Annotated in this window: 57 protein-coding genes and 1 tRNA gene (2 of these 58 running past the window's edge); 20 read left to right on the plus strand and 38 right to left on the minus strand. The window is 68.7% G+C overall.

Going from position 1 to position 56941, the window contains the following annotated elements:
- Positions 1-272: the beginning of an ergothioneine biosynthesis glutamate--cysteine ligase EgtA gene (gene egtA / locus M3330_RS06330; protein WP_183079160.1), read on the minus strand. 958 nt of this gene lie to the left of the window's left edge; 272 of the gene's 1230 nt are visible here — the first part of the coding sequence; its start codon is at positions 270-272; its stop codon lies off the left edge, out of view.
- A gap of 154 nt (positions 273-426) precedes the next feature.
- On the opposite strand from egtA, the gene M3330_RS06335 reads away from it, so the two are divergent.
- From M3330_RS06335 to pth, 3 genes are all read left to right on the plus strand, one after another.
- Positions 427-1605 (plus strand): aminotransferase class V-fold PLP-dependent enzyme, encoded by a 1179-nt coding sequence (locus M3330_RS06335; RefSeq protein WP_006553838.1) that lies wholly within the window; start codon positions 427-429, stop codon positions 1603-1605.
- 218 nt (positions 1606-1823) lie between these two features.
- Positions 1824-2432: a 50S ribosomal protein L25/general stress protein Ctc gene (locus M3330_RS06340; RefSeq protein WP_255027668.1), complete on the plus strand. Its 609-nt coding sequence runs from the start codon at positions 1824-1826 to the stop codon at positions 2430-2432.
- A 95-nt stretch (positions 2433-2527) separates the two neighbouring features.
- Positions 2528-3100, plus strand: coding sequence for an aminoacyl-tRNA hydrolase (pth, locus tag M3330_RS06345; RefSeq protein ID WP_006553836.1), 573 nt, complete (start codon positions 2528-2530; stop codon positions 3098-3100).
- A 55-nt stretch (positions 3101-3155) separates the two neighbouring features.
- On the opposite strand, the gene M3330_RS06350 is transcribed toward pth, so the two are convergent.
- Positions 3156-4793: a fatty acyl-AMP ligase gene (locus tag M3330_RS06350; protein ID WP_255027670.1), complete on the minus strand. Its 1638-nt coding sequence runs from the start codon at positions 4791-4793 to the stop codon at positions 3156-3158.
- A gap of 205 nt (positions 4794-4998) precedes the next feature.
- Between M3330_RS06350 and M3330_RS06355 the strand changes: the two genes are divergently transcribed.
- Together M3330_RS06355 and M3330_RS06360 are read left to right on the plus strand one after the other, a co-directional pair.
- On the plus strand, positions 4999-6708 hold the full coding sequence (locus tag M3330_RS06355; protein WP_006553834.1) for a peptide chain release factor 3: 1710 nt from the start codon (positions 4999-5001) through the stop codon (positions 6706-6708).
- A 95-nt stretch (positions 6709-6803) separates the two neighbouring features.
- Positions 6804-7454 carry a hypothetical protein gene (locus M3330_RS06360; RefSeq protein ID WP_033098253.1) on the plus strand — a complete coding sequence of 217 codons (651 nt, stop codon included), beginning with the start codon at positions 6804-6806 and terminating at the stop codon, positions 7452-7454.
- A 34-nt stretch (positions 7455-7488) separates the two neighbouring features.
- Here the strand turns inward: M3330_RS06360 and M3330_RS06365 are convergent, their stop codons facing one another.
- From M3330_RS06365 to M3330_RS06385, 5 genes are all read right to left on the minus strand, one after another.
- The gene (locus tag M3330_RS06365; RefSeq protein ID WP_064852187.1) at positions 7489-8529 is read right to left on the minus strand and encodes an enoyl-CoA hydratase/isomerase family protein; all 1041 of its coding nucleotides are present in this window, start codon (positions 8527-8529) and stop codon (positions 7489-7491) included.
- Positions 8530-8578: 49 nt separating this feature from the next.
- A complete protein-coding gene (locus M3330_RS06370) occupies positions 8579-9250 on the minus strand; it encodes a pyridoxal 5'-phosphate synthase (RefSeq protein WP_006553831.1) in 672 nt (223 codons plus the stop codon).
- A 25-nt stretch (positions 9251-9275) separates the two neighbouring features.
- Positions 9276-9710: a glyoxalase/bleomycin resistance/extradiol dioxygenase family protein gene (locus M3330_RS06375; protein ID WP_024103221.1), complete on the minus strand. Its 435-nt coding sequence runs from the start codon at positions 9708-9710 to the stop codon at positions 9276-9278.
- Positions 9711-9724: 14 nt separating this feature from the next.
- Positions 9725-10207 carry a nuclear transport factor 2 family protein gene (locus M3330_RS06380; protein WP_024103220.1) on the minus strand — a complete coding sequence of 161 codons (483 nt, stop codon included), beginning with the start codon at positions 10205-10207 and terminating at the stop codon, positions 9725-9727.
- Positions 10208-10341: 134 nt separating this feature from the next.
- Positions 10342-10950: a TetR/AcrR family transcriptional regulator gene (locus M3330_RS06385; protein ID WP_255027694.1), complete on the minus strand. Its 609-nt coding sequence runs from the start codon at positions 10948-10950 to the stop codon at positions 10342-10344.
- Positions 10951-11051: 101 nt separating this feature from the next.
- On the opposite strand from M3330_RS06385, the gene M3330_RS06390 reads away from it, so the two are divergent.
- Positions 11052-12566, plus strand: a complete 1515-nt coding sequence (locus M3330_RS06390; RefSeq protein WP_255027696.1) for an acetyl-CoA acetyltransferase — start codon at positions 11052-11054, stop codon at positions 12564-12566.
- Positions 12563-13357, plus strand: a complete 795-nt coding sequence (locus M3330_RS06395) for an enoyl-CoA hydratase/isomerase family protein (RefSeq protein WP_255027697.1) — start codon at positions 12563-12565, stop codon at positions 13355-13357. Before M3330_RS06390 ends, M3330_RS06395 begins: the two co-directional genes overlap by 4 nt.
- Positions 13358-13581: 224 nt before the next feature.
- Here the strand turns inward: M3330_RS06395 and M3330_RS06400 are convergent, their stop codons facing one another.
- From M3330_RS06400 to M3330_RS06410, 3 genes are all read right to left on the minus strand, one after another.
- On the minus strand, positions 13582-14019 hold the full coding sequence (locus M3330_RS06400; RefSeq protein ID WP_024103215.1) for a DUF6069 family protein: 438 nt from the start codon (positions 14017-14019) through the stop codon (positions 13582-13584).
- Between the two features lie 73 nt (positions 14020-14092).
- The gene (locus M3330_RS06405) at positions 14093-15886 is read right to left on the minus strand and encodes an ABC-F family ATP-binding cassette domain-containing protein (protein ID WP_019288771.1); all 1794 of its coding nucleotides are present in this window, start codon (positions 15884-15886) and stop codon (positions 14093-14095) included.
- Positions 15887-15929: 43 nt separating this feature from the next.
- On the minus strand, positions 15930-16865 hold the full coding sequence (locus M3330_RS06410) for a 4-(cytidine 5'-diphospho)-2-C-methyl-D-erythritol kinase (RefSeq protein ID WP_037216304.1): 936 nt from the start codon (positions 16863-16865) through the stop codon (positions 15930-15932).
- An 89-nt stretch (positions 16866-16954) separates the two neighbouring features.
- Between M3330_RS06410 and M3330_RS06415 the strand changes: the two genes are divergently transcribed.
- Positions 16955-17221 carry a hypothetical protein gene (locus tag M3330_RS06415; RefSeq protein ID WP_006553821.1) on the plus strand — a complete coding sequence of 89 codons (267 nt, stop codon included), beginning with the start codon at positions 16955-16957 and terminating at the stop codon, positions 17219-17221.
- 63 nt (positions 17222-17284) lie between these two features.
- Here M3330_RS06415 and M3330_RS06420 read toward each other — a convergent pair whose 3' ends face one another.
- From M3330_RS06420 to M3330_RS06450, 7 genes are all read right to left on the minus strand, one after another.
- A complete protein-coding gene (locus M3330_RS06420; protein ID WP_006553820.1) occupies positions 17285-17491 on the minus strand; it encodes a cold-shock protein in 207 nt (68 codons plus the stop codon).
- A gap of 226 nt (positions 17492-17717) precedes the next feature.
- Entirely contained in the window at positions 17718-18626 is a 909-nt protein-coding gene (rsmA, locus tag M3330_RS06425; protein WP_071934495.1) for a 16S rRNA (adenine(1518)-N(6)/adenine(1519)-N(6))-dimethyltransferase RsmA, read from the minus strand.
- A 53-nt stretch (positions 18627-18679) separates the two neighbouring features.
- Complete coding sequence (locus tag M3330_RS06430; RefSeq protein ID WP_255027706.1) at positions 18680-19807, minus strand: resuscitation-promoting factor; 1128 nt, start codon at positions 19805-19807, stop codon at positions 18680-18682.
- Positions 19808-20199: 392 nt separating this feature from the next.
- Complete coding sequence (locus tag M3330_RS06435; protein WP_255027708.1) at positions 20200-21879, minus strand: sulfatase-like hydrolase/transferase; 1680 nt, start codon at positions 21877-21879, stop codon at positions 20200-20202.
- A 141-nt stretch (positions 21880-22020) separates the two neighbouring features.
- Positions 22021-22449 carry a DoxX family protein gene (locus M3330_RS06440; protein WP_255027717.1) on the minus strand — a complete coding sequence of 143 codons (429 nt, stop codon included), beginning with the start codon at positions 22447-22449 and terminating at the stop codon, positions 22021-22023.
- A 79-nt stretch (positions 22450-22528) separates the two neighbouring features.
- Positions 22529-23605, minus strand: coding sequence for a maleylacetate reductase (locus M3330_RS06445; RefSeq protein ID WP_019288775.1), 1077 nt, complete (start codon positions 23603-23605; stop codon positions 22529-22531).
- 40 nt (positions 23606-23645) lie between these two features.
- Positions 23646-24476, minus strand: a complete 831-nt coding sequence (locus M3330_RS06450; protein ID WP_060652139.1) for a TatD family hydrolase — start codon at positions 24474-24476, stop codon at positions 23646-23648.
- 22 nt (positions 24477-24498) lie between these two features.
- Here M3330_RS06450 and metG point away from each other — a divergent pair, with 22 nt between their 5' ends.
- The 5 genes from metG to M3330_RS06475 all read left to right on the plus strand — a co-directional run bounded on the left by metG (position 24499) and on the right by M3330_RS06475 (position 30862).
- On the plus strand, positions 24499-26079 hold the full coding sequence (gene metG, locus M3330_RS06455) for a methionine--tRNA ligase (protein ID WP_255027742.1): 1581 nt from the start codon (positions 24499-24501) through the stop codon (positions 26077-26079).
- An 87-nt stretch (positions 26080-26166) separates the two neighbouring features.
- Positions 26167-27306: a DUF2786 domain-containing protein gene (locus M3330_RS06460; RefSeq protein WP_255027744.1), complete on the plus strand. Its 1140-nt coding sequence runs from the start codon at positions 26167-26169 to the stop codon at positions 27304-27306.
- 134 nt (positions 27307-27440) lie between these two features.
- Positions 27441-28619, plus strand: coding sequence for an NAD(P)/FAD-dependent oxidoreductase (locus tag M3330_RS06465; RefSeq protein WP_255027746.1), 1179 nt, complete (start codon positions 27441-27443; stop codon positions 28617-28619).
- Positions 28616-29497: an RNA polymerase sigma-70 factor gene (locus M3330_RS06470; RefSeq protein ID WP_024103206.1), complete on the plus strand. Its 882-nt coding sequence runs from the start codon at positions 28616-28618 to the stop codon at positions 29495-29497. Before M3330_RS06465 ends, M3330_RS06470 begins: the two co-directional genes overlap by 4 nt.
- A 12-nt stretch (positions 29498-29509) precedes the next feature.
- Positions 29510-30862 carry an aminodeoxychorismate synthase component I gene (locus M3330_RS06475; RefSeq protein WP_071934493.1) on the plus strand — a complete coding sequence of 451 codons (1353 nt, stop codon included), beginning with the start codon at positions 29510-29512 and terminating at the stop codon, positions 30860-30862.
- On the opposite strand, the gene M3330_RS06480 is transcribed toward M3330_RS06475, so the two are convergent.
- The 3 genes from M3330_RS06480 to rsmI form a co-directional block, all read right to left on the minus strand.
- Complete coding sequence (locus M3330_RS06480) at positions 30826-34800, minus strand: WD40 repeat domain-containing protein (protein WP_255027749.1); 3975 nt, start codon at positions 34798-34800, stop codon at positions 30826-30828. The genes M3330_RS06475 and M3330_RS06480 overlap by 37 nt on opposite strands.
- A 286-nt stretch (positions 34801-35086) precedes the next feature.
- On the minus strand, positions 35087-36490 hold the full coding sequence (locus M3330_RS06485; protein ID WP_006553808.1) for a sodium:alanine symporter family protein: 1404 nt from the start codon (positions 36488-36490) through the stop codon (positions 35087-35089).
- 196 nt (positions 36491-36686) lie between these two features.
- The gene (gene rsmI, locus M3330_RS06490) at positions 36687-37574 is read right to left on the minus strand and encodes a 16S rRNA (cytidine(1402)-2'-O)-methyltransferase (RefSeq protein WP_051424886.1); all 888 of its coding nucleotides are present in this window, start codon (positions 37572-37574) and stop codon (positions 36687-36689) included.
- 29 nt (positions 37575-37603) lie between these two features.
- Between rsmI and M3330_RS06495 the strand changes: the two genes are divergently transcribed.
- A complete protein-coding gene (locus tag M3330_RS06495) occupies positions 37604-39175 on the plus strand; it encodes a dolichyl-phosphate-mannose--protein mannosyltransferase (protein ID WP_255028849.1) in 1572 nt (523 codons plus the stop codon).
- Positions 39176-39206: 31 nt separating this feature from the next.
- Here the strand turns inward: M3330_RS06495 and M3330_RS06500 are convergent, their stop codons facing one another.
- The 5 genes from M3330_RS06500 to mscL (M3330_RS06520) form a co-directional block, all read right to left on the minus strand.
- Positions 39207-40007: a hypothetical protein gene (locus M3330_RS06500; RefSeq protein ID WP_006553805.1), complete on the minus strand. Its 801-nt coding sequence runs from the start codon at positions 40005-40007 to the stop codon at positions 39207-39209.
- Between the two features lie 88 nt (positions 40008-40095).
- Positions 40096-40542, minus strand: coding sequence for a hypothetical protein (locus M3330_RS06505; protein ID WP_255027754.1), 447 nt, complete (start codon positions 40540-40542; stop codon positions 40096-40098).
- Positions 40539-42149 carry a BCCT family transporter gene (locus M3330_RS06510; protein WP_006553803.1) on the minus strand — a complete coding sequence of 537 codons (1611 nt, stop codon included), beginning with the start codon at positions 42147-42149 and terminating at the stop codon, positions 40539-40541. The genes M3330_RS06505 and M3330_RS06510 overlap by 4 nt, the downstream gene beginning before the upstream one ends.
- A 114-nt stretch (positions 42150-42263) precedes the next feature.
- Positions 42264-42626 (minus strand): GntR family transcriptional regulator, encoded by a 363-nt coding sequence (locus M3330_RS06515; protein WP_039583790.1) that lies wholly within the window; start codon positions 42624-42626, stop codon positions 42264-42266.
- Positions 42627-42638: 12 nt separating this feature from the next.
- Complete coding sequence (gene mscL, locus M3330_RS06520; protein ID WP_006553801.1) at positions 42639-43088, minus strand: large conductance mechanosensitive channel protein MscL; 450 nt, start codon at positions 43086-43088, stop codon at positions 42639-42641.
- A 150-nt stretch (positions 43089-43238) separates the two neighbouring features.
- Between mscL (M3330_RS06520) and arsC the strand changes: the two genes are divergently transcribed.
- On the plus strand, positions 43239-43586 hold the full coding sequence (gene arsC, locus M3330_RS06525; protein ID WP_255027775.1) for an arsenate reductase (glutaredoxin): 348 nt from the start codon (positions 43239-43241) through the stop codon (positions 43584-43586).
- A 7-nt stretch (positions 43587-43593) separates the two neighbouring features.
- Here arsC and arcA read toward each other — a convergent pair whose 3' ends face one another.
- Positions 43594-44805, minus strand: a complete 1212-nt coding sequence (gene arcA, locus M3330_RS06530) for an arginine deiminase (protein WP_006553799.1) — start codon at positions 44803-44805, stop codon at positions 43594-43596.
- Positions 44806-44905: 100 nt separating this feature from the next.
- Here arcA and M3330_RS06535 point away from each other — a divergent pair, with 100 nt between their 5' ends.
- Positions 44906-45373, plus strand: a complete 468-nt coding sequence (locus M3330_RS06535) for an FABP family protein (protein WP_138841957.1) — start codon at positions 44906-44908, stop codon at positions 45371-45373.
- Between the two features lie 61 nt (positions 45374-45434).
- On the opposite strand, the gene M3330_RS06540 is transcribed toward M3330_RS06535, so the two are convergent.
- The 7 genes from M3330_RS06540 to M3330_RS06570 form a co-directional block, all read right to left on the minus strand.
- The gene (locus M3330_RS06540) at positions 45435-46283 is read right to left on the minus strand and encodes an SDR family oxidoreductase (protein ID WP_024103196.1); all 849 of its coding nucleotides are present in this window, start codon (positions 46281-46283) and stop codon (positions 45435-45437) included.
- Positions 46284-46465: 182 nt separating this feature from the next.
- Positions 46466-46609: a hypothetical protein gene (locus M3330_RS06545; protein ID WP_153811617.1), complete on the minus strand. Its 144-nt coding sequence runs from the start codon at positions 46607-46609 to the stop codon at positions 46466-46468.
- Between the two features lie 101 nt (positions 46610-46710).
- Positions 46711-46783: transfer RNA gene (locus M3330_RS06550), tRNA-Ala, on the minus strand.
- A 163-nt stretch (positions 46784-46946) separates the two neighbouring features.
- Positions 46947-47765: a gephyrin-like molybdotransferase receptor GlpR gene (gene glpR / locus M3330_RS06555; RefSeq protein WP_024103194.1), complete on the minus strand. Its 819-nt coding sequence runs from the start codon at positions 47763-47765 to the stop codon at positions 46947-46949.
- A gap of 256 nt (positions 47766-48021) precedes the next feature.
- Positions 48022-48657 carry a GNAT family N-acetyltransferase gene (locus M3330_RS06560; protein WP_255027780.1) on the minus strand — a complete coding sequence of 212 codons (636 nt, stop codon included), beginning with the start codon at positions 48655-48657 and terminating at the stop codon, positions 48022-48024.
- On the minus strand, positions 48657-49910 hold the full coding sequence (gene glp, locus M3330_RS06565; RefSeq protein ID WP_019288788.1) for a gephyrin-like molybdotransferase Glp: 1254 nt from the start codon (positions 49908-49910) through the stop codon (positions 48657-48659). Before glp ends, M3330_RS06560 begins: the two co-directional genes overlap by 1 nt.
- A gap of 31 nt (positions 49911-49941) precedes the next feature.
- Positions 49942-50853 (minus strand): UTP--glucose-1-phosphate uridylyltransferase, encoded by a 912-nt coding sequence (locus M3330_RS06570; RefSeq protein ID WP_006553794.1) that lies wholly within the window; start codon positions 50851-50853, stop codon positions 49942-49944.
- A gap of 61 nt (positions 50854-50914) precedes the next feature.
- Here M3330_RS06570 and M3330_RS06575 point away from each other — a divergent pair, with 61 nt between their 5' ends.
- The 4 genes from M3330_RS06575 to mscL (M3330_RS06590) all read left to right on the plus strand — a co-directional run bounded on the left by M3330_RS06575 (position 50915) and on the right by mscL (M3330_RS06590) (position 53275).
- A complete protein-coding gene (locus M3330_RS06575; protein ID WP_255027783.1) occupies positions 50915-51517 on the plus strand; it encodes a 5-formyltetrahydrofolate cyclo-ligase in 603 nt (200 codons plus the stop codon).
- Between the two features lie 84 nt (positions 51518-51601).
- On the plus strand, positions 51602-51889 hold the full coding sequence (locus M3330_RS06580; protein WP_255027786.1) for an FmdB family zinc ribbon protein: 288 nt from the start codon (positions 51602-51604) through the stop codon (positions 51887-51889).
- Between the two features lie 103 nt (positions 51890-51992).
- The gene (locus M3330_RS06585) at positions 51993-52718 is read left to right on the plus strand and encodes an SAF domain-containing protein (protein WP_039583554.1); all 726 of its coding nucleotides are present in this window, start codon (positions 51993-51995) and stop codon (positions 52716-52718) included.
- A gap of 125 nt (positions 52719-52843) precedes the next feature.
- On the plus strand, positions 52844-53275 hold the full coding sequence (mscL, locus tag M3330_RS06590) for a large-conductance mechanosensitive channel protein MscL (protein ID WP_006553790.1): 432 nt from the start codon (positions 52844-52846) through the stop codon (positions 53273-53275).
- Positions 53276-53364: 89 nt separating this feature from the next.
- Here the strand turns inward: mscL (M3330_RS06590) and M3330_RS06595 are convergent, their stop codons facing one another.
- The 5 genes from M3330_RS06595 to M3330_RS06615 form a co-directional block, all read right to left on the minus strand.
- Positions 53365-53997, minus strand: a complete 633-nt coding sequence (locus M3330_RS06595; RefSeq protein WP_255027796.1) for an MspA family porin — start codon at positions 53995-53997, stop codon at positions 53365-53367.
- A 53-nt stretch (positions 53998-54050) separates the two neighbouring features.
- Entirely contained in the window at positions 54051-54866 is an 816-nt protein-coding gene (locus tag M3330_RS06600) for an MspA family porin (RefSeq protein ID WP_255027798.1), read from the minus strand.
- Positions 54867-55440: 574 nt separating this feature from the next.
- Complete coding sequence (locus tag M3330_RS06605; protein WP_006553787.1) at positions 55441-55650, minus strand: hypothetical protein; 210 nt, start codon at positions 55648-55650, stop codon at positions 55441-55443.
- A 7-nt stretch (positions 55651-55657) separates the two neighbouring features.
- Positions 55658-56155, minus strand: a complete 498-nt coding sequence (locus M3330_RS06610) for a molybdenum cofactor biosynthesis protein B (RefSeq protein WP_006553786.1) — start codon at positions 56153-56155, stop codon at positions 55658-55660.
- 74 nt (positions 56156-56229) lie between these two features.
- Positions 56230-56941, minus strand: partial view of a S1C family serine protease gene (locus M3330_RS06615; protein WP_198040599.1) — the 3' portion only. The gene runs 503 nt beyond the window's last position; the window shows 712 of its 1215 coding nt (coding positions 504-1215); its start codon lies beyond the right edge, outside the window; its stop codon occupies positions 56230-56232.

The following is a 56941-nucleotide window of genomic DNA, read 5'->3' on the forward strand; positions in this document are numbered from 1 at the left end:
ACGCTGACCGCGCTGCCCGACGGCAGGGGACGGGCCGACGACGACGGCGCTACCGTGCGCGGCGCGTGGGGTCCGAGGGCCTCGACGAGCCTCGTGAGTTCGGGACGCGATTCGGTGCCGTCGGCCCGCGCGGTGAGCCATTCGAGCTCGACCCCGATCAGCCTGGGGATTCCCAGCCGGAATGCCCTGCTGCGGACGTGGTCCTCCGCTGCTGCTCGGGAGCCGAGGTCCTTGCGGGCACGGGAGGCTGCGGCATCGACTGCCATTGCCATTCGTCCACCCCCTCGGCCGGTGCGCCAGGTCTGCGGTCGAGACTAACCCGCCGGGGGACACGACGCGCGGATAACGCACCGGTGCGTGCGCGAACGCACTCCACCGGGCAGGCTCGACCCCGACGATACGGACGACGGAGGAGGTGAGCGGCCCGTGCTGGACCTCCAGGCGGCCCGACGCGACACACCGGGATGCTTCGACCGGGTCTTCCTCGACAGCGCCGGCTCGTCGCTGCCCCCGGCACCGGTGCTCGAGACGATGCTCGCGCACCTGCGCCGCGAGGCCGAGATCGGCGGGTACGTGGCGGCCGACGAACGGCTCGACGACCTGACGGCCGTGAAGACCTCGCTCGGCCGCCTGTTCGACGTGCCGGAGACCTCCCTCGCGCTGTCCGACGGCGCCTCGCGGGCGTGGACGTCCTTCTTCTACGCGGTGCCGCTGCGACCCGGCGACCGCATCCTGATCTCGCAGGCCGAATACGCCGCAAACGCGATCGCCGCGCTGCAGCGCGCGCGGGCGACCGGCGCCACCGTCGAGGTCGTTCCGTCCGATCCGTCCGGCCGCGTCGACGTCGAGGCGCTCGAGGGGATGCTCGACGAACGGGTGCGGCTGGTGTCCGTCGTGCACGCCCCCACCAACGGCGGGCTCGTCAACCCGGTACGGGAGATCGCCGACGCCGCGCACGCGGTCGGGGCGCTCGTGCTGCTCGACGCGTGCCAGTCGGTGGGGCAGCTGCCGGTGAGCGTGCCCGAACTCGACGTCGACGCACTGTCGGGCACCGGGCGCAAGTGGCTCCGCGGGCCGCGCGGCACCGGTTTCCTCTACGTGCGGCCGCGCCTGGTGAGCGAACTCGAACCGGCCGTTCTCGACCTGCACAGCGCCTCGTGGACCTCGGCCGACAGCTACGAACTCGCTCCGGACGCCACCCGCTTCGAGATGTGGGAGGCCGGAGTGGCGGCCCGGCTCGGGCTCGGCGCGGCCGTGGACTATCTCCTCGATCTGGGTGTCGACGCCGTGGCCGAGGCGGTGGCCTACCGGGCCGGGCACGTGCGCGAGGGGCTCGCGGGCATCGACGGCGTCACCGTCACCGACCTCGGCGAGCAGCGCAGCGGCATCGTCTCGTTCACCGTGGACGGCCGCGACCCGCGGGAGGTCCGCGACGCCCTGGCCGAGCGGTCCGTGACGGTCACGGTCAGCAGCCGCAGTTCGACGCTGCTGGACATGACCTCGCGCGACCTGCAGTCGGTGGTGCGGGCGTCGCCGCACTACTTCGTCTCCCCCGCCGACGTCGACAGGTTCCTCGCCTCGGTGCACGACATCGCCCGGTCGTGAAGCTCACGCGCGTCGACGACAGGGCTGTTTGTCCCTGATCGACGTCGTCCGGTAAAGTGGTTCGAGTTGTCTCGGCGAGGGTGAACCGCAATATCGCTGGATCACCGTGATCGACGCGGCTGCGACGGAAGCAATGTGCTCCCCGGTCGCACGTGTCGGATCCGTTCGTTCGAGAACACCCGACCACCAAGTGCCACCAGCGTAGGAGCCGTCACATCATGTCCGACGAGAATCGTCTCGTAGCCAGCGTCCGCACCGAGTTCGGCAAGGGTGCCGCACGCCGCGCCCGTCGCGCCGGCCAGGTCCCCGCCGTCCTCTACGGCCACGGCACCGAGCCCCGGCACCTCGCCCTCCCCGACCTCGAGTTCGCAGCCGTGCTGCGTAACCACGGCACCAACGCCATCCTCACCCTCGACGTCGACGGCGAGGATCAGCTCGCGCTGACCAAGTCGGTCGTCGTCCACCCCATCCGTCGCTACATCGAGCACGCCGACCTGCTCGTCGTGAAGAAGGGCGAGAAGGTCACCGTCGAGGTGCCCGTCGTCCTCTCCGGTGAGGCCGGCTCCGGCACGCTGGTGGTCAACGAGGTCAGCACGATCAAGCTCGAGGCCGACGCCCTGAACATCCCCGAGGAGATCACCGTCTCGATCGAGGGCGCCGAGGCCGGCACCCAGATCCTGGCCGGTGGCGTCGAGCTGCCCGCCGGCGCGACCCTGCAGGACGATCCCGAGCTGCTGCTCGTGAACATCGTCGAGGCTCCCTCCGCCGACGCCCTGGAAGGCGCCGAGGGCGAAGAGACCGCAGAAGAGGCCTCCGAGGAGGCCTGAGCCTTCACCGGCTCCCTGTGAAGTCACTCGTGCGGCGCGTCATCCCTTCGGGGTGGCGCGCCGCACGTCGTTCGAATGCACGGAAGGATCAGTTCGTGGGCGACGACGCCGCGCTCGTGGTCGGTCTCGGCAACCCCGGCCCGAAGTACGAGAACACCCGGCACAACATCGGATTCATGGTGGCCGACGTGCTGGCCGGACGCGTCGGCGGCAAGTTCTCCGCGCACAAGCGCAGCAACGCCGACATCGTGCAGGCCCGGCTCGACGGGCGGCAGGTGATCATCGCGAAGCCGCGCACCTACATGAACCTGTCCGGCGGTCCGGTCGCCTCCCTGGCCAAGTTCTTCTCGGTCGATCCCTCGAACGTGATCGTCCTACACGACGAACTCGACCTGGACTTCGGCACGATTCGGCTCAAGCTCGGCGGTGGCGAGAACGGGCACAACGGCCTGCGGTCGACCTCGTCGGCGCTCGGCACCAAGGACTACCTGCGGGTCCGGATGGGCATCGGCCGCCCTCCCGGCCGCCAGGATCCCGCCGACTTCGTGCTCAAGCCGTTCTCGGCGACCGAACGCAAGGAACTCGACGTGTGGTGCGAGGAAGGCGCCGACGCCGTCGAACTGCTGCTGAGGCTCGGCCTCGAGGGCGCCCAGAACCGCATCCACTGACCGCCCGCCTCCGCCGAGGCCGGCGCGGTCGCAGCGGCGTCGCGTGGCGCGGTGGTCAGGCCCGCGTCAGCAGTGCCAGCGAGGTGCCGCGACGCAGCTTGCCCGAGGAGGTCTTCGGGATGCTGCCGGGACCGAGTACCGCGACCGTGCGGGGCCGCACGCCCACCTCGGCGACCACCGCGTGCACGACGTCGTGTTCGATGCGGCGCACCTCGTCGGGGTGGTCGAAGAGTTTGGTCTCCACGGCCACCGCGAACGATTCGCGCTTGTCCCCCGCGTCGAGCCGGATGGCGACGGCGTTGCCGGGACGCACCCCGTCGACGGTCCCCGCCGCTCGCTCGATGTCGGTGGGATAAATGTTGCGGCCGCCCATGATGATGACGTCCTTCACCCGGCCGCACACCACGACGAGATCTTCCTCGGTGAAGTAACCCACGTCGCCGGTGTCGAGCCAGCCGTCGGCGTCCTGCGCGGGTACGGGTCCGTCCACGGTGAGATAGCCGTGCGTGACGGCCTCGCCGCGCAACTGGATGATGCCCACGCCGCGGGGTGGCAGCACCTGTCCGTCACGGCCGACGACCCGGCCCTCGAGACCGGCCACGAGACGGCCGAGGGTGGGCATGCGGCGCGTGTGGGTGCGGTTGGTCGGCACGGCCATCCCGCCGGCCTCGAGCAGGTCGGGGTCCACCACGTCGAGCACCACCCCGCGTCCCGGATCGGGGACCGACACCGCGAGCGTGGTCTCGGCCATCCCGTAGGAGGGCGCGAGGGCGGACGGGTCGAGACCGAAGCGCTCCCCGGCCTCCGCGAGGGCCTCCATCGTGTCGGGATCGACCGGCTCGGCGCCGTTCCACATCCAGCGCATCGACGACAGGTCGAGCGCGCCGTCCGGCGCCTGTGACAACTTCCGGGCCAGCAACGAGTACGCGAAATTCGGTGCTGCGGTGAGCGTTCCGCGGTACTTGCTGATCAGCTCCGCCCACAGGATCGGAGAGCGCAGGAAGTCCAGCGGCGTGACCGACACGACCTCGGCGCCCACCTGCATGGGGACGCTGAGGAAGGCCACCATGCCCATGTCGTGGAACAGCGGCAGCCAGCTGATCATGACGTCGTCGTCGAGCGAGAACTTGACGCGGTCCATCATCGCCGTCGCGTTGGCGTAGAAGTTGCCGTGCGTGATCCGCACCGCCTTCGGCGAGCCGGTGGACCCGGACGTCAGCTGCTGGAGCACGATGTCGGACTCCGCCGTGTCGACGGGATCGACGGGCCTCCCCTCCCGCATCCGCTCCACGGTGACGACGGAGATGCTCCGCTCGCGCAGCAGCGGCTCCGCGATCTCGAAGGGTGCGCCGAGCACGACGGCGCGGGCGTCGATCATCCGCAGGACCACCTCGGTGTCGCGCGACCACATCTGCAGGTCGGTGCGCGGCGTGGGCTGGTGCAGCATCGTCACGCTTCCGCCGCGCATCCACACGGCCTGGCAGACCGGTGCGATGTCCACCGGTTGTCCTGCGAGGACACCCACCGCGTCGCCGGGTCCGATACCCGCCGCGGCCAGTGCGCCGGCCATGCGGCGGGCCTGCCGGTGGATCTCTCCCCAGTTCTGCCGCAACGGCGTATCCGGTTCGCCGGTGACCAGAGCCCCGGTGTCCGACTCCGCCGTCGCGTACATCTCCTCGGTGAACCTGCTCACGACCCGCTCCTCGTCCGGTGGTGCACGACCTCGATCAAGATCCGGTAGTTGCACATCAGCGTGCGCCGTCGAGTGGTCGGTATGGGGCGGCCTCGGGGAAACGTGATCGAATCTGGCGGAAATCGACACCGAATCGCCGAGTAACATGGACGAGTTGGCGGCGATAGCGCCCCTACTCCCTGCCCCCTTCGAGAGGTTTTTCCCGTTGAGCACCCCGCACGCTTCGGCCGACAGTCAATCCACCGGCACGACGGAGCCTGCGCAGTCCTCCGGCACAGCGAAGCCCGGGGCCGCGAAGGAGGTCAGAGCCGAAGCCGAGCGCAGACGCACCTTCGCCGTCATCTCCCACCCCGACGCCGGTAAGTCGACGCTCACCGAGGCGCTCGCCCTGCACGCGAAGGTCATCTCCGAGGCCGGCGCGGTCCACGGCAAGGCCGGCCGCAAGTCGACGGTCTCCGACTGGATGGAGATGGAGAAGGCCCGCGGCATCTCCGTCAGCTCCACGGCCCTGCAGTTCAACTACACCCGCTCGGACGTCGCGGGCACCGACGACGAGGTCGTCAACGTCGTCAATCTCGTCGACACCCCCGGTCACTCCGACTTCTCGGAGGACACCTACCGCGTCCTCACCGCCGTCGACGCCGCCGTCATGCTCATCGACGCGGCGAAGGGTCTCGAGCCGCAGACCCTGAAGCTGTTCCAGGTGTGCCGCCACCGAGGCATCCCCGTGGTCACCGTCATCAACAAGTGGGACCGACCGGGCCGGACGCCGCTGGAACTGCTCGACGAGATCGACGAGCGCATCGGCCTGATGCCGACTCCCCTGTTCTGGCCCGTGGGCATCGCCGGCGACTTCCGCGGTCTGCTGCGTCGCGGCGAGGACGGAGACGCGGCCGAGTACATCAAGTTCACCCGCACGGCCGGTGGCGCCAAGATCGCGCCCGAGGAGCATCTGTCCCCCGCCGAGGCGCTCGCCCTCGAGGGCGACACCTGGGTCGAGGCCGCCGAGGAGTCCGAACTGCTGTCGTCCAACGGCCAGGATCACGATCAGGAATTGTTCCTCGCCGGGCAGACCTCGCCGGTGATCTTCGCGTCGGCGATGCTCAACTTCGGTGTGCGGCAGATCCTCGACACCTTGGTCACGCTCGCACCGCCACCGCGTGCCCGTCTCGCCATCGACGAGACCGCTCGCGAGGTCGACGATCCGTTCAGCGCCGTCGTGTTCAAGGTGCAGGCCGGCATGGACACCGCCCACCGCGACCGGCTCGCGTTCATGCGTGTCGTCTCGGGTGTGTTCGAGCGCGGCATGGTCGTCACGCACGCGCAGACCGGTAAGCCCTTCGCCACCAAGTACGCGCTGACGGTCTTCGGCCGCGAACGTTCCACGGTGGAGAACGCCTATCCCGGCGATGTCGTCGGCCTGGTCAACGCCACCGCGCTGGCGCCGGGGCATACCCTCTACATCGACAAGAAGGTGGAGTTCCCGCCCATTCCGTCGTTCGCGCCCGAGCACTTCGCGATCCTGCGGGCCGAGAGCGCCTCGAAGTACAAGCAGTTCCGCAAGGCCGTGGACCAGCTGGATTCCGAGGGCGTCGTGCAGATCCTCCGCAACGACGTCCGCGGCGACGCGTCGCCGGTGATGGCGGCCGTGGGTCCGATGCAGTTCGAGGTGGTCGCGGCGCGGATGAAGGCCGAGTACAACGTCGACCCGAAGATCGAGCATCTCGGCTACTCGCTCGCGCGTCGCACCGATGCGGCTTCGGCCGACGAACTGAACCGCCAGCGCGGCGTGGAGGTGTTCACCCGGTCGGACGGCGTGCTCCTCGCTCTCGTCAGCGACAAGTGGCGGCTGCAGTACATCCTCAAGGAGTTGCCGGAGCTGACTCTCGAACCGTTGGTCGCGGCGACCGACTGAGCGTCCCGGCAATGCCGGACGGGTAGTGCGTCCAGCGGATTTTACTGATACTTTCCCTTTCGTCGATCCGACGTATTCGGGTGGAATCAGGAGTTGTGTCGATGAACGACGACGTACCGGCCGCAGCCGGTGAGGACCTGTCGTCCGGTGGGACGGCGGATACGAGCAGGCGATCCGGACGCGCGAAGCGCTCGGGCACCTTCGTCTACCCGCTGCCGAGCACTCCTCTTCCGAGCAGTACCCCGCTGACGAGCACGCCGGATCCCGGAACACACCGCATGAGCGTGGGGGATGCATCGTCGCTCGAAGGTGACCCGGCCGGCGGGGTGGGCGCCGGCAATTCCGAGGAAGGAACGACCCTGGTGAGCAGCACCGGCACGAACGGCTCCGCGAGTGGGCCCGCCACCACCACGACGACCCCGACGGCCACCGAGAGCCTGGGCACGATCACCGCACCGGGTCCGGTCCCGTCACGGCGCAATTCGATGGGCGTGGCGTCGGTGCGTATCGCCGCGCGACTCGCACAGAACGAACTGACCTCCCGCGACTCCCGCAGCACCGGAGCGCACGGCGACCCGCGTAGCACCGGATCGCACGGCGACCCGATAGCGGACAACGATGAACTGCTCACGCTGCTCGGCGAGTACCTGCTGGCCGGTGGACTCGAGAAGCCCGAGATCCACGCGACCCTCGGTGGGCAGCCGATCGTCGTCGACCTGCAGGTACCGCAGCGTCACGCCCGGTAGAGGTCACGCCCGGTAGAGACGGGCAGGTCGCGGGTTATCCGTCGCCGAACAGTGCGGCGATCGCCGCCGGATCGACGTCCTCGAGCGTCGCGGGCGACCACTGCGGGTCGCGGGTCTTGTCGACGAGCACGGCGCGCACACCTTCGATGAAGTCCGGCGTCGCAGCGACGCGCACAGCGACGTCGAGTTCGCGGGCGAAGCATTCCTCGAGCGTGCTCTCGGCACCGCGTCGCATCAGTTCGGCCGTGGCCCACACGCTCGTCGGCGACAACGACCGCAGGGCCGTGCGAGTCTGCTCGGCCCACTCGGCGTCGATGTCGGCGAGGCTGTCGAGGCGGGTCACCATGTCGAGCACCGTACCGTCGCCGAACACCGTCTCGATGTCGGGGAAACGCTGCGCCAGGGAGGATTCGGGGGTCGGTTCGACGAACTCGTCGAGGGCGTCGCGCCACTGCCCGGCGCGGATGCGGTCGGCGAAGTCGTCGATGCGGGCACTGGGCACGTAATGCGTGGCCAGGCCGACGGCCAGCGCGTCGCCGGCATCGATGCGGGCGCCGGTGAGTCCGAGATACATCCCCACCGCATCGCACCGCGCGGTGGTGCCGCGCAGGCGCGGGAGGAAGTGGCTCGACCCGATGTCGGGAACGAACCCGATGGCCGTCTCGGGCATGGCCATCGTGGTCTTCTCGGTGGTGACGCGCACCGCGCCGTGCACCGAGATACCGAGCCCACCGCCCATCGTGACGCCGTCGAGGACCGCGAGATACGGCTTCGGGTAGGTGGCGACCAGCTCATCGAGGCGGTACTCGTCGGCGAAGTACTCGCGGACGGTGTCGAAGCACCCCTCGAGGGCCAGCTCGCGCACCGGCTTGACGTCGCCACCGGCGCAGAACGCGCGGTCGGACGTGCTGGTGACGAGCACGGCCGTGACGGCCGGGTCGTCGCGCCAGGCGAGAAGCGACGAGCGGATGTCGCGGATCATCGACCGGTCGAGCGCGTTGAGCGCACCGGGACGGTCGAGTTGCACTTCGCCGACTCCGTTGGCGACGCGTGTGCGGATGAAGGACTCGTTCACGGGCGGGAGCCTACCGGTCGCGGGCGACTCGTCCCGGCCACGCGACACGTCACGGATGAAGTTCCTCGGTGACCCACCGGTCCCCCGCACGCCGGTAGCGATACCGTAGGTGCCGCCGGCCGGGATCCGCCTGCCAGAACTCCACGGCCTCAGCGGCGACGCACCACGCCGTCCAGTGCGGCGAGACGAGGTCCGGATCGTGTTCGAGCGCGGTCAGGCGTTCCCGTACGAGGTCGTCGTACTCGGCGGAATCGGTGAGGACCTCGCTCTGGTGTCCCGTGGATGCGACGGCACGGGCGAAGACCGATCGTTCCCGGAAGTCGCGGGCACACACCTCGGGTGGGCCGGCCAGGACGGGTCCGCGCACGCGTACCTGCCGGCCGAGTTCGCGCCAGTACACGGTGAGCGCGGCGGCCGGTGTCGCGTCGAGCTGGCGGCCCTTCGGGGAACGGTCGTCGCCGGAGAACCACCAGCCGTCGTCGGTGACGTCCTTGATCAGCAGCATGCGCGCGTCGGGCGTCCCGGACGGGTCGACGGTCGACAGGGTCGCTGCGTGCGGCTCGGCGACGCCGGCCTCGGCCGCCTCGGTGAGCCAGCGGAGGAAGGTCTCCTGCGGCGTCGCGGCCGGTGCGAACGGCGGCGCGGACGCCGTGAGGGTGGGCAGGGCCCGGATCCAGCCGCGGGTATCGGGAAACTCACTGCGACGCGCGATCTCACTCATCGCCGCATGGTACCGATTCGGGAGCTCACTCCCGAGGTGGCGGCAGCTTGCCGGTCAGGGGGCCGACGAGCATCCAGCGATGCCCGAAGGGGTCGAGCAGGGTGGCGTTGCGATGACCGTGGGCCTCGTTGATCCACCTCTCGACCGAACCGCCGGCCAGACGGGCGCGGGTGAGCACGGTGTCGGTGTCGGCCACCTCGAGCATCAGGCTCACCGAGACCGCCCCCTCCTGCGGCGCCGTGAGTCCGAGTTCGGGGAATTCGTCTGCGAGATAGATCATTCCGCTGGGGAACCGCAGTTCGGCGTGCCCGACGCGACCGTCGTCCATGACGACCGGTTCGGCGGTCAGCGAGGCTCCGAAGACCCGGGTGTACCACTCGATCGCCTCGTGGGCCCGCGGCACCGTCAGATAGGGCAGCGCCCCCGGACGGGGAAAATCGCCGGAACCCTCCGAGACCATCTCGTCGTTCCCGCTCAGGACGCTTTCGGTTGCTGCAGCAGCGCCCATCGATTGGTCGTCAACCGGACCGAAGGCGAGTCGCCCATGCATGTGACCGTCTCCCAGTTGCGTTGATATCCGGTGCGGCTGATCCGCCAGCATCCGTCGTCGCCGAGGCTGTACCGATCGTGATAGTAGGCCGAGCCGCGCAACATCATCCCGTCCTCGGGGATGATCACGGTGTCGGACAGCAACCACACCCCGGTGGCGCTGCGGCCGTCGTCGGCGATGTCGATCTCGGGATGGGAACAGGTGTGCTCCGTGATCAAGCGCGTTCCCAGCGTGTTCTCGAGGAAACCTATGAAGGCGTCGCGTGAGTCGAAAACGAGATGCTCCCCGTAGACGGCGTGTGCGTCGGGGGTGAGGGTGTTCGCCAGCTCGTCCCAGTCCTTCGTATCGAGCGCTCGCGCATAGCGGTATTTGAGCCGCGTGATCTCCGCTACCGCCTGCACATCCATCGTCGGCCTCCCATTGGCGCCCCCCTGCGAGTATTCGCATTCCAGGCTAGCCCGGACGACTGGCGCAGACGGCCGGAATCACACTGTTACCAGGCAGCATTCGATCGCGATTCGGTCACGGGAGGGCGTGCCGGTCACGACTCGGGACGACGCAGCGCGCGGATGGTCGCGTCGACGACGAGTTCGGCGTAGTCGTCGTCGACGTTCTGGGGCGGGCTGGCCAACGCGAACAGGGCATGACTGAGCACGGTGCCCGTGACCATTTCGAGCAGCAGCGTCGCCGAGGTGTCGGCGGGGAGTTCGCCGCGCTCGACGGCGCGGTGCACGATCGTGCGCGCCGCGAGCACGCGGCTGCGGTTGAGGGTGTGGATCAGCCGGGCGAGCAGTTCGGGGTTGGCACGGGCGTCGAGCGCGACGCGCAGGCTCACCAGGCCGGGGGTGGTCCGGTAACCGCGCAACAGCTGCCGGGCGAGTTCGACGAGATCGGATCGGAGCGCGCCGGTGTCGATGGGCACGGGCAGCGGGCTGCGCGCTTCGAGGGCCTGGACCAGCAGGTCGTCCTTGCTCGACCACCGGCGGTAGAGGGCGGCGCGCCCCACCCGCGCGCGTCGTCCGACCGCGTCGAGCGTGAAACCACGCCAGCTCGTCTCGGAGTACACCTCGAGCACGGCGTCGAACACGCGGTCCTCCAGGTCGGCGTCGCGGGGGCGTCCGCGGCGGCGCGGTGCGGGTGCTTCGGTCACGTCGGGAAAGTGTGCCAGACCACTCCTCGATTTACAGACTGAAATCGTCCGCATTAAGCTGGCGGCGTCCTCCTCCCCCAAGAGCAGACCGAAGGAACGCCATGACCGACCCCACTCGGGTTCCCGTCGTGATCGGCGTCGGCGACCTGCGCTCCGGCCGTGCCGGTGCGCCCGCCGACCCGCGTGAACCGCTCGACCTCATCCACGAGGCCACCCTCGCCGCGATCGCCGACTCCGGCGCCGATCTCGCCACGCGGATCGACACCATCCACGCGATCAAGACCGCGAGCTGGAACTACGACGACCTGCCGGGCCTGCTCGCCGAACGTCTCGGCGCGACGCCCGAGCACACGTCGACCACGCCGATCGGCGGCCACTGGCCGGCGGCCCTGCTCGATCGCATCGGCCACGACATCGCCGCGGGCACCAGCACCGTCGCGCTGCTCGTCGGCGGCGAGGCGCAGGCCTCGGCGACCAACTCGTACAAGGCCGGAACGGATCCGGTCACGCTGGGATGGACCACCGCCCCGGGCGGCCCCGCGCCTATCAGCAACAAGGACCTCGGCAGCCCCGCGATGCAGCGCGCCGGGATGATCGTCCCCACGCGGGTCTACCCGCTGTTCGAGAACCGGCTCAGCCACGATCTCGGGCACTCGCGCGAGAAGTCGCTCGACTGGTCGGCGACGCTGTACGCCGCCTTCTCCGAGTTCGCCGCCGGGAACCCGGCGTCCTGGAACCCCGAGCGCCGCACCGCCGACGACATCCGCACCATCGCCGGCAAGAACCGCCTCGTCACCGACCCGTACCCGCTGATGGTCAACGCGATGCCGTTCGTCGACCAGGCCGCTGCCGTGGTCGTCACCTCGCTCGCCGTGGCCCGCGAATTCGGTGTCCCCGACGACCACCTGCTCTACGTGTGGGGCGGCGCCGGCGCGACCGAGCCCTCGGACGTGCTCGCCCGCGGCGACTTCGGACGCTCCGCCGCACTCGACGATGCGCTGCGGCGCACGCTGTCGGCGAGCGACCTGCGTCCCGGCGACTTCGACATCATCGACGCCTACAGCTGCTTCCCCGTGGTCCCGAAGCTGCTCATCGAGCAGCTCGGCCTCCCCCGCGACACCGTCCCGTCGGTGACCGGCGGCCACTCCTTCTTCGGCGGCCCGCTCAACAGCTACACGCTGCACTCCGTGGTGTCGGTGGCCAAGCGGCTGCGCCAGGACGGCGAGCTCGCCCTCGTGCACGGCAACGGTGGCTACCTGACCTACCAGCACGTCGTGGTCCTCGGCTGCGCGCCGCACACCGACGGTTACGTCGGCGACCCCGAGCACGTGCTGCTCGAGCCGTCCGCGCCGGAGACAGCCACCGATTACAGCGGCGAGGTCCAGATTGTCACCGCCACGGCCGAATTCGGTCGCGACGGCAACCCGTCGATCGGTTTCCTCGTCGGCCTCACCCCCGACGGCCGGCGTGTCTCCGGCCAGACCGACGCCACCGGCGCCGCAGTCCTCGCCGCCGGAGTCGACATCGTCGGCGAGACCGTCCACGTCACCGACGACGGCGGCATTCTCACCGTCACCCGCATCGAACACCTGTGCCCCGAGGAGTACCGGTCGTGAGCGAACCCGTCGTTCACGTCGAGAAACGCGAGCACGTCCTGCTCGTCACCATCAACCGCCCCAAGGCGGCCAACAGCATCAACGCCGACGTGCACCAGGCACTCGGTGAGGCCTGGGACCGCGCCGAAGAGGACCGCGACGTGCGCGTCGTGGTGCTCACCGGCGCAGGCGGCGCCGTCTTCTGCGGCGGCGCCGACCTCGAGGCCCTCGGCACCAAAGGGCCGGACGGCGTCACCCCGCCCGAAACCGCCCACTGGGGCTTCGCCGGTGTCGTCAAGCACCACATCTCCAAGCCCGTCATCGCCGCGGTCAACGGCACCGCGCTCGGTGGTAGCACCGAACTCGCCCTCGCGAGCGATCTCGTCGTCGCATCCGAAACCGCCGAATTCGGTCTGCCCGAGGTGCACCGCGGCCTGATCGCCGGTGCCGGCGGCGTGTTCCGCATCGGCCAGGCCATCCCCCGCGCCGTCGCGATGGAACTCGTCCTGACGGGCAAGCCGATGTCGTCCGCCGACGCGCTGCGCTGGGGCCTCGTCAACCGGGTCGTCCCACAGGACGAGGTCCTCGACACCGCTCTCGCTCTCGCCGCCGACATCGCGAAGGGCGCCCCGCTCGCCGTGCAGGCCGGCAAGACCGTCGCCCGCGGCATCATCGACGGCAACGTCCCCGCCGAGGACCTGCCCTGGGAACTCACCGACAAAGCCCTCGCACGTCTCACCACCAGCGCCGACACCCTCGAAGGCGTCATGGCCTTCATACAGAAGCGCGAACCCGTCTGGAAGGGCGAATAGGCATGACCACCACCGAAGTGGTTCGTCGGGCCTGATCTCGGCGCTGTTCAGCCACGGCATCGCCACCCCGCACATCGTCTCGTCGGGCAACTCGACCTGATCGAGCGGTTCGCGCGTCCCGCGCTCAGCGCTGCCTCGACCTGACCGTAGGCCTCTGCCCGAATCAGGGGGAGGAAATGTGCGACTTTCCTTGCGGAAGCGCATATTTCCTTCCCCTACTCGTGTCAGTCACGCGCACGGAGCATCTCCAGGGCGACGACGACCACCACGGCGATCACGACGTGCATCAGCGTCAGGGCGACGGTGCTCGGCGTGTCGAAGTCCGCGGAGATCGTGCCCTGGATCGTCGCCAGCGGCAGCAACGCCCCGACGACCTGGGCGATCCGCGCGAAACCGTTCCACCACAGGGTGAGCAGGGCCGCGACGGCGAGACCGACGGTGAGCGGGACGACGGACATGAGCACCACGCCACCGGGCGCCGCGCTCACCACCTCACCGGCGTCGGTGTGTTCGAACGAGCCACCCGCGATGAGCCCGACGGCCCACAGCGCGAGGTCGATCACCAGTGCGGTCACGACGGACGCGGCGACCACCACGGCGGAACGCGCGAGCCGGGACTGCGGGAGATGCGTAGAGGTACCGGATGTTTCGGTGACGGACATGGATCCTCCTGATGGGCGTTCCTTCTGACGACGCCCATCCTGCGACCTCGAGCCGACTCGAGGTCAAGAGGATTCAGTCGAGATCTTCGGCGAGCTCCATCCATTGCTCCTCGGCCGCTTCCTTCTCCGCGACCACCTCACGCAACTGCGCGTCGAGTTTCTGCAGCCGGTCAGGATCGGTCGCCGCCTCCGCGAGGTCGTGGTGCAGCTTCTCCTCCTTCTCGGTCAGCTTCGCGACGAGACGCTCCAGGCGCGACAGTTCCTTGCGCGCGGTGCGTTCGGCGGCACCGTCGCGCTTCTTCGGCTGCTCGGCGGCGTCACCGGTCTTCGAGACGGTCGACGCCACCGACGGCACGTCGCCGTCGCCCATGGCCGCGCGCCGGCGCAGGTACTCCTCGATGCCACCGGGAAGGTTCGTCAGGCGGCCGTCGCCGAACAGGGCCCACGTCGAATCACAGATGCGTTCGACGAGATACCGGTCGTGGCTGATGACCACGAGGGTTCCGGCCCAGCCGTCGAGCAGGTCCTCGAGCTGCTGGAGGGTGTCGATGTCGAGGTCGTTGGTGGGCTCGTCGAGGAGCAGCACGTTCGGTTCGGCCATGAGCACGCGCGTGAGCTGCAACCGGCGACGCTCACCACCGGACAGGTCGCCGACGGGGGTGCGCTGCCGCGCCGGTGTGAAGCCCAGACGTTCGGCGAGCTGACCGGCGGAGATCTCCTTGTCGCCCAGTGTGATCCGCTCGGCGACGTCCTTGACGGCGTCGAGCACCCGCATGTCGGTGGGCAGGTCGTCGAGTTCCTGCCGCAGCCAGCCGATCTCGACGGTCTGCCCCTGGACGCGCCGTCCCTGCGCCGGTTCGAGTTCGCCCGCGAGCGTGCGCAGCAGGGTCGTCTTGCCCGAACCGTTGACGCCGACGAGACCGATCCGCTCGCCCGGACCGAGACGCCAGGTGAGGTCGCGGACCAGTTCGCGCCCGTCCGGGGTGGTGAGGGTGGCGTCCTCGAGTTCGATGACGACGCGGCCCAGGCGGCGCTTCGCGAACGATGCCAGCGCCACCGAGTCGCGCGGCGGCGGCACGTTCGCGATCAGCGCTTCGGCGGCCTCGATGCGGTACTTCGGCTTGGACGTGCGGGCCGGAGCTCCGCGACGCAGCCACGCGAGTTCCTTGCGCGCGAGATTGCGGCGGCGTTCCTCCATCGCGTCGGCCTGGCGGGCACGCTCGGCGCGCGCGAAGATCCAGTCGTTGTAGCCGCCCTCGTAGCTCTCGACCCGGCCGTTCACGACCTCCCAGGTGCGCGTCGCGACGGTATCGAGGAACCAGCGGTCGTGGGTGACGACGACGAGCGCGCTGCGCCGCGACAGCAGGTGCTCGGCGAGCCACTGCACGCCTTCGACGTCGAGATGGTTCGTGGGCTCGTCGAGGACGAGCAGGTCGAGATCCTGCACGAGGGCTGCGGCGAGGGCGACCCGGCGACGCTCACCACCGGACAGACCGTCGACAACCGCGTCGAGACCGAGATTGTCGATGCCGATACCGGTGAGCACCGAGCGGATGCGCGCATCACCGGCCCACTCGTGCTCGGCCACATCGAGCGGCCCGAGGACCACCTCGCCGACGGTCGAGCCCTCCGGCAGACCGCCGCGCTGCGTCACGACGGCCATGCGCAGACCGTTCACGCGGCTCACCCGGCCCGAATCGGGCTCCTCGATGCCGGCGAGCACCTCGAGCATCGTCGTCTTGCCGCCGCCGTTGAGGCCGACGACACCGATCCGCTCCCCCTCGTTCACGCCGAGGGACACCGAGTCGAGTAACGGCTTGATGCCGAACGACTTCGAGACCTGTTCGAGGTTGATCAGATTCGCCACGTGGAGGAACGCCTTCCGAGAATTGCGGAGATGTACTACAGCATCAGGAGTGTGCGGGATCGGCGTCGCCGACGACACGGGCTCCGGGCACCGGACCGGAGGCGACCCGCACCGTACGGCACACACCGGCACCGGCGAGTTCGGCACTCACGGTGACGGCGGCGTGCTGGTCCTCGACGAGGAACGCGCAGGTGGGGCCGGAACCGGAGACGATGCCCGCCAGGGCCCCGGCCTCGACACCCGCCCGGAGCGTGCGTCGCAGCATCGGGTCGAGGGACAGGGCCGCGGCCTGCAGGTCGTTGCCGAGCAGCGGCGCGAGCTGGTGGGCGTCGCCGGAGCCGAGCGCGGAGAGCACGGCATCCGCGCTGCCGATGCGCTGAGGTTCTCCCTCGGCACGCAGCCGGTCGAGTTCACGGAAGACGACCGGTGTGGACAGGCCCCCCTTCGCGAGGGCCAGTACCCAGTGGAAGGTGCCGCGGGTGAGGACGGGGACGAGGCGCTCGCCCCGCCCTGTTCCGATCGCCGTTCCGCCGTGGAGGCAGAACGGCACGTCGCTGCCGAGGCGGACGGCGAGATCCGCGAGGTCCTCCCGGGGCGCCCCGATGCCCCACAGTGTGTCGAGCGCGACCAGCGTCGCGGCAGCGTCGGCGCTGCCACCGGCCATTCCGCCGGCCACGGGGATGCCCTTGTCGATCGTGATCGCCACGTCGGGTGTACGTGCGGCCCGTTCCGCCATCATCTCGGCGGCGCGCCACGCCAGGTTCGTCGAATCGGTAGGTACCGACTCGGCGCCCGCGCCGCGCACCGTCACGCTCAGGGTGTCGGCCGGGACCACCGACACCTCGTCGTACAGGGACAGAGCCTGGAAGACGGTGTGCAGGTCGTGGTAGCCGTCAGGACGGAGGTCACCCACCGCGAGATGCAGGTTGACCTTGGACGGGACCCTCACTGTCACGGGGGTCGGCACGACGGAAAGCACGAGTACAGAGCTTACTCGGGATACGGATGCTTCCCGACCGCCGCGGCCACGCTCTACGATCGATCGACTCTGAACACTCTGGAGGAAATGTGACTCGTTCCGTACGTAATGCGGTCGCCGTCTGCGCCGTCGCCGTGGCGGCCACCATGGGAACCGCCGGCGTCGCCTCGGCCGAACCGGCTCCGCCGCGCGTCTGCTCGCTCGGCGACCTGGTCCTGCGCTCGCTGAATCTCGTGGACTGCGTGACCCCTCCCACGGGCTCCGCCGGAATGGCGACCGGCTCCGCCGACTCGGCGGGCTCGTCGACCGGTTCGTCGAACTTGGGCATCACCGGTTACGGGGCAATGATCGGCTGACCGGACGAACGAATCCGGGCCGGCACCCTGAGGTGCCGGCCCGGATTCGGAGAATTATCGGTATCAGCCGATGACGTTCACGCCGGTGGCCTGCGGGCCCTTCTGGCCCTGGCCGATCTCGAAGCTCACGCGCTGGTTCTCCTCGAGGGTGCGGAAGCCGCGGCCCTGGATCTCGGAGAAGTGCACGAAGACGTCAGCGGAGCCGTCCGAGGGAGCGATGAAGCCGAAGCCCTTTTCGCCGTTGAACCACTTCACAGTACCTTCAGCCATGTTGCTGTCCTTCACTTGCAGGCAGAACGGATGTAGACGTTCCGTCTCGTCGGGAGTCGGTTTCGGCCCCCGGGTCTGTCACTACACGGCTGAAACGATTCCATCGTGGCTATCGCATCCGCTCGCAACCAGAAATGTGCGAGGGGTAAACCACGAACACACTACCTAACGACCGAGGACAACTTAACCACACATCGCATCCGACCGCCAGGACGAGTGACCGGGATCACTCCACCCCTACGAGCCGCACGAAGGCTGCGGCGTCGAGCTTCTCCCCGCGGGTCGACGGCTCGATACCGGCCGCCAGCAGGCGCCTCTCGGCCTCCGCGGGCGAACCTGCCCATCCACTCAACGCTGCGCGCAACGTCTTTCGCCGTTGAGCGAAGGCCGCGTCGACGACGGCGAAGACCCGGGCGCGTGTCCGGGCGTCGGTGGGCCACGGTGGCTCCGCATAGCGGTCGACACGCACGAGGCCCGATTCCACCTGGGGAACGGGCCAAAAGACCGCACGCCCGACGGCGCCGGCCCTGCGGACGTCGCCGAAGAACCGCGCCTTCACGCTGGGTACGCCGTAGATCTTACCGCCCGGTTCTGCTGCGAGCCGATCGGCGACCTCGGCCTGCACCATCACGAGAGCGGTTCGCAGAGTAGGGAATTCAGAGAAAAGGTGCAGCAGCACCGGCACCGCGACGTTGTAGGGCAGGTTCGCGACCAGCGCGGTGGGCGTGACGGGAAGATCCTTCGGCAGCACCTTCATCGCGTCCATGTGCACGACGTCGAAGCGGTCGGCGAGCTGCGGGGCCCGCTCCCGCACGGTAACGGGAATACGCTGCGCGAGAACGGGATCGAGCTCGACAGCGACCACACGGTCGACGACGTCGAGCAGGGCGAGGGTGAGCGAACCCAGGCCCGGCCCGACCTCGAGCACGACATCCTCAGGGCCGACCCCGGCGACGTTGACGATGCGGCGCACCGTGTTCGCGTCGTGCACGAAGTTCTGGCCGAGCTGCTTCGTCGGGCGCACCCCGAACTCCTCCGCGAGTGCGCGGACCTCGGCGGGCCCGAGCAGCGCGGCGAGGCCGCGCGGAGAAGCCGGAGTGGCCCTCGGAGTGGTTTCGGGATCGTCTGCTGACACGTGGTGAACCTAGCGCACTCGGGAGCAGGTCACACCGCGCACACCCGCGCCGGTCAGCGCAGACCGAGCTTGCTGGTGCAGGATGGCCAGGCGCCCCAGCCCTGGGCCGCCTGGACCTTCTCCGCGACGGCGATCTGCTGCTCGCGCGTCGCGAGATCGGCACGCGGCGCGTACTGGGTGCCGCCGAAGCCGGCCCACGTCTGCTGCGTGAACTGCAGGCCACCGTAGAAACCGTTGCCGGTGTTGATCGCCCAGTTGCCGGTCGCCTCGCACTGCGCGAGAGCGTCCCAGGTGGAGCCGCGACCGGAGGCCGGCACGGCGGGCTTCGGCTTGGTGCCGACGCGGACCACGACGGGCCGCGGCTCGACGAGGACCTTCGAAGCGGTCTCGGCGCGTCCGACCTCGACACCGTTGACGGTGTGAACGTCGAAGGTCACCGACCGCTCGCCCGGAGCACCCGGGTCGCTCACGGCGGCCTCACCCTCGAGCATGTTCGGATCGTCCACGCGGTTCTCCGGCGGGGCGATCGGCAGGTTCTCGGTCCGCGACTCGGTCCGGTCGCGGGTGACCACGACCTCCATGCCCTCCGCGAGTTCCGCGTCGAGGGCAGGGGTGACGCTGTCGGCCTGCTCGAGCTTCGCGCCCTGGGCCTCGAGGAACTCGGCGACCGTCGGCGCTGCGACGCGCACCTCGGCGGCGGGCGCGCCGTTGTCGGCGAAGCGCACCGTCTTGGGGTTGACGACCTCGAGATCGGCACCGTCGAGCGGGAGGCGGTGCGAACGGGAGGCGGAGACGTAGGCGTCGTCGGAGAGGCGGAACTGGTCGAGCGCCTCGTCGACGGTCAGCGCGGTGGTCCACACCGAGCGCTCCTCACCGTCGACGGTGAGGCGCAGCTCGCGAGCCTGTCGCAGGACGATGGTGTCGCCGTCTGAGACGGACGAGTCCACGGCCGGGGCCACGACGTCGTTCTCGTCGACGGTGTAGCCGGCTGCGGCCAGGATGTCGCCGACGTTGGAGTTCATCGTGCCGAAGGCACGCTGCTCGCCGTCGACGTCGAGGACGACGTCCTTGTGCTGAACCACAGCAGCGGCGCCACCGGCACCGAGGGTGACGAAGACGGCGGCGACCACCGAGTAGAACACCGGCGACTTGAGGCGATTGATCTTGGTGAAAGGTGACACGATTATTTCCAGACGGACGACAACTGTGATCACAGCACGGTAACGAGACGGCATTGTTATCGCAACTTCATCGCGTTTACCTGCACAGATCATGATTTCTGTCAGATCACGACGCACGTCACAGATATCGGATCGATATTAGCTCGATCATTTTCGAGTGTCCGAAATCGCCATTTTCGATCGACACTCGGAAGAAGAACTTCCTCGCGATTCGGGCGGCAAGGACATGGACTCCGTGAGGTAGCCGAGGATCGCGCGCAGCTGTGCCCTGCCCCATGCGGGGGCGTTCGAGGTGCCGATGCCCACAGGCTCGGACGGAGCGGCCGGCTTCGCGGGCGCAGCGGTTTCCGGGACCGCCTACCGATGGTCGCGGTTGCCGGTGATCGGCTTCGTCAGCGTCCGGCCGACCCGCTGGGAATCGGGAGATCGGCGGATCCGCTCGGTACGGGGAACTGCGGAATCGTCACAGCCGGGGTGGTGCCCGTGCGGGCCATCACGTCCATCAGGACGGCGTGCATGGTCGCGACCTGCACCGGGTCGAAGTTCGCGAGATCGAGCGGGTTCGCGCGGTTGCGCGTCTCGAGCGGATCGTCGTGCAGGTCGTAGAGCTCGAACTGCGGCAGCGCGCGTCCCGACGGATCGAAGTACATCGCGTACTTCCACCTGTCCTGCCGGACAGCACGAATGTGGTTGGGCTGCTTCACCGTCGTCTGCCCGTTGGCCGCGGCGGCGTTCTCGTCGTCGAAGGTGAACAGGACGGTGTCCTGCACCTGTGGCGGCGTGCCACCGGACGACACGCTCTCGATGACGGGCGTGAGGTCGACGCCCTTGAACGTCCACGCCGAACGGTCGGGCACGGCGGCCATCGTCGCGAGGGTGGGCATGACGTCGATCAGCGACGCGAGCGCGTCGGTGGAGACCGGCCTCGGGAACATCACCGGATTGCTCACCACGAGAGGGACATTGAGCGTCTCCTCGTAGGCGTTGAAGGCCTTCTGGCGGAGTCCGCCGTGGGAGAGCCCCATCTCACCGTGGTCGGCCACCCGGAAGACGACGGTGCGTTCGCGCATGCCCGAAACCGATTCCAGCGCATCGAGAACCGTCCCGATGTGCTGGTCGACGACCTTGTGCATGTAGGCGTACAGGTTGACGTACTGCCGTGCCGCTTCGGGACCGACGAGCGGACCGAGCGCACCTGCGAGCAGCAGGAGCAGTTCGGCCTGGGCGGTGGGCTTGAAGTTGCGGAGCAGGTCCTCGTCGATGGTGGGCGGCAGGTCGATTCCCTGCTCGAAGACTTCGGGTGCGAAGGCCCCGTAATTGTTGCAGTCGCCGTCGACCTGATCCCAAGTCTTCGGGTACGAGAGGATGTCGTGGGGATTGGCGAACGAGACGATGAGCGCGAACGGCCTGTCGTCGGAGGCGCTGCGCGACCGCAGGAATTCGGCGGCGTCGGAGGCGATCTTGCCGTCGCGGTCGGCGCAGCCACCCCCGAAGTTCTCGGGTGCTGTGTCCTGCCCCGCCTCCGGGGGCTCCCACCCCGCGAAGCCGTACCGCGCGATGTCGTCGGGCGACGGGTCGCCGCCGTCGGCGCCCTTGCTCATGTGCCATTTGCCGCGGTAGTGGACGTCGTATCCGGCGGAGAGCAGCATCTTCGCCATGTTCTGGCCGTCCACCGGCAGCACGGGTTCGGTGGGCGAGAGCGTGCCACCCTCGGTGAGGGTGCTCACCACCCCGTGCTGGGCGGGATAGAGGCCGGTGAAGAACGTGCTGCGACTGGGCGAGCACATCGCGGCGTTGCAGAACGACCGCGTGAAGGTCAGCCCGGTGTCGGCCAGACGCTGCCGGTTGGGCAGGTTGTTGCGCGCCCAGTCGGCCGGCCAGTGCATCGGCTGGCGCTCCTGGTCGGTCATGATGATGAGGATGTTGGGACGCTGCGGTGTCCGAGGCTGTGCCGCAGATGATCCGGCGCCCACGAGGCCGGCAGCGAGGAGCGCACCCGCGCCGACGAGGAAGGTCCGTCGATTGACATTCCACGTGGTGTCGCGACGCGGAACAGCCTGCTGCACGGTCATATCGGTCCTGTCGGAGAGATCCGTGAACGCGTATGTCGTGCAGGAGAATAACAAGAGATATGCGTTGAGCGCGGGTCATCGGACGGAAGAGGCGCTGAGGACGATCGGGGGAAATCGTCCACAGCGCCGCGAAACCGCAGGTCAGGCCGTGCGCAGGAGTGGAACCTTCCGCGCGAGGAATCGGTCGACGCTGAACGCTCCCGCACCGACCGCGGCGAGTAGGAGGGCCCCTGCGCCGAGCGCGGCCACGAGTTCGAAACCGCCGTCGCCGACGTAGAGTCCGTTCTCCACGTGCACGATGAAGAACGCGCCGAGCATGAGCAGGAACAGCAGGACGCCGAAGACGGGGACGAGCACACCGAGGATGAGCGCGAGACCGCCGAGGATCTCGATCCAGGTGGCGACGAACGCCGAGACGGCCGGGGCGGGCACGCCCATTCCTTCGAAGCCGGCCTTGGTGCCTTCGTATCCCCACGAATTGAACTTCTGCAGTCCGTGCGCGAGGAAAATGACGCCGAGTACGAGTCGGGCCACGAGGATGCCGAGGTCGCGGACGAGAGGGGTCTTCATGTCGAGCCTTTCGGGTAGGAGGCCGGAGAGCCCCACTTAGTTGAAGCGACAACTAAGGTAGCAACCCTTGGTTGTAGCTTCAACCAGACTTCTGCGCCGGTTCCGGACGGGTACCGGCGAACGCCTCCCCCAGCAACCGTCGCACGCCCACCTCCGTGACCTCCCGGGGATTCGGATACGGCTTCGCCGTCGCCAGTCGTGCCGCCTCGTCCAGATCGGACTCCCGGAACCCCAGTTCCTCGAGACTCGTCGGCCCACCGGCCGCCGCCACGAGGTCGTAGACGCCCGCGGACGCCGAATCCGTGCCGAGCGCCTGCGCGACCCGCACCATGACGTGCGGTACCGACGGTTCGTTGTAGGCGAGCGCGTGGGGCAGCACGACGGTGTGCGTGGCGGCATGCGGCAGGTCGAACGAGCCGCCCAGCACGTGACAGAGCTTGTGGTGCAGCCCCATTCCTGCCGAGGCGAGACAGGTTCCGGAGAGCCACGCCGCGAGCAGCAGATCCGAACGCCCCTCGGGATCGGCCGAATCCGCACCGAGCGCCGGGATACCCCGGGCGATCGCGGCCACGGCCTCGAGCGCGAGGGCGTCGACGATCGGATTGGCCTGTTCGGAGTAGAGGGCCTCGACCGCGTGGGCCATCGCGTTGATCGCGCTGGTCACCGCCAACGGAATGGGCATCGAGGTGGTGAACTCGACGTCGTAGATCACGGTCTCGGGAAGGATGTCGGGCGACGAACGCGTGGTCTTCACCCCGTCGGCGGTCTCACCGAGAACGGGCGTCACCTCCGACCCGGCGTAGGTCGTCGGCAGGATCACCTGATCGATCCCCGTGCGGAGTGCCAGTGCCTTGGCCAGTCCTGTGGTCGAGCCGCCACCCACCGCGACGACCGCATCGACGTCGTGCTCGGTGACCCGGCCGAGGACCCGTTCGGTCACCTCGACCGGCGTGTGCATCACCGCGCCGTCGAAACGCGCGACCTGCAGATCGCCGAGATACTTCTCGACCAGTTCCGCCTGGTGCCGCACGTGCTCGCCGGCGAGCAGCAAAACGCGGGAACGATCGAGTCGACGTACTTCGTCCGCGACCCGCGAGGCGGTACCGGGGCCGAAGATCACACGTACCGGATGAGAGTTGTAGACGAAGGAGCGCATGCCCGTATTCTCACGACGGGAGTGGGGACGCGCGTGCCCTTTACGAAAGTCCGTACACCCGCTCGGCGTTCGCGGTGGTGGCCGCCGCCAGTTCCTCGGCGTCCTCGCCCCGCACCTCGGCGAGCGCGCGCACGGTGTACGGCAGGCAGTACGACTCGTTCGGCGCGCCCCGGAAGGGATGCGGGGTCAGGAACGGCGCGTCGGTCTCCACCAGCACCAGCTCGCGGGGCACGAGCGGCGCCGCTTCACGCAGGGCCTTCGCGTTCTTGAAACTCACGGTGCCCGAGAAGCTCAGCAGGTATCCGGCGTCGACGCAGCGGCGGGCCATGTCGGCATCCGACGAGAAGCAGTGGAAGATCACCTTCTCGGGTGCGCCCTCGTCGTGCAGGACACGCAGCAGGTCGGCGTCGGCCTCGCGGTTGTGGATCATCAGCGGCTTGCCGAGTCGCTTCGCGAGGTCGATGTGCCAGCGGAAGCCCTCCTCCTGCTCGGCCGGTTCGGCGCACCCGTCGAGCTTGCCGGGCCAGTAGAGGTCGAGGCCGGTCTCCCCCACCGCGACGCAGCGCGGGTCGGCGGCGAGTTTCTCGATCTCGGCGCGGGTAGCGTCGTCGAGACTGTTCGCGCGGGTGGGATGGATGGCGACGGCCGCGTGGACGCGGTCGTCCCAGTGCGCAGCCCGCACGGCGAAACGCGCCGCCTCGAGATCGTCGGCGACGGTGACGATGCGTCCGACCCCCACCGCGGCGGCACGATCGACGATCGCGGAGGTCGTCGCGGCGTCCTCGGCACCGCACGCGTCGAGGTGCGTGTGGGCGTCGACGAGGGGACTCAACGGCTGCGGGGCTTCGGGGGCGGGACGGGCTGCGCTCACGCCCTATAAACTACTGGCCACCATGACTGCGCCTGATTCCTCCCGCCCGGCTGCCGGCGATCCCACCCGCCCGGCGTTCTACGTCACGACCGCGATCGCGTACCCGAACGGCGCCCCGCACATCGGGCACGCCTACGAGTACATCTCGACCGACGCGATCGCGCGGTTCAAGCGTCTCGACGGCTTCGACGTGCGCTTCCTGACCGGCACCGACGAGCACGGCCTGAAGATGCAGCAGACCGCCGCGAAGGAAGGCATCCCGGTCACCGAACTCGCGTCCCGCAACTCGGACGTGTTCGAGGCCATGGACAAGCGGCTGAACATCTCGTACGACCGGTTCATCCGCACCACGGACGCCGATCACCTCGAGGCGAGCAAGGCGATCTGGCAGCGCATGGTCGACTCGGGCGACATCTACCTCGACACCTACGCGGGGTGGTACTCGGTCCGCGACGAGGCGTTCTACACCGACGGCGAGACCACCCTGCTCGAAGACGGCTCGCGGATCTCCACCGACACCGGCACCCCCGTGGAGTGGACCGAGGAGTCCACCTACTTCTTCCGGCTGTCGGCTTATCAGGACAAGCTGCTCGAGCTCTACGAGAAGCAGCCCGACTTCATCGCCCCGGCCACCCGCCGCAACGAGATCGTCAGCTTCGTCTCCGGCGGCCTGAAGGACCTGTCGATCTCCCGCACCACCTTCGACTGGGGTGTGCCGGTCCCCGATCACCCCGATCACGTCATGTACGTGTGGGTCGACGCGCTGACCAACTACCTCACCGGCGCCGGCTTCCCCGACACCGAATCGGAGTCCTACCGCCGCTACTGGCCCGCCGACCTGCACATCATCGGCAAGGACATCACGCGGTTCCACACCGTCTACTGGCCGGCCTTCCTCATGTCGGCGGGGCTCGAACTGCCGAAGCGGGTCTTCGTCCACGGCTTCCTGTTCAACAAGGGCGAGAAGATGTCGAAGTCGGTCGGCAACGTCGTCGACCCGCTCGAGATGGTCGACCGGTACGGCCTCGACCAGCTGCGCTTCTTCCTGCTCCGCGAGATCTCCTACGGCCAGGACGGCAGCTACAGCCACGAGGCGATCGTCACCCGCATCAACGCCGATCTCGCCAACGACCTCGGCAACCTCGCGCAGCGCTCCCTGACGATGGTCGCGAAGAATCTCGAGGGCACCGTGCCCACGCCGGGCGAGTTCACCGCCGACGACGAGGCGATGCTCGCCCAGGCCGACGCGCTGCTCGCGAAGGTGCGCGCCGAGTTCGACGCGCAGGCCCTGCACCTCGGTCTCGAAGCGATCTGGCACGTCCTCGGCGAGACCAACCGTTACTTCTCGGCGCAGCAGCCGTGGGTGCTGCGCAAGACCGATCCCGAGCGGATGGCGACGGTCCTGTACGTCACGCTCGAGGTCGTTCGGATCGTGGGTCTGCTCGTCCAGCCGGTGATGCCCGATGCCGCCGCGAACATCCTCGATCTCCTCGGTCAGACACCCGAGGCACGGCAGTTCGACGCCGTCGCGACCCGCCTGGCTCCGGGCACGACCCTGCCCGCCCCGGCACCGGTGTTCCCGCGCTACGTCGACGAGGACTGAGCGTCCGATCCGGCGACGGAGAGCTTTCACCTGCGTGTTCTCCGTCGCCGCGCAAACCTGTCGGTGCCGTGCGCCACACTGCAGCGCATGCGCAGCGATAGAACACATGTTCGATCCGATGGCCTGAACGAGCACTCCCTGCTCGCCGAGCTGGGCGGTGCCTACGAGCGGGGATGGCAGCCCGCCGACGTGCTCCACGTGACGGCCCGCTCGGGTGGTCCCTCCGATGTCGCACTGACGGCGGCCACGATGCTGTTCGACGCGCAGATCCGGCGCGCGGCCGAACGCGCCCCCGTCGAGTGGGTACGGCAGCTCGACGAGATCACCCGCCGGCACCCGCGTCCGGCCCACGCCGCCGGAGCCCCGACCCTGGCCGACGGTCTGTTCCGCGCGTTCCCCGACGTCACCCGCTTCGAGATCGAAGGGCTCGCCTTCACCTGGAAGTACCTGCCGTCCTTCGCGATCCTCACACCCCCGCCGTCGCGATGGCCGTCCGTCCGGTCCGGCGACCCGTCTGCGCCCGCCCCGCCCGACACCCGGATCCTCGAACGCATCCGGGCACTGCTGTCGAAGGCCGAGTCCACCGACTTCCCCGACGAGGCCGAAGCGCTCACCGCGAAGGCGCAGGAACTCGTCTCGCGTCACGCCGTGGGTGCGGCGCTGCTGGCCGGACCCGACTCCGGCACAGACCCGGTCGTCGGCCGGCGCATCCACCTCGACAGCCCGTACATCCGCGAGAAGGTCCTGCTCCTCACCGCCATCGGCGACGCGAACCGCGTGCGCACGGTGTGGTTCACCCGGGTGCAGGTCGCGACGATCGTCGGTACCGCCACCGACCTGCAGCAGGCCGAGATGCTGTACACCTCGCTGCTCGTGCAGGCCGGACGGGCCGTGCAGGCGGCCGGAACGGCGGGGCGGCGCGGATCGTCCGCGACCTCCTTCCGCCGCGCCTTCCTCACCGGCTACGCGCACCGGATCGGCGAACGTCTCCGCGAGGCGGACGTCCGGGCCACCGCCCACGCCGCCGCCGACGCGCAGATGCCCATCACGAAACTCGCACCCATCCTCGCCAGACGCTCCGACGCCGTCGACACCGAGTTCCGGCGGTTGTTCCCCGTCACCCGCGACTCGCGTAGCCGCGGGGTCGACGCCGACGGCTTCCACGCCGGTCGGGATGCGGCCGAGACCGCCTCGCTGACAACGGAATTCCGCACGGTCGGTCGCTGACCGGATCGATCACCGACGAGGTCGACAGCAGGAGACGGGCGTCACAGGAATTCGCGGTGGCGCCGTGTCACATCCCTGCCACGAGCGGTGTCCTATCGGTGACACCACTTCCGACAAGCGAAGGGAACAGAGCGATGACGACGCAATTCCATGTGGTGGTCGTAGGGGCGGGCTACGCCGGAGTGATGGCTGCGAACCGCTTGCTCGCCGAACACCCCGAGGTGGCGGTCACCGTCGTGAACCCGCGACCGGTCTTCGTCGAACGCGTCCGGCTCCACCAGGTGGCGGCCGGATCCGGAACCGCCACACACGAACTGTCCGATCTCCTGCACCCGCGGGTGACGCTGCACGTCGGCACGGCCGTACGGATCGAGCCCTACGCGGTGTCCCTCGCCGACGGCACGGTCCTGCCATGCGACGCGGTGGTCTACGCCGTCGGCAGCACCACGGGCTCCGGCGCGATCCCCGGTGCGGAGAAGGCGTTCTCCGTCGCCGACCTCGACTCCGCCACTGCCCTGCGCGACGCGCTCCTCGAGGCGGACGATCACGCCTCCGTCGTCGTGATCGGTGGCGGGCTCACCGGTCTCGAGACCGTCACCGAACTCGCACAGTCGCATCCGCGGCACACCCTCGTCCTCGTCGGCGATCCGGGAGCGGCCCTTCCTGTGAACACGCAGCGTTACATCCGCCACCGGCTCGACGAACTGGGCGTTCAGGTCCGGTCGGGAACGCGGGTCGCCCACATCGACGACGGCTCGGTCGTCCTCGACGACGGCTCCGAGATCCCCGCGACCCTCGTGGTCCGCACGGCCGGTTTCTCCGTGCCCGACCTGGCGCGTCGCAGCGGCCTGCCGGTCGACGACGACGGTCGTCTCCGGGTGCGCGACACCCTGCAGGCGGTCGACGGCTCGCCGATCGTCGGCGTGGGCGACGGCATGCCGGTCGTCGGCGTGGGCGACGCAGTGGTGGTGGACGGCAACGACCACCTGCGCATGAGCTGCCAGGCGGCGATGCCGCTCGGCATCCACGGCGCCGACACGGTGTGGCAGTTGTTGCAGGGACGCGAGCCGGCACCGCTCTCGCTCGGTTTCGTCACGACCTGCATCTCTCTCGGCCGCGATCGCGGCGTCGTGCAGTTGTCGGCACGCGACGACACCCCGTCGAGGTGGGCCCTGCGCGGTCGGCTCGCAGCACCGGTGAAGGAAGCCGTCGTTCGTGGGACCATCCACACCATGCAACTCCAGGCGCGCGGACGTGCCCTGCCGTCCCGACGCGGACCGGACACCGCCGCACGCGAGAAGGCTCACGTATGACCGGCGACGACGTCTTCACCGAGCATCGGGGACTGCTGTTCTCGATCGCCTACGAGATCACCGGCAGTGTCGCCGACAGCGAGGACGTCCTGCAGGAGAGTTACATCCGCTGGGCCCGCACCGACACCGGCAGCGTCGACAATCCGCGGGCCTACGCGGCGCAGATCGTGACGCGTCAGGCGCTGAACTCGCTGCGCTCGGCGCAACGCCGCCGGGAGGACTACGTCGGGCCGTGGTTGCCCGAGCCGATGCTCACCGCCCCCGACGCAGCCGCCGAGGTCGAACTCGCCGAGTCGGTGTCGACCGCGATGCTGTTGGTGCTCGAGACATTGACGCCCGTCGAACGCGCGGTTTTCGTGATGCGCGAGGTGTTCGGTTTCGAGTACGGGCGCATCGCCGAGACGGTCGACCGTACCGAGAGTGCCGTCCGGCAGATCGCGCACCGCGCCCGCGAGCACGTCCATGCCCGGCAGCGACGCTTCACTCCCGCGGGCGACGAGACCGACCGGGTGGTCGCGGCGTTCCTCACCGCGGCCACCACCGGCGACCTCGACGGACTGCTGTCGCTGCTGGCTCCCGACGTGCGGTACCTCGCCGACGGTGGCGGCAAGGTCACTGCGGCCCGAGTTCCGGTCTTCGGCTCCGCGAAGGTCGCCGGCCTGTTCCTCGGACTGGTCCGGCATCCGCTGCCCGACATGACCATCGAGCCGGCCGTGGTGAACTCGATGCCCGGTTTCCTCGTCTACTCGGCAGGTGTCCTCGACATGGTGCTGCACCTCGAGATCGACGACCACCTGATCACCGGCGTCTACGTGGTCCGCAATCCCGACAAGCTCACGCATCTCCGGGCTCGTCCCGATGCTTCCGACCAGACATGACAAGCTGACGCCATGCGGATGGAACGACTCGGCCGCGGCGGCACCGTCGATCGCGTGCTCGGTGCACTCGCAGAACGCGCCAGGATCCTCGCGATCCCCGCCCCGGCGGCACTGTCGGGTGAATGGTTCGGGGCGGCGGCCGTGCTCGTCCCGTCCGTGTCCGTCGAATCCGTCCCACCGGCAGAGGTCTTCTCCCTCCCCGCGGACGCTCCCGGGCCCGGCGGTGCCGATCGGCGCTTCCAGCGCAGTGACGACCGGCCGCTCATCGGAGGCGGGCGCATCGGTTATCTCGCCTACCCGGATCGCATCCCGGACCGACCCGCGCTGCCCCTCGCCGCGAGCGGGTGGACCGACACTGTCCTGCGTCTCGACGCCGACGGGTGCTGGTGGTACGAGACCCTCGGTACCGCACCCTGCCCCGACGATCTCGCCGCGGCAGTCCTCGATTCACCGTCGACCGCCGCCCCGCCGACGAACGCCACAGAGTCGACGAACGCCACGGACTGGCACATCGACTGGACACCACCGCCTCGCGACGAGCACCGCCGCGGCGTCGAACACTGTCTCGACGCGATCCGCGCCGGCGAGGTGTACCAGGCGTGCGTGTGCACGCGGTTCACGGGCAGATGGGACGGCGATCCGCTGGCGTTCTTCGCCGACGGGATCTCCCGGACTGACCCTCCGCGCGCCGCCTACCTGCAGGGATCGTGGGGTGCGGTCGCGTCGCTCTCGCCCGAACTGTTCGTCTCCCTCCACGGCGACACGCTGCGGTCGAGTCCGATCAAGGGCACCCTCCCCCTCTCCGCCGACCCCGCCGGGCTACGGGCATCGGTCAAGGACGTCGCCGAGAACGTGATGATCGTCGATCTCGTCCGCAACGATCTCGGCCGCGTCGCCGAGACCGGTTCGGTGCGGGTCGAGGATCTTCTGACCGTGCGTCCCGCACCCGGCGTGTGGCATCTGGTGTCCACCGTCGCGGCGGAGCGGCGACCGGGTGTGACGGTCGCCGATGTGCTCGACGCGGCGTTCCCGCCCGCATCGGTGACGGGCTGCCCGAAACTCCGCGCCCGGACGCTGCTCACCAGGTGGGAGGGTTCCGCGCGAGGTGTCTACTGCGGCACCGTCGGCATGTCGAGTCCGATCGCCGGCACCGAACTGAACGTCGCGATCCGCACCGTCGAGTTCGGGCACGACGACAGCGGCAACGGCGTGTGCGCGCTCGGTGTGGGAGGCGGCATCACCATCGACTCCGATCCCGACGCGGAATGGCAGGAATGCCTCGACAAGGCCGCCAGCATCCTCGCGCTCGGCGACGCGCGGGCAGCCGTTCAGCACACCTCGTCGGGAGGCGACGGCAACTCGTAACGGTCGAGGACCTCCTCGAGTCGCACCGAGGTGGAACGGCAGATGCGGGCTACGACGGCATCGGCGTCGAGCCCCCATGTGCGGAGCAGACCGTCGCCACCGGCGGCGACGATGGTGCTGTCGGGCGCGAAGGTCACCTGCCATCGTCCCGTTCCCATGTCGGTGACCGGGCCACCGATCTCGTGCATGCCGCCCGGGTCGGCGACGTCCCACAGACGGACAGTGCCGTCGTCGCTGCCGCTGACCGCGCGGGTGCCGTCGAGGGTGATGGAGACGGAGTAGACCGTGCCGGTGTGGCCGCTCAACCGGGTCTCGCGGGCGACGAAGTCACCGGACTCGGTGCGGTCCCAGACCACCACGTCGTGGTCGTCCCCGCCGGTCACCAGCACGTCGCTCGACCCGCCGAAGGCCACGGTGTTCACGCCGGTTGCGTGCCCGTCCGAGACGTTCACCCGTGTCGGGGAGCGCGGATCGGTCACGTTCCAGGCGTAGATCTCGCTGTCGGCGCTCGTGACCACGAGACTTCGGCCGTCGGGGCTGATGGCAGCACTGCGCACGAGATTCTTCGGTCCCGTCAGCGGCTGGCCCCACGGCACCGGTTCGGCGGGATCCGCGATGTCCCACAACTGCACCGTGGAGTCGTCGGCGCCGGTCACGAGGGTCGTGCCGTCGGGTCCGAACGCCAGGGCGGAGGTGAACCTCGTGTCGAGCGGCACCGGATCGCCGAACGGCTTCGGTGTTGCCGGATCGCGCACGTCCCACAATTGCACGCTGCCGCCGGAGGTCGGTGCCGTGGCCAGGATCGTGCCCGCGGGCGAGAGCGCGCACACGTACGCACCGCCGAGCGGGCGCGGCAACGCGATCCCACCGGCGCGGTTCCAGTCGCCGCCCTGATCGACCCGCCAGAGCGTGACATCCGGTCCGTAGCTGCCGGTCGCGACGAGGGCTCCGGCACGATCGATCGCCGGCCTGGTCAGCGCTCCGTCGGCGACCGCCATCCGGGTCTGCGGCATCGTCCACACCCGGACGTTGGAATCCTGTCCGCCGGTGACGACGGTGGTCCCGGTCGGGCTCACCGCGAGCGTCGGGACACCGCCTCCGTGCCCGGTCAGCGGCGGGCCGATCTCGTCGAGGGTTCGTGTCGACGGGTCGACGTCCCACAGTTTCGCGGTGCCGTCCCAGGACGCGCTCGCCAGTGTGCGTCCGTCGGGGAGGAAGGCGATGTTCCAGACACCGCCGGTGTGGGCGTTCGTCGGCACCCCCAGCGGGCGGGCCGCGCTCGGATCGGTGGTGTCGAACAGGTGCAGCACACCGTCGTCGCTGCTCGCCGCGAGGATCGTGCCGTCGCCGTTGAAGCTCACCGAATGGGCCACGTCGCCGAAACCGGTGAGCGGCTCACCGAGCGGCACCGGCCGCGAGGGCGTGCTCACGTCCCATAGCCGGACGGTGCGGTCGTCGCTCGACGTGGCGAGGACCTGCCCACCGGGACGGAAGGCCACCGTCCGCACACCACCGTCGTGCTCGTCGACCAAGGTGACGGGGAACCGGCCCGATCCGGGATCCGAGGTGTCGACGAGTGCGACGTGCCCGTCGTCGTAGGGCACGGCGAGCACCCGCCCGTTGGGTGAGTACCGCACGTTGTGCACGGCGCCGTCGGCGTAGACCTGCCGGTCGAGCACCACGCGCGGCGCGGCACGATCGGACGCGTCGTAGATCCACACACCGCCGTCACCTGCCCCGATCGCGAGGAAACGGCCGTCGGGGCTGAACGAGACGGACGCCATGTACTTCGACGACAACCGCAACGGCTCGCCCACGGCGGACGGTTCGTCGCCGTCGAGTGCCCACAGGCGGACGGTGCCGTCATCGCTCGCCGACGCGAGGGTGGCCCCGTCGGGGGAGACGACGACGCCGTAGACCGGCCCGGTGTGTCCGCTCAGTGTGTAGGCGAGGGGCACGGCCTGGCTGGCGATGAGCCTCGAGTACGCGACCGGGCTGTCGGGCTGGAGTTCGGCCGCGACGAGCGCCAGGTTCGCCGAGATCGTGGAGTCCTTGTCCCGCAGGGAGTCGGACAGCGCGACGATCTGCTGGAACTGCGCGGTGCTCCGTGCCGTCTCGGCCCGGCTCTTCGCGTCCCAGGCCAGTCCGGTCATGACGAACGCGATGATCGTGGACAGCGCCATCGCGGTGATGCCGACCCGCCGGGTCCGGGTCTCGCGGGCGATCTGCCGGCGGGAGGCGTCGAGGAAGGCCACCGCGGTGGGGCTGAGCGCGACCGGCCCGCGCCGGCCCTCGGGAGTGCCCGCCATGGCGAGGTGCGGATTCTGCTCGGACACGACGTCCATGCGTCCGCGCTGGTAGAGCAGCTCGCGGTTGCGTCCGGAGCCGAGCCAGGTCGACGCGTCGGCCTCGATCTGCTGTCGCAGGGCGGCACCGGCGCGGTCCTGCTGGATCCAGGACTTGAGTCGGGGCCACGCGTCGATCACCGCATCGTGGATGAGTTCGACATAGTCGGCGTCGACGACGAGCACACGTGCCGACACGAAATGGTCGAGGACGCGCTTCGACGCGTCGCGATCCTCCCCGCCGACCGCGAGCAGTTCGTTCAGCGACCGCGCGATCTTGACGTCCGTGCCGGTCGTGGTGACGTACACCAGGTGGACGAGCATCGAGCGGGCACGGGCACGGTCGGAATCGTCGGCGAGACTCTCCCACGCTCGTTCGGCGCCGGCGGCGACGGATCCGCGGACCCCGCCGGTCGCGCGGTAGGCGGCGACGGTGAGCGTGCCCCCGCTGCGCTTGTCCCACAGGGAGTCGAGCAGGTGGGACAGCAGGGGAAGCTCGGTGCCGCTGATCTCACCGTCGGCCAGTCCGGTGAGGTCGTGGAGGATGAGGTCGACGAGACCTGGTTCGAGGCGGACACCCACGAGTTTGGCGGGCGCGGTGATGACCTCGACGAGATCGTCGCGGTCGAGGGGCTGGACGGTCTTGGTCCGCCGTTCGAGGGCCCGGGCGAGCACGGGAGTGGCCACTGCCTGGTCGTAGAAGTCCGACCTCATCGTCGCGACGACGAGTGCGGGCGCGTCGCCGTCCGAACCGGTCGACGCCGTCTCGATCAGGGTGAGGAACTCGGTGCGCAGAGCGACGTCGCTGCACTGGGTGAACAGTTCCTCGATCTGGTCGACCACGATCAGCAGCAAGGACGACGACGTACGGGAGGTCGCGGCACGCAGGGACGCGTGGACGGCGGTGTGGTCGGCGGGGTCGCCGACGTCGGTCAGTTCGGGGAGCGCGTCGACGAGTCGTGCCACCGGGTCGGTGCCGGGGGTGAGGACCACCGGGTGGCAGTCCGGCGCGGAACACAGCTGGGGAATGAGACCGGCCTGTACGAGCGAGGACTTGCCGACGCCGGAGGCACCGGTCACCACGACCGGGCCCTGCCCGTGGGAGGCCGTCACCACGTCGGCGAGGGTCCGCACACTCTGGGCGCGCCCGAAGAACAACCGGGCGTCGTTCTGACGGTAGGAGGCGAGTCCCTTGTAAGGGCGGATCCCGGGCGGCACCGATACCGATGCCGATTCCTTGGTGCGCGGAGCGTTCGCCTGGCCGCGCGCGGCCTTCCACCAGTTCTCCCACTGCTTCAGGGAGTACAGACCGGGGGCCGGCGGTTCGGCGTTGAGCTCCCGCGCCGCGCGGATGAGGACCACGAGCACCGGATGCACCGACTCGAAGTTGGCCGGCATCCGGTTGCCGCTGCGCCAGTCGCTGACCCGCTGTACGGAGACGGTCCGGTCGCTGCCCACCGCCCGGGCGACGGTCGCGGCATCCGAGACGACCTTCTTGAGGGCGGGACGACCGGCTGCGGCGAACAGCATGCGCAACTGGTCGGCGAAGAACTGACGCTGCGCCGAACCAGGCTTTCCGCCGGTCTCTGACATCCGTTCCGCGCCCTTCGTGCTCCCGTTCCCCGCCTGCAAACATCCGCTGCGGAAAAATTCCTCACCACGTCTGAGCAGGGATGATACCGGTTCCGCGCCGGTCGGTATTCTTCGTCCCCATCAAAGACGGGGAAGAGTGGTGACCACGCAAGGTTCGGCCTTGCAGTGTGGGGCGGGGGCCTCCACGCCGATAGGGACTGACGAGGGGTAGTTCCGGGTCGGCGTGGAGGCATGCTCCACATACGTTCGGCCCCGCATCACGCGGGGCCCTTCGCGTATCCCCGGCCTACTTCACGACGTCGGGATCGTCCGTCGCGACGGGGCTGTTCAATAGATACGGATCGCGATCCAGGTAGGCCTTCGTCTCCCGCGCGATCAGTCCCGACAGCACCAGCAGACCGATCAGGTTCGGCAAGGCCATGAGGCCGTTCATCACGTCCGAGAAGTTCCAGACCACCTCGAGCTGGGTGGTGGCACCGATGAACACCACGATCACGAAGATCGCGCGGTAGGGCACCACGCCGCGGCGACCGACGAGACGCTCGACGCACCGCTCGCCGTAGTACGACCAGCCGAGGATCGTCGAGAAGGCGAAGAAGACGACCGAGATGGCAACGATCCAGTGACCCCAGTCCCCACCGAGGCCGTCGGCGAAGCCGGCCGATGTCATCGCGGCGCCCTGCTCGCCGGACTCCCAGGCTCCGGTCGTGACGATGACCAGACCGGTGAAGGTGACGACGATGATCGTGTCGATGAACGTCTGGGTCATCGACACCAGGCCCTGACGCACCGGGTGGGTGGTCTGGGCGGCCGCGGCGGCGATCGCCGCGCTGCCCATGCCCGACTCGTTCGAGAAGATGCCGCGCGCCACGCCGTAACGCAGAGCGATCATGAAGACCGATCCGATGAAGCCACCGGTGGCCGCCGTGCCGGTGAAGGCATCGGTGAAGATGAGCGCGAAGGCATCGGGGATCTGCGTGAAGTTGACCGCGAGGACGATGATGCCGGCGCCGACGTAGAGGAGGATCATCGCGGGCACGAAGCCGGCGGTGACCCTGCCGATGGACTTGATGCCGCCGAGCAGGACTGCCGCGGCGAGCACGGTCATCACGATGCCACTGAGCCAGGTCGGCACACCGAAGGTGCCGTCGAGCTGGGTGGCGACGGTGTTGGCCTGGGTCATGTTGCCGATGCCGAAGCTGGCGAGCACGGCGAACACCGCGAACAGCAGGCTCAGGACGAGACCGGCCTTGTTGGGGATGGCGCGGGCGAGGTAGTACTGCGGACCACCGCTCTGCTCACCCTTGGCGTCGGTCGTGCGGTACTTCACGCCGAGGAACGCCTCGGAGTACTTGCTGGCCATGCCGACCAGGCCGGTGACCCACATCCAGAACAGCGCGCCGGGCCCGCCGAAGTAGATCGCGGTGCCGACACCAGCGATGTTGCCCACGCCCACCGTCGCGGCGAGCGCGGTGGTCAGTGCCTGGTACTGGGAGATGTCGCCTTCGGTGGCGCCTTCGTCGTGGCGGGTGATCAGACCCAGCCGCAGTGCGGGCCACAGCTTGCGGAACTGGATGCCCTTCAGCCGAATCGTGAGCACGAGGCCCGTGCCCAACAGCAGCGGGATGAGCAGGTACGGCCCCCACACCACCCCGCCCACCTCGACGAGGAAATCGTTCACCGAATCCATCCGCGTCCTCCTGATCGTCCGAAGCCCCCGACAGCGTCCGACCGGCCGGTGCCGGTGACGTCTGCGCTCGGGACCCGGCAGAGTCTAGGCTTCCGTGGCACGCAATGTCCCCGGACCCCGCGGCGCGTCCGATATGCGTTCTTCTCGATCGGTGGGCGGCAGGCCGCGTCAGTCGCGACGCGCTTCCAGCACCGCGTCAGTCGCGACGCGCTTCCAGCACCGCGTCGTACAGTTCGCGCTTCGAGACCGTCGCACCGGACGACGTCGACGCCGCTTCGGCGACGACGGCGCAGGCGTCCTTCAGCCGCATCCCGTCCTCGACCTTCCGTTCCACCTCGTCGACGAGGTCGACGGGGTCGGTGGCCACGGCAACCGCCCCTTCGAGCACCACGGTGATCTCACCGCGCGCGCCCTCGACGGCCCACTCGGCGAGTTCGGCGAGCGTGCCGCGGCGCACTTCCTCGTAGGTCTTGGTGAGTTCGCGGCAGACGGCGGCGCGACGGTCACCGCCGAGCACGTCGACGGCGTCGGCCAGACAGGCCGCGAGCCGGTGCGGTGCCTCGAAGAACACCACGGCGCGAGGCTCCTGGACGAGCGTGCCGAAATACGCGCGTCGCTGGCCCGGTTTGCGGGGTGGGAACCCGTCGAAGCAGAACCGCTCGACCGGCAGGCCCGACAGGGCGAGGGCGGTGGTCACGGCGGACGGACCGGGCAGGCAGGTCACCGGCAGACCGGCCTCGACGCACGCCGCGACGAGCCGATAGCCGGGATCGCTCACCGACGGCATGCCCGCGTCGGTGACGAGCAGGACGGTGCGGCCCTCCTCGATGTCGGTGACCAGGCCCGGCAGTCGCGACACCTCGACCTGATCGTAGAAGCTCACGACCCGCCCGGTGATGGTGACGCCGAGCGCCGCGGCGAGTGCCTTGGTGCGCCGGGTGTCCTCGGCGGCGATGACGTCGGCGGTGCCGAGAGCGTCGCGGAGACGCGCCGAGGCGTCACCGATATCTCCCATCGGAGTGGCGGCCAGCACGAGCCGGCCCTCTCCCGGATTCGCGCCGTGGACCGGTTTGGCTGCCTGCATACGGCTCAGCCTACGATCGGAACGTGACCGTGACGGACCGCAGCCCTTCACAGGCCCCCGGCCGTGGTCCGTCGGCAGCGCAGGATCGTCGCCTCATCGGTCCCGGCCCGTTGGTGCCCGGACCCGAGCCCCTTCCGGAAGATCGGGCGCGCGGCTGGATCGTCACCGCCTTCGTCACGGCGCTCGCCGCGATCACGCGGTTCACGATGCTCAACTACCCCACCGATGCGAAGACGCCGGTGTTCGACGAGAAGCACTACGCACCGCAGGGCTGGCAGGTGCTCACCGGCGGCTGGATCGAGGACAATCCCGGCTACGGGCTCGTCGTGCATCCGCCCGTCGGCAAACAGATGATCGCGCTCGGCGAGGCACTGTTCGGATACACCGCGTGGGGTTGGCGTTTCTCGGCCGCTGCGGCCGGTGTCGTGCTCGTCCTGCTGGTCGTGCGGATCGTGCGGCGGCTGACCCGCTCGACGATGCTCGGCGCGATCGCCGGTCTGCTGCTCGTCGTCGACGGGGTGACCTTCGTGTCGTCCCGCCTCGGCATGCTCGACATCTTCCAGGCGGTCTTCGTCGTCGCGGCCTTCGGATGCCTGATCGTCGATCGCGACGATGTGCGTTCCCGCATGGCGAAGGTGCACGCCGAGGGCCGTGTCCTCGACAGTGTGTGGGGTCCGCGTTTCGGGGTGCGCTGGTGGCGCTTCGGTGCGGGCATCCTGCTGGGTCTCGCGGTGGGCACCAAGTGGTCGGGCCTGTACTTCATCGCGTTCTTCGGGCTGATGTCCGTGGCCTTCGACCTCGCGGCGCGTCGCGCGTACCGGGTGCAGCGACCGTGGATCGGGACGGCCCTGCGCGACATCGGTCCGGCGCTGTATGCCCTCGTGCTCGTCCCGCTCGGGGTGTACCTGTCGACCTACTGGGCGTGGTTCGCGAGCGAGACCGGCGTCTACCGTCACGCGGTCGGCTCGCGGATCGGCCACGACGGGATGTTCTCGTTCGTGCCCGACGCGCTGCGGTCACTCTGGTACTACAGCGCGAGCGTCCTGGAGTTCCACTCCGGCCTGACGAACTCGGCCGGCAACCAGCATCCCTGGGAGTCGAAGCCGTGGACGTGGCCGATGGGCCTGCGTCCGATGCTGTACTACTTCGCCGACGGTGAGCGGATCAGCGGATGCGACGCCGAGCAGTGCGTCAAGGCCGTGATGCTGATCGGAACGCCGGCGCTGTGGTGGGTGTCGGTGCCGGTGCTCGGATGGGGACTGTGGCAGCTGCTCGTCCGCCGCGACTGGCGGTGGGCCGCGGTGCTCACCGGATACGGCGCGGGGATCCTCCCGTGGTTCGCGAGCCTCGACCGGCAGATGTACTACTTCTACGCGGTGCCGATGGCGCCGTTCCTGGTGATGGGTGTCGCGCTGGTGCTCGGCGACATCCTCGGGTCGCCGCACGCCTCGACGGAACGACGGACGACCGGGCTGCTCGTGGTGTGCCTGTATGTCGGGCTCGTCATCGCGAACTTCGTGTGGTTGTGGCCGATTCTCACGGCGCTGCCGATCACCCCGGAGCACTGGAACGACCAGCTGTGGCTCCCCAGCTGGCGCTGAGCGGAGCGCAGTCGCTCGTCCCGAGGAGAGCTCAGTTGGGTTCGTCGAGCACGCTGCCCTCGGCCAGCTCGACGTCGCGGTCCCTGTCGGAGCCGTAGCGGATGCCGTCGAAGCGGCGCTCGAATCGCTCGTCGACGACCGTGAGGAAGCCCTTGAGTCGTTGGAGCAGCTCGGACAGGTGGCGGGGCACGAACGGATCGCCGAGCAGGTCGACGGTGGCGACAAGCCGGTCCTCGACGAGCACCACCTTGATGTGCGGCCACGTCCGGTTCAGTTCGGTGAGCTCGGCGAGCGCGTGGGTGCGACCGCCGGTGGGCGCGGCTCCCGGGGTGTCGTCCTCGGGGATCGCGTGCAGCAGCGGTGCCCACAGCCGGATGCTGCCGTCGTCGTCGATCACGACGAAGACCACATGGGAGTCGAGGACGACGACGAAGTCGCCGTCGGCGTCGACCGGCACAGGGCGGCCGAGGGCGTGCGCGAGCGCATCGCTCACGCGTTCGCGGAGGTCGCCGAGGGCTGAGGGCGGGTGTGCCTGCAAGAAGGCCGGATGCGGCACCTTCCCGCGACCGCGCAGCACCGACACGATGTGCCGGGCGAGCGTGTCGGCCTCGGACACGGGCCTGGTGACCGGCTCGGATCCGGTGACCTCGATCGTGGCGTGTCCCCCGGCGCTCGCGAGCACCCGCACGCAGGCCGCGGGCCCCGAGGCGGTCTCGGCGTGCAGTTCGAAGGCGTCGGGTCCGGCGAGTTCGGAGATGCGCCGGGCCAGTTGCGAGGCGTAACGGGACCAATCGCGGTCGAGGGCCTCGTCGAATCGGTCGGTGTCGGTCACGCGCACTCCTCTCGAAGAGCAACTGCCGGGCAGGCGACACCGTACTCGGGGTGGGCGACAACTCACCGCAGGCACGCGGCGTCGTGTGTCACCCGTGATGCCGTCGTCCGGCCGCCGCCGACACCGCGACTCGCGATCCGCGTTCGAGGATGTCGACGATCGCGAATCCTGCCCGTGCGAGAACGGTGCTCACGGTCATCGAGACGGTTCCGGTGTCCTCCCCCGGTCCTGCCCCGTCGATCACCCACAGTTGTCCGTCGTCGGTCAGCAGCGGCGCGAGGGCGGCCGCGGCGGCGGTGTCCTCGCGGAGGTCGGGGATGTCGAGTGCGTAGATGCGGTCGAACTTCTCCCGCTGCGCGAACTCGTGGGCGCGGGTCACCGAGGGTGCCACGCGCACGCGGCCGTGGGGACCGACGTTCTCGGCGACCACGTCGGAGGCGGGCCCGGCGTCGATCGCGAGGACGGACGTGCCCGGACGCGCATCGAGGACGTCGAGCAGGAACTCGACGTCCGCGATGTGGGACCGCTCGGTCATTCGACCTTGCGCAGTGTCCGTTTCCTGCGCCCGCCCGTGATCAGGGGGTCGCGCTGCAGATCCCGGTACAGCGACACGCACAGACCGATCATCACGAGGAGGAAGGGAGCTGCCGCGATGATCGTCATCGTCTGCAGGGCGTTGAGGGCTTCCTCGCCGCCGCTCCACAGCAGCAGGGCCGCGACACCGCCGGTGAGTCCGCCCCAGAAGACCACGACGCCGCGATTCGGCGCGAGGGTGCCGCGTTGACTGAGGCTGCCCATCACCATCGACGCGGAGTCCGCTCCGGAGATGAAGAAGATGGCGATGAGGAGCATCGCGACGACCGTGGCGATGCCGGTGAGCGGGAGGTTGCCGAGCACCCCGAACAGCTGTCCTTCGACGCTGTCGGCACCCGCGATGTCCAGGCCGTCCAGCTGCTGTCCGATACCGGCGCCGCCGAACACCGAGAACCAGATGAGGCTGACGAGGCTCGGGACGAGGATGACACCGACGATGAACTCGCGGATGGTGCGGCCGCGGCTGATGCGGGCGAGGAACATGCCGACGAAGGGCGCCCACGAGACCCACCACGCCCAGTAGAAGATCGTCCAGCTCGACAGCCACTCACCTGCGGCCTCGTTGGAGGCGGCCGTGCGCGCCGACATGCGGGCGAACTCCGCGGCGTAGGCACCGAGGGTGGTGGGCACGAGGTTGAGGATGAAGACGGTGGGTCCGAGCACGAACACGAAGATCGCCAGGATCGCGGCGAGCACCATGTTGATGTTCGACAGATATTGGATGCCCTTGGCGACACCCGTGACCGCGGAGGCGATGAACGCGAGCGTGAGCAGTGCGACGATCGCGACGAGCAGCATCACTCCGGCCGTCTCGAGCCAGCCGGTGACCTCGAAGCCCGAGCCGATCTGCAGCGCGCCCAGGCCGAGCGACGCCGCGGTGCCGAACAGGGTCGCGAACAGGGCGAGGATGTCGATGACCTTGCCGAGCGGACCTTCGGCCCGGCGTCCCAGCAGCGGGATGAACGCCGAGCTGATGAGCTGCTTGCGACCCCTGCGGAAGGTGCCGTAGGCGATGGCCAGACCCACCACGGCGTAGATCGCCCAGGGATGCAGGCTCCAGTGGAACATCGAGGTCGCCATCGCGACGCCGGTGCCGCCGGTGCTGCCCGGTGGCGGCTCGACGAAGTGCGAGAGCGGTTCGGCGACACCGAAGAACATCAAGCCGATGCCCATGCCGGCGGCGAACATCATCGAGATCCAGCTGACGGTGCGGAACTCCGGCTTCTCGTCGTCCTTGCCGAGCGGAATGCGGCCGTATCGGCTCACCGCCAGCCAGAGCGCGAAGAACACGAATCCGCTCGCCGTGAGCACGAACAACCAACCGAACTCGACGACGATCCAGTCGAGGATGTTCCCGGTAACGGTCCCGAAATTGTCGGTGGCGGCCAGGCCCCACACCACGATCGCCGCGACCAGCGCGGCAGCGACTCCGAAGACCACTTTGTCGGTCTGCGGCGGATGCGCCGCGGACGCGGCTACTTCAGAAGCACGGGCGCCCGAGACCTCGTCGATCTCCTCGGACCCGGGCCGATCACCAGGGACATTCATGCGAACAAACCTTGCAAGTTTCGGGCGCCTGCGGAGCGGAATCGTCGAACCCGAGAAAATCATCACATTCCGGACGCGCCGTGCATTCTCTGCACGAACCGGAAGATCGGCAGGTCAACCCGCGCGCAGGGCGGCCGAGACGAACTCGAGGATCTCCTCGTCGGACATCCCGAGTGCCCTCACCTCGGTGACGTACTCGTTGGTGGATCGCTGGGCCCGCGTGCGGGTGGGATCGCCCGTGTCGGCGACGAACGTCCCCGCCCGCCCCCGGGCCTCGAGCACACCCACCTTCTCGAGTTCCCGGTAGGTCTTGGCGACCGTGTTCGGAGCGATGCCGAGGGTGTCGGCGAGGCCCCGGACGGTGGGCAGCTTGGTACCAGCGATCAGCTCACCATCGTGGACCAGGTCGACGATGCGTCGCCGCAGTTGCTCGAACGGCGGGACGGGCGAATCTGGATCGATGGCGAGGTCGAGCATTCTCGCAGGTTATCAGCGCTCGGTGACCTTGACGGGCGCTTCGGCCGAGGGCACCTCGGCAGGGGCGTGGTTGTAACTCCCGGTCTCGAGCAGGTCGCGGATCTGGATGAGCAGATCGGTCTCGCTCAGCGGCTCGTCCTCGGGCTCCTTCTCCGGCGCGAAGCGGGCCTTGGCCGCGTTGACCGGCACGATGAGCACGAAGTACACGACGGCCGCGATGATCAAGAAGTTGATCGCCGCGGAGATGACGGCGCCCAGGTTGACGAAGGTCGCGTCGTTCGACGAGAGCAGGCGGAAGCCGAAGCCCATCTCATTGTCGCCACCCACGGCAGCGACCAGCGGGTTCACGATGTGATCGGTGAACGCCGTGACGATGGACGTGAACGCCGCGCCGACGACCACTGCGACGGCGAGTTCGACGACGTTTCCGCGCAGCAGGAAATCCTTGAAACCTTTGAGCATCGTGCTTCGTGCCTTTTCTGGTGAGAACTCGAAAAACTTCAGTTCGCGGAGATCGTAGTAACGCTGCCCACCGGCTTCAACAGGGACGAATCGGGCAACACGGCGGCGGGTGGCAGCGGGTTACGGATTGCGCCGGGGCAGAATCGGGCCATGGCAACCACGGCGACGATCTATCACAACCCACGCTGCAGCACGTCACGCAACACTCTGGCGTTGCTGAAGGAGAACGGACTCGAACCCACGGTCATCAAATATCTCGAGACTCCGCCCTCCCGAGACGAACTGCAGGCGCTGCTCGATGCGGCAGGTCTCACACCGAGTCGAGCGATCCGGAAGAAGGAACCGCTCTACAAGGAGCTGAACCTGGCCGAGGCGTCCGAGGACGAACTGCTCGATGCGATGGTCGCGAATCCGATCCTCATCGAGCGTCCGCTGGTCGTCACCGACAAGGGCACCGTGCTCGCGCGTCCGGTCGACAAGGTGCGCGAGATCCTCTGACGAGGAGTTACAGGACCGCCCGCGAGAGCGGGCACGACATGCATCGTGGACCGCCGCGGCCGGAACCGAGTTCCGACCCGGCGATCCGCAGTACCTCGATCCCCGAATCCTCGAGGCGGGTGTTCGTCTCGACATTGCGTTCGTAGGCGACGACGACGCCGGGCGCCACGGCCAGCGTGTTGTTCCCGTCGTCCCACTGCTCACGCTCGGCGACAACGGAATCCAGACCGGTGTCGATGACACGCAGTTTCTCGATCCCCATCGCGTCGGCGGCGGCCTCGAGGAAGGGGCGCGGCCCCGAGATCTGCACCGCGCCGTTCTCGCGGTGGATGGCGAACGCCTGGAGGCTGTCCCGGATCGCCGGGTACATCACCACCGCGTCGACGTCGACCATCGTGCACACGGTGTCGAGGTGCATCGACGCCCGGCGCTGCTCGATCGGGACCGCCAACACGGTGTGCGCGAGCTCGTCATCGAAGACACTGCGCGCCAACGCTTCCGCACCGGCCGGACTCGTCCTCTCCCCCACCCCCACGGCGACGACGCCGGGCGCGAGGAGCAACACGTCGCCACCCTCGACGGGCGCGGTGTGCGATTCGTACGCGCGTCGCACGTGGAGGAATTGCGGGTGAAAGGCGTAGATGAGGTCGGTGAGGCTGGTCTCGCGCCGGCGCGCGGGCAGCGCCAGATTGGGGATCGCCACGCGCGAGCCGATCCAGAAGGACGAATCGCGCGTGAAGAGCAGGTTCGGCAGCGGTGCGATCGCGAAATCGGAACCGTGGTGCATCAGCCGCACGAGGGACGGGGCAGCGCCGTTGCCCACCGCGGGCAGTTCGTCGAAGGTCATGCCCGCGATGAGGATCCGGGCGAGCTCGGCAGCGGGCAGGGCACGCAGATGGCCCGTCAGCTCCTCCGCGAGCGCATAACCGAGACGCTGTGCGTCGACGGCCGACGACACGCTTTGCACCCGCGCGGCGCCACTGGCCTCGAGTGTCTCGGTGAGCAGGTCGGCCAGCAGGAACACCTCCACCCCGCGGCTGCGCAGCAGCTCGACGAAGGCGTCGTGTTCCTCCTGGGCGCGCGCCACCCACGGCAGGGCGTCGAAGAGCAGCTGGTCGTTGTTGCGGGGCGTGAGGCGTTCGAGTTCGGCACCGGGCCGGTGCAGCATCACGGCGCGGAGTTCACCGACTTCGGACTCGACACCCCAGCGATGACTCATATGCTCACGGTATCGCGCAGGACGGCGGCATCCGGGTCGGGCGCGTCGAATACGGCGGCAACGATTGCGAAGAACACACCGAGAACACGAGGGAGATTTCATGGCCGACGACCCGCTCGGGTGCCTGGCACCGTTCGCCGGGCGCTGGACCGGAGGTGGCGACGGCCACTACCCCACCATCGACGACTTCGCGTACGACGAGACGATCGAGTTCGCCACCATTCCCGGAAAGCCCTTCCTGATGTACGTCAGCCGTACGCGGCACCGCACGGAGGGACGCCCGTTGCACACTGAGAACGGCTACCTGCGCCGCAGCGGCGACGACGTCGAACTGCTCGTCTCGCAGCCCACCGGGTTCGTCGAGATCCAGCGGGCCCGGCCGGAGGGCGGCGTGCTGGACTTCACCACCCTCACCCTGGAGCGCTCACCCGACGCCAAGCCCGTGCACGAGGTCCGGCGGCGTTTCGAGGTCGACGGCGACGTGCTGGTCTACGACTTCTGGATGGCCCACGCCGACACCCCTCTGACGCATCATCTGCACGCCGAGCTGCACCGCGCGCCGGAATGATTCAGGTGGTTCCGGCCCCGCCGAGCGGTATCGGATCCACTGAATCATGTCGCGCCGAATTTCATTTGGTGCCGACGACGCGACGGAAGTAGTCGTTGGCGGCCTGCATGACGAGGTTGTAGGGCGGCGCGAACTTACGCGCCCACCAGTAACCGAACCGGGTGTCGAAGGACGTGTAGACCATGAAGCGGTTCTTCAGGATGCCGGTGACGATGCGCTCGGCCACCTTCTCGGGAGTCGCGGCGTGGCGGACGAACCGTTGGGTGAGTTTGCGGACCTCGGGACGATCACGGTCGACGCCGACGATCTGCACGGTGTCGACGAGCGGTGTACGCACGGCCCCCGGGACGACCAGCGAGACACCGATGCCGTCGCGCTTGAGGTCGAACCGCAGCACCTCCGACACTCCCCGCAGACCGAACTTGCTTGCGCTGTAGGCGGCGTGCCACGGCAGGGCGAGCAGCCCGGCGGCCGAGGAGACGTTGACGATGTGCCCGCCGCGACCGGCCTCGATCATGGCCGGCACGAAGTTCTCGATGACGTGGATGGGCCCCATGAGGTTGACGTCCACCATGAGCTTCCAGTGCTCGTGCTGCAGCCGGTCGACGGTGCCCCACACCGACACTCCGGCGACGTTGGCGACGATGTCGAGCGACCCGCACGCCTCGTGCACGTCGCGGGCGAAGGCGGTGACGGCCTCGTAGTCGGAGATGTCGAGGGCGGCCGAGTGCAGCACGGTGCCGCCGCGTTCACGAACGCTGCGGACGACCTCGTCGAGGGCCTCCTCCTGCAGGTCGGTGAGCACCAGCCGGGCCCCGCGATCGGAGGCCGCATGGGCCAGGGCGCGGCCGATTCCGCTGGCCGCGCCGGTCACAAGGAATTTGGTTCCGCGCAGGTCGGTGATCGCCATGGCGACACCCTAGCCTCGCCGTGACGACTCGACGCTCCGGCGCGCCACGGACGAACCGGATGCGCCGGAGCGAAGCGACTTGTGTGTCCGAGCGAAGCGACTTGTGTGTCCGAGCGAAGCGACTTGTGTGTCCGAGCGAAGCGACCTGGGAGCCGGAGTGTTGGGCTCCGGCGGATGGAAACTCAGAGCCGCTGGGCCATCTCCTCCTGGTATTGCCGAATCGTGCGCTCGATCATCTCGACATCGTCGTGGCGATTCTCGCTGCGCGCGAGGTCGGCGCGCTCGCGCAGTACCCGGATCGCCCGACGCAACTCGTCGTCACTCATCCTGTGGTCCATGCCACACAGTCTGCCGGGTTCGGCGTGGACCCGCCAGCGAATGGCCCTGCATACGACGAAAGCCCCGCCGAGGGCGGGGCTTTCAGGGGTGGAGCTGAGGGGAATCGAACCCCTGACCTCTTCGATGCGAACGAAGCGCGCTACCAACTGCGCCACAGCCCCGTAGGTTCCGAGGGAACCGACTCGCAAACTCTAGCAAACCACCCCGTCCATCACGAAATCGGAGTGTCGGCGCAGGTGACGGGCGATTTCACGGCCTGCTCCGAAGCCGGGTCGGGGCCCGCACAGATTCGGTGCGGGCCCCGCCGTAAGCGTCGCAGGACGATCATTCCCCCACTGCGCGGGGAACGACGTAGTCGCCGGACTCGTCGTCGCCGTCGCTCGCTCGGACGTCGTAGCCGTGGTCGATGCCGTAGTCGTCCTCGTAGCGATCGAGGTGCTCGAACTCCGGATCCTCGTCGTCGACCTCGAGGACCACGGCCCCCGGGCGACGCAGGCGCTGCGGAACGTCGTCGTGGCCGCCGCGGGCCCCCGCGCGGGACCGTTGCAGTCGCGCGAGGCGACGCCGCCGGATCTCCTGCTCGAGATGCACCTGGCGCCGCAGGTAGAACAGATAGGCGACGAGGGCCACGGCCGCGAGACCGGCGAGCCACCACATGACCGACGAGACGATCAGGGCGAGCGCCGAGGTCATGATCGCGGCGATCAGCAGGCCGAGGACGGCCCGCTGCCGGAATTCGTATCGTGCGGCGCTGGCGACCGCATCGGCGTGCGGGTCGAATCCGCCGCGGCCCCGGCGTTGCGGTGCGTGTGCGCGCACGGGCTCACGATCGGGTGCTGCTTCGTGGTGGACGTCGGCCTCGTCGGAATCGATCTCCGGCCTGTCGTCGAGTTCAGTGTTCATGCGGTCCTCCGCGGGGGTGCGGTGCGTGCGGTCACGACTCGGACGCCAATGAGGATCGCTGCGGTGCCCGGCGGCCGGCCCTCGAGGGGTGATCGGCTCGTCGTCTCCGCGGTGCAGAACTCGAGTTGCGAGCGCGGCGTCGGTCGTCTGCCGGATTCGAGGACGCTTCGTGACCAGCATGGGAACCAGAACGAACAACCACACGGCAACGAGCCCGATCCACAGAAGCGAGTTCGGCATCCGGTGGTCCTCCCTCCAGTCGTCGCCCTACCAGCCCGTCGACGCCACCGACCTACATGAGGCTAACGGCATCACCGCGTTTACCTGTACAGAAACGCCGACTCGATCGACAACAGACGTCACTCGAGTCACGCGAAACCAATTGACACTTTCTTCACTCTAATCACAGAGATCCCACACGCGCTGGGGATTGTTACTCGAGTTGCGAGTAACCTGCGTTACATAGCGGACGAACCCGACTCGAGACGGAAAGCGATCAAGACCAGGTCGCGCGACCGGCACGGACGAGGCGATCCGAGACCGAGCCCGGCACCTCCTCGACCGTCATCGCGACCAGCAGATGGTCGCGGAACCGGCCCTGGACGTCGAGGTAGCGCTTCAGCAGACCTTCCTCGCGGAAGCCGACCTTGCGCAGCACCGCGCGACTGGCCTCGTTCTCCGGGCGCACGGTGGCCTCGACGCGGTGCAGCCCGACCGGGCCGAAGCAGTGGTCGAGGCCCAGGGCGACGGCGGCGGTCGCGACACCGAGGCCGTTGACCTCCTTCTCCACCCAATAGCCGATCCAGGCCGAGCGCAACGCTCCGCGCACGATGTTGCCCACCGTCAGCTGCCCGCAGAATCTGCCGTCCAGCTCGATGGCCATCGGCAGCATCAGGCCCTTGCGGGCCTCCGAGCGCAGACTCCGGTAGAGCCCCGGCCACACCGAGATGTGGTGCCGCATGTCCCACGGCGCCTCACCGGTCGGTTCCCACGGCTCGAGATGCGCGCGATCACGCAGACGCAGACGGCTCCACGCCGCGGCGTCGCGCAGTCGGATCGATCGGACGGTCACCACGCCCCCTGCCACCCGCAGCGGCCCGAGCTCCGCCGGCCAGCCGGGATGACGGGACATCAACCACGCTGCCCGAGGAACGCCACGTCCACCGGGTCTCCCGTGCGGATTTCGGAGACCTCGGGATCGACGATGACGAGACAGTTCGCCTCGGCGAGGGTGGCGAGCAGATGCGACGACGAACCCGCGGCGCCGCCGAGCGCCTGCACGAGATAGTCGCCCGTCGTTTCGTCGCGCATGAGCCGGCCGCGCAGGAAACCCTTGCGATCGGGGATCGAGGTGATGGGGGCGACCGTGCGTGCCGAGACCACGCGGCGCATCGGCTGGCGACGGCCGAGCGCGATGCGGATCAGCGGCCGGACCATCACCTCGAAGACGACGAGCGCGCTCACCGGATTGGCGGGCAGCAGGAAGGTCGGCACCTCGTCGCGGCCGAGACGTCCGAAGCCCTGGACCGAGCCCGGATGCATCGCGATCCGCTCGACGCCCATCTCGCCGAGATCGGACAGCGCCTCGCGGACCTCCTCGAGCGCGCCGCCGCCCACGGCCCCGGCGATCACGACGATCTCGGCGCGGATCAGCTGACCCTCGACGACCTCGCGCAGCCGCTTCGGGTCGGTACTGGCGATCCCGACCCGGTTGACGTCGGCTCCGGCGTCACGCGCGGCCGCGGCCAGCGCGTAGGAGTTGACGTCGTAGACCTGTCCCGGCCCCGGGGTGCGGTCGACGTCGACGAGTTCGCCGCCGACGGAGATGACCGACAGTCGCGGGCGCGGATGGACGAGCACCTTGTCGCGGCCGACCGCGGCGAGCAGACCTACCTGGGCGGCCCCGATGATCGTCCCGGCCCGCACTGCGATGTCGCCGGGCTGGACGTCGTCGCCGGTGCGGCGCACGTAGTCGCCGGACCGCACCGGTTCGAGCACCTTGATGCGCGCGGCACCGCCGTCGGTGTTGTCGAGCGGCAGCACCGCGTCGGCGAGCGTCGGCAGCGGCGCACCGGTGTCGACGCGCACCGCCTGACGGGGCTGGAGACGGATCGGCTGACGCGAACCGGCACGCACCTCGCCCACGACCGGCAGCGTCACCTCGGCGGGCGCGGACCCGCCGTCGGTCTCGGCCGGGGCTTGGAGGTCGACGCTGCGCACGGCGTAGCCATCGATCGCCGCCTGGTCGAATCCGGGTAGGGGTCGCTCGGTGACCACTTCCTCCGCGCACAGCAGACCCTGCGCCTCGGAAATGGCCACCCGGACCGGCCGGGGTGCGACTGCCGCCGCCGTGACCCTGGCCTGCTGATCCTCAACCGACCGCATACCGCTTCTCGTCCTCCAGCCCGTCCTGCAGTCAGCGCTTCAAGCGCTCGATGAGCCACTCGCGCAGCGAGGGCCCGTACTCTTCCGTGTTCAACGCCGAGTCAACCGCAGCGCGCAGATAGCCCCCGGGATTTCCGAGGTCGTGTCGGGTGCCGCGGTGCACCACCACGTGAACGGGGTGGCCCTCGGAGATGAGCAGGGCGATCGCGTCGGTGAGCTGCAACTCTCCCCCGGCTCCGGGCTCGATGCGACGCAGTGCGTCGAAGATCGCCCGGTCGAGCAGGTATCGGCCGGCGGCGGCGAAGGTCGACGGTGCGTCCTCTACGGCCGGCTTCTCGACCATGCCGAGTACCTTGAGCACGTCGGGGTTGGCGGCGTCCGGCACGACCTCGACGTCGAAGACGCCGTACGCGCTGACCTGTTCCTTGGGCACGTCGATCGCGCACAGCACAGAACCGCCACGCTTGGCGCGGACGCGCTGCATCGTCTCGAGCACGCCGACCGGCAGCACGAGGTCGTCGGGCAGCAGCACGGCGATCGCGTCCTCGTCGGGATCGAGCGCCTCTTCGGCGCACGCCACGGCGTGACCGAGGCCGAGCGGCTTCTCCTGGACCACGGACTCGACCTCGAGCAGCCCCTGGGCCTTGCGGACCTTGGCGAGGAGCTCGTACTTGCCCTTCTCCTCGAGCTTGGACTCGAGGACGAGGTCCTCGACGAAGTGCGCGACCACGCCGTCCTTGCCCGGCGCCGTCACGATGAGAAGGCGTTCGGCGCCCGACTCCGCGGCTTCACCCGCCACGAGCTCGATGCCGGGCGTGTCGACCACCGGCAGGAGTTCCTTCGGAACCGTCTTGGTTGCGGGAAGGAACCGCGTCCCCATACCTGCTGCGGGGACAACCGCGGTCTTGAAATGCCGCGTGCCTCCGGTCGTACTGTTCGTCATAGACTCCCACCCTAAACTTCGGCCACCGAGGACGGTGGTTCGGCGATCGTAAGGCGCAGACATGCCCCCACCCCCGAAAGCGGTCTGGCGTGACCGCATTCTTACAGCTCGGCGCGAGCTGAGTGCTGCGAGGCGCAGAATCGAGGACACCGCGCTCGCCACGGTGGCCTCGACGCTGGCCCCGGCGGGGTCGATGGTGTGCGCATATGTGCCCGTGGGTTCGGAGCCCGGATCGATCGCGCTCCTCGACGCTCTGACCGAGGCCGGAACGACGGTGCTCGTCCCGGTGACCCGCACCGGCGAACCGTTGTCATGGGCCCGCTACATGGGCGAGAAGACGCTGATGGCGGCCGATTTCGGGCTGCGCGAGCCGGGTGGTGAGATCTTCCCGCCCGAGACGGTGGCGAAGGCTCACACGGTGCTCGTCCCCGCCCTGGCGGTGGACGCGCGGGGCGTGCGGCTCGGCCGCGGCGCCGGCTTCTACGACCGCACCTTGCACCTCGCCTCACCCGAGGCCGTGATCATCGCGGTGGTCCGCGATGAAGAGCTCGTCGACGAACTCCCCGAGGACCCCCACGACATCCGTATGGGATGGGCGCTGACACCCGGGAAAGGGCTGGTCCGGCTCGGTAGCGGCGACCGTGCGGAACAACACACTCCCTAGCGCTGTTGGCACTGTCGGCGGTAGAGTGCCAAAACTGCAGTACGACCAATACTGCGGTTCGACGAACTGGCGGAGGATCAACCGGTGCCCACCTACTCATATGCCTGCACGGCCTGCGACAACAAGTTCGACATCGTGCAGTCCTTCAGTGACGACTCCCTGACCGAATGCCCGCAGTGCGAGGGCAAGCTGCGCAAGCTCTTCAACTCGGTCGGCATCGTGTTCAAGGGCAGCGGCTTCTACCGCACCGACTCCCGCAGCGGCAGCACCGCGAGCGAATCCGCGTCGACGAACTCGACCAGCTCCTCGTCGAGCGACAGCAGCTCGTCGTCGAGCAGCACGTCCTCGGCTCCGGCGGCCGCCGCGAGCTGACCTCCGGACTCCTTTGTCCACAGGCGGTCGAGTCATCCACAGACCGCCGTCTCCGAGGGTTCATCGGGGCCGACAGAGCATCCCCACCTTCTAGGTTCGGGGCATGCCCGTCGGCCCTTTCTCGTTCCTCCAGCGTGAGCGCGCGCATCCGCACCACTCGCGCTCCTCTGCGGGTGCCTCGCTGCAGCCCACCTTCCCCGACCGGTTCGTCGAACTCCTCCGCCCCGGCTGGTCGCGCATCGTCCGGGCCCGCCGGATCGCGGCCGGACTCCTCGCCGTCCTCGCGGTGATCCTCGCGCTGCGCGGCGACCCCGACACCGATCGTGTGGGTGTCGTCGTCGCGGCTCACGATCTCGCGCCCGGGCACACCCTCACGGCCGACGACGTCGCGCACGTGGAGCGCGATCGGTCCACTGTGGTCGCCGGGACCCTGCACGACGTCGACGACGCCGTGGGCCACACTCTCGCCGGCCCTGTGCCGGCCGGTGAACCCCTCGTGGACACCCGCCTTCTCGGTCCTCGTCTCGCCGCAGTCGCCACCGGCTCCACCGAGGCCCGCGTAGTGCCCATCCGCCTCGCCGATGCCGGGGTGAGCGAACTGCTCCGTGAGGGCGACCGCGTCGATGTCCTGACGGTGACGGAGACCGAAGAGGGACCCCTGCCCGGCGCCCACGTCCTCGCTCGGGGTGCAGTGGTGGTGCTGGCCGAATCCGGCGGCTCGACGCGGGATCGGAACGAGCGGGTCGTGCTGGTCGCGCTGGAGCCCGAACCTGCCACGGCGGTCGCGGCGGCGTCACTCGTCAGTGCTCTGACCGTCACACTGCACTGAGCATCCGCTCGTTTCCCCAGCGCAATCGCCACCCGTAACCGACCTCGCGGTTTATCGTGTGAACGTCCGTGTGACCTACCTCATGTGCGCGGCTCCGGCGGACAGGCCGCGAAAAGGAGCACACCATGCTGAAGGGCTTCAAGGACTTCATACTCAGGGGCAACGTCCTCGATCTCGCCGTCGCCGTCGTGGTCGGTGCGGCGTTCACCGCTATCGTCACCGCCTTCACCGCGAACATCATCGAGCCGCTCATCAGCGCGGTGGGCGGCGACAACGAGATGGGCTGGGGCTTCGAGATCGTGAGCGGCAACCCGGAGACCTTCGTGAACATCGGCGCGGTGATCTCCGCGATCATCAACTTCATCATCATCGCCGCGGTCGTGTACTTCGTGCTCATCGTCCCCGCCAACGCGGCGAAGAAGAAGTTCGTCACCGAACCGGAGGACAAGCAGGCCAGCGCCGAGGACCTGCTCATCCAGATCCGCGACATCCTCGAGGCACAGGCCGGCCAGGCTACTCAGGGCGCTCACGCCAAACCCAACCCGGGCATCGAGTAGGTGGTCGACGACGAAAAAGACCGGGCCCGCTCGAGATTCGAGCGAGCCCGGTCTTGTCGTGCTGTGTTCGGCCTGAGCCGGACGTCTACTTAGACGGTCCAGGGAGCGCCGTAGGTGGTGACGTTGTCGCCGTTGGCCGTGATGGCGCGGACGAACGGACGGACCTGGACGGCGCCGAGGACGCCGGAGGCCGTGCCGTGGACGTTGGAGAACTGAACGGTCTTGAAATCACCGTCGAACTCGCCCTCGGCGACGACGAGCTCCTCGATGCCCGGAGCCGGGGTCAGCTCGAGCTCGGCGTAGGCCTGCGGGAGGATGTCGGTAACGGTTGCGCCGACAGAGTCGCTGATGTCGAGCTCCAGCTGCGGGGTGGAGTAGGTCACGCCGATGGCACCGTCGATGCTGCCGGCCCACGCGAACTGGTAGCCGAACTGGAAGGTGGTGCCCTCGGCGTCGGCTGCGCCCTCACCGAGGAGGTTCGCGGTGCCGCGGCCGTTGTGGAAGAACTCGCGGTTGAACGGGCTGCCACCGAGGGCCGGAACACCCTGGATGAAGGTGTCTTCCTGGGTCACGACGACCTCGAGGCCGTCGGAGATGATGCGGTTCTGGTCGTTGACCTCGGCCGAAGCGGCGCCCGAGGCACCGAGCACCAGACCGAGGACGGCGGCACCGGCGACGGTGGCGTTACGAGCGGCCTTGAAGCCACGCGACTTGATTCCCATGATTACTCCGTTTGTGGTGGTGGGGATTTCTTGCGGGATGGCGCGGAGCAGGACTAGAGGGTCCAGACCTGGCCGTAGGTGGTGACGTTGTCGCCGTTCTCGGTGATCACACGGACGAACGGACGGAGGGAGACCGGGCCGATGACGCCTGTAGCGGCACCGTGGACGTTGGCGATCTGAACTTCCTTGAAGTCACCGTCGAACTCACCTTCGGCGACTACAACCTCTTCGATACCAGGAGCCGGGGTCAGCTCGATCGCGACCGTAGCCTGCGGCAGCAGCCCGGACGTTTCGAGGGCGTCCTCGGCGTACGGCTCAGGGCTGGTCTTCCCATTCGGGACGAACAGCGGGTCACCCTTTTCGGTGCCATCTGTTGTCGCGGGGACGCGGTCCTCTGCTTCGACAACGTTGCCTTCGTAGTCGATGTACTTACCGTCGTCGTTGGTATTCCACACCTGGTCGTAGAGAGGCACGTTCTTGACACCTCGCACTGCACCCAGCTCGACCTGCGGACTGGTCCAGTTGAAGCCGAGCGCGCCGTCCACCGAAGCGGTCCACGCGACCTGGTAGCCGAACTGGAAGGTCGAACCCTCGAAGTCCGCCGCCTCGGGGCCGACGATGTTGGCGATGCCGCGGCCGTTGTGGAACCACTCACGGCTCAGCGGGCTTCCGCCGATCGGGGGCACACCGTTGATGAAGGTGTCCTCCTGCGTGACGATGACCTCGTGGCCGTTGGAGACGATCCGGTTCTGGTCGTTGACCTCGGCACCTGCGGCGCCGGCCGATCCGAGAACCAGACCGGCCACAGCAGCTGCTGCCACCGTGGCGTTGCGGGTGGCCCGGAAGCCACGTCGCGTCTGAATCTTCATGAATGCCTCATCCGTTCTCTGCGTGCCGGGTTGCGCACCGCGTCCGACAACAAGTGGTCGCCCTGTCGCCCGCGGGCCGCTGTCCACAGCGAACACACCGGCGGATCACCCGTCGGTGTGTCGGTACGTCCATCGTCCGCACGGTTTTGCTTTACCGATTCGTGACCGAGCCCAGGCCGTGAAGCCTGGGCTCGACCGGTTTGAACCTGAGAGGGAGATTAGACCGTGACCATTCCTGGAGCAACGCCTAGCTTTCGTAACGCTCCGGTATAGGCGCGGTGCAGGCCACACGCCCAGCGATTCACCGAAGCGGACAAATCGGACACTTTTCGGGGTGGAATATGCAACCCGGGATTACACGTACATGACCCGTCCACCGCCACATCGGCGCAGGTAGAAGCCACATATTCAGTGCACCGGGAGCGCAGGACGAAATGCCTTCTGTGACTGGAAACACAGATTCAAAAGATCGCGCGGACCAGATGGAGATGAACGGACCGTTGCGGCGACGTTTCGTTGCGGTCGACAACGGGTTGGAATCCGGTTGAGCGCAACTCGACATCAGTGATACAGATCACCCACCGGAATGGTGTGGAGGCACCTGCCTGCGCAGCCATTCATCCGAGTCGCCACCGCCGGAGTCGTTCTCGCCGCGTTCGTCGCGTGTCGTCTCGGGAAGTACATCCCCGAAGATGCGCGCCAGCCGTGCCCGGTCGATCCGGGCACGGCTCTGCTGCTGCTCGCCGGTCACCTCGTCGTGCGAGGGATCACGGTCGTCGGACACGGCGTCGTCACTCCTCCATCCAGGACAACTCTTCGATGACGTGCGCGGCGAGAGGCAACAACGTCGCCATCCCGTCGCGGATGGCGGGACGCGACGACGCGAGGTTCACCACGAGCGTCGATCCGGAGACTCCCACGAGACCGCGGGAGAGGCCGGCGTCGACGGCGCCCGACGCCAGGCCCGACGAACGCAGCGCCTCGGCGATGCCGCGGATCTCATGATCGAGTACGTCCTCGGTCGCGTCGGGAGTCACATCGCGCGGGGTGACACCGGTGCCACCGACGGAGATCACCAGGTCGACGCCGCCGATCACTGCGGTATTGAGTGCATTTCGGATCTCGACCTCGTCGGCAGCGACCGTGACGACACCGTCGACGGCGAAGCCACCTTCGACGAGAAGCTCCGTGACGAGCGGACCCGCGGAGTCCGGACTGTCGCCGTGGGAGACGCGATCGTCGACGACGACGACGAGTGCGCGGCCTTTTCTGGGAGCTTCGAGTTCCATGAGGTCCACGGTAGTTTGCGGCTCGAAAGCATGCGGCTCTTGTACCGGAATGTGAGCTATGTCCATGTCGTTCCTCATCGTCCGGCCGAATCCGACGCAGTCACCACGTCGACTGTGGTCTCGTTGCCGTCGGGCGTCTTGTAGGTGATCTTCACGGTGTCCCCCGGCGCGCGGGAGCGGATCGCGGCGATGAGCGAGTCGCCGTCGGTCACGACCCGATCGTCGATCCGGACGATGATCGCGTTGTCGGGGATTCCGGCTCGGTCGGCCGGCCCGTCGGGCACGACCTCCACGACGCGCGCACCGTAGGCGTCGTCCCGGGACGGAACCTGGACACCGATGATCGCGTGCGTCGCCTTACCCGTGTCGACGAGCTCCTGCGCGACACGCCGGGCCTGTTCGACGGGGATCGCGAAACCCAGGCCGATCGAACCCGACTGTCCGCCGGCCGTGGCGATCGCGGTGTTGATGCCGACGAGGCGGCCTTCCATGTCGACCAGCGCACCGCCGGAGTTGCCGGGGTTGATCGCCGCGTCGGTCTGGATCGCGTCGATGACCGACGCCTGATTGGCGTTGTCCCCGCTCGTGGACACGGGCCGGTTGAGTGCGGACACGATGCCCGCCGTCACGGTGCTCTGCAGTCCGAGCGGTGATCCGACGGCCACGACCTCCTGGCCTACCGCAAGATTCTCCGAACTACCGAGTTCGATGGGAGTGAGATCGGTGCGCCCTTCGGTCCGGATGACAGCGATGTCCGACACCGCATCCGCACCGACGACCGTCGCC

It is taken from the genome of Rhodococcus sp. GA1 (assembly GCF_024321955.1).
GTDB classification, from domain to species: domain Bacteria; phylum Actinomycetota; class Actinomycetes; order Mycobacteriales; family Mycobacteriaceae; genus Rhodococcus; species Rhodococcus pyridinivorans.

Coding starts and splice junctions, on each gene's coding strand:
- M3330_RS06340 (WP_255027668.1), top strand. CDS start 1,824: ATGTCCGACGAGAATCGTCTCGTAGCCAGCGTCCGCACCGAGTTCGGC.
- M3330_RS06370 (WP_006553831.1), bottom strand. CDS start 9,250: ATGAGTGAGATCGCGCGTCGCAGTGAGTTTCCCGATACCCGCGGCTGG.
- M3330_RS06375 (WP_024103221.1), bottom strand. CDS start 9,710: ATGGTCTCGGAGGGTTCCGGCGATTTTCCCCGTCCGGGGGCGCTGCCC.
- M3330_RS06380 (WP_024103220.1), bottom strand. CDS start 10,207: ATGGATGTGCAGGCGGTAGCGGAGATCACGCGGCTCAAATACCGCTAT.
- M3330_RS06390 (WP_255027696.1), top strand. CDS start 11,052: ATGACCGACCCCACTCGGGTTCCCGTCGTGATCGGCGTCGGCGACCTG.
- M3330_RS06400 (WP_024103215.1), bottom strand. CDS start 14,019: ATGTCCGTCACCGAAACATCCGGTACCTCTACGCATCTCCCGCAGTCC.
- M3330_RS06420 (WP_006553820.1), bottom strand. CDS start 17,491: ATGGCTGAAGGTACTGTGAAGTGGTTCAACGGCGAAAAGGGCTTCGGC.
- M3330_RS06435 (WP_255027708.1), bottom strand. CDS start 21,879: ATGACCGTGCAGCAGGCTGTTCCGCGTCGCGACACCACGTGGAATGTC.
- M3330_RS06440 (WP_255027717.1), bottom strand. CDS start 22,449: ATGAAGACCCCTCTCGTCCGCGACCTCGGCATCCTCGTGGCCCGACTC.
- M3330_RS06445 (WP_019288775.1), bottom strand. CDS start 23,605: ATGCGCTCCTTCGTCTACAACTCTCATCCGGTACGTGTGATCTTCGGC.
- metG (WP_255027742.1), top strand. CDS start 24,499: ATGACTGCGCCTGATTCCTCCCGCCCGGCTGCCGGCGATCCCACCCGC.
- M3330_RS06460 (WP_255027744.1), top strand. CDS start 26,167: ATGCGCAGCGATAGAACACATGTTCGATCCGATGGCCTGAACGAGCAC.
- M3330_RS06465 (WP_255027746.1), top strand. CDS start 27,441: ATGACGACGCAATTCCATGTGGTGGTCGTAGGGGCGGGCTACGCCGGA.
- M3330_RS06470 (WP_024103206.1), top strand. CDS start 28,616: ATGACCGGCGACGACGTCTTCACCGAGCATCGGGGACTGCTGTTCTCG.
- M3330_RS06475 (WP_071934493.1), top strand. CDS start 29,510: ATGCGGATGGAACGACTCGGCCGCGGCGGCACCGTCGATCGCGTGCTC.
- M3330_RS06480 (WP_255027749.1), bottom strand. CDS start 34,800: ATGTCAGAGACCGGCGGAAAGCCTGGTTCGGCGCAGCGTCAGTTCTTC.
- M3330_RS06485 (WP_006553808.1), bottom strand. CDS start 36,490: ATGGATTCGGTGAACGATTTCCTCGTCGAGGTGGGCGGGGTGGTGTGG.
- rsmI (WP_051424886.1), bottom strand. CDS start 37,574: ATGCAGGCAGCCAAACCGGTCCACGGCGCGAATCCGGGAGAGGGCCGG.
- M3330_RS06505 (WP_255027754.1), bottom strand. CDS start 40,542: ATGACCGAGCGGTCCCACATCGCGGACGTCGAGTTCCTGCTCGACGTC.
- M3330_RS06510 (WP_006553803.1), bottom strand. CDS start 42,149: ATGAATGTCCCTGGTGATCGGCCCGGGTCCGAGGAGATCGACGAGGTC.
- M3330_RS06515 (WP_039583790.1), bottom strand. CDS start 42,626: ATGCTCGACCTCGCCATCGATCCAGATTCGCCCGTCCCGCCGTTCGAG.
- mscL (WP_006553801.1), bottom strand. CDS start 43,088: ATGCTCAAAGGTTTCAAGGATTTCCTGCTGCGCGGAAACGTCGTCGAA.
- arsC (WP_255027775.1), top strand. CDS start 43,239: ATGGCAACCACGGCGACGATCTATCACAACCCACGCTGCAGCACGTCA.
- arcA (WP_006553799.1), bottom strand. CDS start 44,805: ATGAGTCATCGCTGGGGTGTCGAGTCCGAAGTCGGTGAACTCCGCGCC.
- M3330_RS06535 (WP_138841957.1), top strand. CDS start 44,906: ATGGCCGACGACCCGCTCGGGTGCCTGGCACCGTTCGCCGGGCGCTGG.
- M3330_RS06540 (WP_024103196.1), bottom strand. CDS start 46,283: ATGGCGATCACCGACCTGCGCGGAACCAAATTCCTTGTGACCGGCGCG.
- M3330_RS06545 (WP_153811617.1), bottom strand. CDS start 46,609: ATGAGTGACGACGAGTTGCGTCGGGCGATCCGGGTACTGCGCGAGCGC.
- glpR (WP_024103194.1), bottom strand. CDS start 47,765: ATGCCGAACTCGCTTCTGTGGATCGGGCTCGTTGCCGTGTGGTTGTTC.
- M3330_RS06560 (WP_255027780.1), bottom strand. CDS start 48,657: ATGTCCCGTCATCCCGGCTGGCCGGCGGAGCTCGGGCCGCTGCGGGTG.
- glp (WP_019288788.1), bottom strand. CDS start 49,910: ATGCGGTCGGTTGAGGATCAGCAGGCCAGGGTCACGGCGGCGGCAGTC.
- M3330_RS06570 (WP_006553794.1), bottom strand. CDS start 50,853: ATGACGAACAGTACGACCGGAGGCACGCGGCATTTCAAGACCGCGGTT.
- M3330_RS06575 (WP_255027783.1), top strand. CDS start 50,915: ATGCCCCCACCCCCGAAAGCGGTCTGGCGTGACCGCATTCTTACAGCT.
- M3330_RS06585 (WP_039583554.1), top strand. CDS start 51,993: ATGCCCGTCGGCCCTTTCTCGTTCCTCCAGCGTGAGCGCGCGCATCCG.
- mscL (WP_006553790.1), top strand. CDS start 52,844: ATGCTGAAGGGCTTCAAGGACTTCATACTCAGGGGCAACGTCCTCGAT.
- M3330_RS06595 (WP_255027796.1), bottom strand. CDS start 53,997: ATGGGAATCAAGTCGCGTGGCTTCAAGGCCGCTCGTAACGCCACCGTC.
- M3330_RS06600 (WP_255027798.1), bottom strand. CDS start 54,866: ATGAAGATTCAGACGCGACGTGGCTTCCGGGCCACCCGCAACGCCACG.
- M3330_RS06610 (WP_006553786.1), bottom strand. CDS start 56,155: ATGGAACTCGAAGCTCCCAGAAAAGGCCGCGCACTCGTCGTCGTCGTC.